A 57,671-nucleotide genomic window follows, 5' to 3' on the forward strand; every position below is an offset into this window, starting at 1 on the left:
AGTCGCTCATCGACAAGGGCAACTGGAAGCTGCCGTTCCGCTGGGGGTTCATCGGCACGGTGGAACCGTCGGTGGCCAAGGTGACCGTCTCCTACGGCGACGACACCAGCGAGGCCGTCCTCGACCGCGACTGGTTCATCGCGTCCGGCGTCCTGAACCAGCAGGTCACCATGGCTCCCCACGTCAGGGGGTACGACGCCGGCGGCAAGCTCGTCTACGACTCCGACGAGGACACGACCTACCAGAAGACCCTCTGGTAACGGACACGGCCAAGGGGCGCCGCACAGGGGTCGGCGCCCCCTTGCCCGCCACGGGGGTCTCCTGACCCCACCAGAGGGCTCCGCCCCCTGGACCCCCCGCCTTCGCCCACCCACCACCCGACTCGGTGGGGCGAGAGGTGACCCTTTCACCCGACCGAGACGGGTGGTGGGTGGGCATAGGCCGGGGGTCTGGGGGCGGAGCCCCCAGGCACGGGCGCCCCCACCGGGTGGATGAAGACTCAGGAGGGCGGAGCCCTCAAGGACGCGCGCCCCCGGCGGGAGTCGTCATCCGCCGCCCCCCGGCGTCACCATCCCCGACTCGTACGCCACGATCACCAGTTGGGCCCGGTCCCGCGCCCCCAGCTTCCCCATGATCCGGCTGACGTGCGTCTTCGCGGTCAGCGGACTCAGCCCCAACGCCCCCGCGATCTCCGTGTTGTTGAGGCCCCGCGCGACCAACGCCAGCACCTCGCGCTCACGCTCCGACAGGCACTCCGGCCCGCCGCCGCCCACCACCGGCGCCGAAGGACTCCGCAGGAACCGCTCGATCAGCCGGGCCGTCGGCCCCGGCGACAGCAACGCCTCCCCCGCCGCCACGGTACGGATCGCGTCGAGGAGTTCGGCCGGCCGCGTGTCCTTCACGAGGAACCCGGCCGCCCCGGCCCGCAGCGCCTCGACGATGTTCTCGTCCGTGTCGTAGGTCGTGAGGACCAGCACCTTCACGGCCGCCAGGTCCTCGTCCGCCGCGATCAGCCGGGTCGCCTCGATGCCGTCGAGGTCGAGCATGCGGACGTCCATCACGACGAGATCGGCACGGGCGCCGCGCGCCAGCTCGACCGCCTCCCGCCCCGTACCGGCCTGCCCGACCACCTCCATGTCCCGCGCCGACTCGACAAGCATCGCGAACGCCTCCCGCACCAGGGTCTGGTCGTCGGCGAGCAGTACGCGGATGGTCATCCGGTTCCCCCTCCCAGCGGCAGCACCGCGGCCACCTCGAACCCGCCCCGCCCTCGCGGCCGTGGTCCGGCGTCGAGTGTGCCACCGACGCTGCGGGCCCGCTCCCGCATCCCGACCAGCCCGTACCCGGGGGTGCCGCCGGGCGTGGGCCCGGTGCCGTCGTCGGTCACCGACAGGTGCAGGGCGCCCTCGTCCTCGTACATCCGGACGGACACGGAGGGTTCGGGCCCGGCGTGCCGTACCGCGTTGGTCAGCGCCTCCTGCACGATCCGGTACGCGGCCGCGCCCACCGCGGGCGGCGCCTGCCGGACCCGGACGTCGGGCTCGACGCGCGCGCCCGCGAGCCGCGCCGCCGCCACCAGGTCGGGTACGCCGTCGAGGCCCGGCAGCGGGCCGCGCGCGTCGCCGTGTTCGCAGGCCCGGAGCACCTCCAGCGTCGTACGGAGTTCCCCGCGCGCGCTCCGGCAGGTCTCGGAGATGTCGTCGAGGGCCTTGGCGACCGTCTCCCGGTCGAGACGCTCGGGGTCGGCGGCCAGGACGTGGGCGGCGACGGAGGTCTGGACGCCGATGAGGGTGATGCTGTGGGCGAGCAGGTCGTGCAGGTCACGGGCGATGCGCAGCCGCTCCTCCGCGACCCGGCGGCGGGCCTCCTCCTCGCGGGTGCGTTCGGCGCGGTCGGCGCGGTCCACGATCGAGGCGACGTACTGGCGGTAGTAGCGGACGTCCACGCCGCAGAAGAGCACGGCGATGATCCAGCCGGAGATCCGCAGCAGTTCGACGGCCTGCTTGGTGTCGACGGTGAGCATCACGCTCAGGGAGATGACGAGGACGACGGCTCCCGTCAGGATCGTGCGCAGGGGCCGGCCGGTGACCGCGACCGTGTACAGCGCGGTGAAGGCCGCCGGGGTCGGGGCGCTGTGGTTGTTGTCGAGCGCGTGGTACGGCACGACCAGCGCCACCACCACGGCGAGGACGAGCAGCGGGCGGCGCCGCCGCCACACGATCGGCACGTGCAGGGCGAGCAGCAGGGTCCAGCCGAGCGCGTCCGGGCGGCGGCCGTCGTCGGTGAACAGACCGATGCACACGGCGGCCACGAGGAGCACGAGCACGAGGAACGCGTCGTTGCGGGTGCCGTGCGGGGCGCTGCGGGGGTCGCGGTGGAACGCCGCGATGATCCGGTCGCTGAGGCTGGGGCGGCTGGTCTCCTGCACGGGCTCATCCTCCGCCCGGAGGGCGTCCCTCCGGGAGAGGAGGGACGCCCGGGCGGTGTGCGAGCGGCTCACACCGGCTCCGGCTGGCGTGCCGGCCGCTCCGGCTCCGGGCTCCGCGACAGCTTCCCGGGCCACCACACCGTCCGGCCGAGCAGCACGCTGGCGGTGGTCACCAGGTAGGTCCGGACGAGGAAGGTGTCGAGGAGAACGCCGACCGCGATGACGAAGCCGAGTTCGACGAGCCCCACCAGCGGCAGCGTGGTGAGCACGGCGAAGGTCGCGGCGAGCACGACGCCCGCGGAGGCGATGACCCCGCCGGTGGTGCGCAGGGCGGTGAGTGCGGCGGCCTCCGGTTCGGCGCCCGCGAGGGACTCCTCGCGCATCCGGTGCATCAGGAAGATGCCGTAGTCGACGCCCAGCGCCACCAGGAAGACGAAGGACAGCAGCCCGAGCCCGGGGTCGGTGCCCCCGAAGCCGAGCACCGGCCCGAAGACCAGTGCCCCGATGCCGAGCGCGGCGCCCCACACGGCGACCACCGCGGCCAGCAGCAGCAGCGGCGCGACGAGGCTGCGCAGCAGGAACACGAGGATCACGAACACCGCGGCGAGCACCAGCGGCACGATCACCGTGCGGTCCCGGGACTCGCTGTCGGCCAGGTCGATCTGCTGGGCACTGGGTCCGCCGACGTAGGAGTCGTCGAGGCCGTCGCGCAGGGCCTCGATGGTCTTCGTCTCGGCCGCCGACTCGGGGGCGGCGGTGGTGAAGACGGAGATCTCGGTCCAGCCTCCCCCACTCTCGGCTTCGCTCGAGCGGGGGGACCCCCATCCACTGCGTCCGGCGGCCGCCTCGGCGACGCCGTCGGTGGTGCGGGCCTGTCCCAGGACGGCCTCCGCCTTGTCGGTGGGGGCGATGACGGTGACCGGACGGCTGCTGCGCTCGGGATACGCGCGGGCCAGTGTCTGCATCGCGGCGATCGACTCGGGCTTCTCGGTGAAGGAGTCCTCCTGCTTGAGGCCTCCGGGCAGGTTGAGGGCGCCGAGGGCGAGCGCTCCGAGAAGGACGGCACCGCCCGCGAGGACGGCGGCCGGCCTGCGGGTGGCCGAGGTGCCCATCGCGGCGAACAGGGAGCGGCGGGTCTTGGGAGTGCTGCCGAAGGCCGGGATCAGCGGCCAGAAGATCCGGCGCCCGAACAGCACGAGGACCGCGGGCAGGAGGGTGGTCATGGCCACCAGCGCGGCGAGCACGCCGACCATGCCGACCGGCCCCATGCCGCTGCTGCTGTTCAGGTCTGCGGCGAGCAGGCACAGCAGCCCGGCCGCGACGGTCCCGGAGGAGGCGAGGATCGCCGGCCCGCAGCCGCGCAGGGCGGTGCGCATGGCGTCGTACGGCCGCTCGTGGCGGCGTAGCTCCTCGCGGTAGCGGGAGATGAGCAGGAGGGCGTAGTCGGTGCCGGCGCCGAGGACGAGGATGGTCATCACGCCGCCGCTCTGGCCGGTGATGGTCACGTCGAACAGTTCGTGCAGGCCGTATCCGGCGGCCATCGCGAGCGCGGCGGCGACTCCCGCGACGGCGAGCGGGACCAGCCACAGGAACGGGCTGCGGTAGATGAGGATCAGCAGCACGGTGACCACGCCGAGGGTGGCCAGCAGCAGGGTGCCGTCGATGGTTTCGAACACCTTGCTCATGTCGGTGTTGAGCGCGCCGGGCCCGCCGACCTCGACGCTGAGCCCGCCCGTGCCCTCGGCGATGTCGCGCACGCCGTCCACGAAGGCGTTCCGGGCCTCCTCGTCCTGGCCGGGCTGGGTGCTGGAGACCGAGTACATGAGGGTGGAGCCGTCCTCGGACGGGATGCCCCGCGCCGTGCCGGAGAGCTCGTAGGCGCCGTCGACCTCGGCGACCTGGTCGGCCGCCGTCTTGCGGTCGGCGGAGGTGAGCCCGCCGTCCCGGTGGTACACGAGCACCAGGTCGGTGGACTCGCCGCCCGGCAACGCGTCCTGGATCCTCGCCACCTGGGTGGAGTCCGCGCTGTCGGGCAGGTAGTCGACCGCCCGGTTCTGCTGTACGTCGCTGAACTTCCCGGCGAGCGGTCCGACGAGCACGAGCGCGGCCAGCCACAGGCCGAGCACCGCCCAGGGCACTGCGCGCCGTCGCCGTGTACGTGTCCTTGCGGTCCCCATGATCGGGCCCCCCTCCGGTCGGGTGTCTGGGTCGTTTCCAGACTTCCGGCGGGGAGGGGGCGATGCGTCGGGCGGGAGGGCGAGTTGCGGGGTACTGCCCGGGGTGACGGGCGGGCGGGGATTACTCCCCGGGGAGTATCAGGACGGCGTTCGCGCCGACACCAGCAGCCGGGTCACGTCGTCCGCGCAGATGGTCAGGGCGGCGCCCACCGTCGTCAGGACGTCGCGCTCGGCCGGGGTGTACGGGCCGTCGGCGAGGGCGATCCGGGCGCCCTGCAGCAGGATCGATTCGCGGCCGGCGGGAGCGAGGTGCGGGGCCAGCGGGTCCAGCGCCTCGTGCAGCTCTATGGCCAGCCCGGTCCCGCACGGGCGGCCGTAGACCCGCCCGGTGTCCAGGGCCAGCGCCTCGACCAGGGCGTTCAGCTGCTCCTCCGTGCAGTCGTCGAAGCCGGCGGCGCGCACGGTGGCCGCGGCGGCCTCCAGGGACGTACGGGAGCAGGTGCCGCCCGCGGACAGCACCGCGAGGGCGACCGTGTGGACGGCGTCGCGGAGCATCGCGGAGAAGCGGGTGGTCGTGGGGTGGTCGAGGACGTCGGTGCCGAAGTGGCGGCGGCAGGCCGCGCACTCCACGACGGGGCCGGTCTCGCCGCGCGGCAGCACGGGCACGCCGAGAAGAGTGAAGCGGCGGTGTCCGGTCAGCCGCTGGAAGTTGCGGTCGCCACCGCAGCCGGGGCAGAAGAACTCCCCGTCGCCTACGGGCGTCCACGCGGTTCGGATGCCCAGGAGGCGCACAGGTCTGGCAGCACGGCCGTCTCGTCCCCGTCCTGGCAGCACGTCAGCACCTCCGTAACTCCCCCGCAGCCTTCAGGGCGCGGGCGGTGCCCCCACCGGCAACATCGCCGCGCTTGCGTGATGTTAGCCACATCCGCGACCTGGCGTCAGTACCCGTGACGAGACCTTCCCGTGACCTGCACACGGATTGGCCTGTATACGACGGGACAGGACGGGACCCCGCCCGCCGGACAAATGGCGAACGGGGCCCCAAACCGCCGGTGAGGCTGGTCAGCGAGCCGCGCGGTTGACGGCCGAGACGACCGCCTTCAGCGAGGCGCGTGTCGTGTTCGCATCGATGCCGATGCCCCACAGAACCTTGTCGTCGATCGCGCACTCGATGTAAGAGGCGGCCTGCGCGGACGCGCCCTCACTCATCGTGTGCTCCTGGTAGTCGAGCAGCCGGGCGTCGATGCCGACGGACTGCAGGGCGTCGAAGAAGGCCGAGATCGGGCCGTTGCCGGTACCGGTCAGGACCGTGTCGACGCCGTCGACCGTCGCCTCGACGCGCAGCGTGTCCACGCCGTCGGTGTCGGTCGTCGACTGGCCGTTCTTGACCTGAATCCGGCCCCACGGGTTGTCGGGGTTGGGCAGGTACTCGTCCTGGAACGTCGCCCAGATGGCGCCACCGGTGACCTCGCCGCCCTCGGCGTCCGTCTTGGCCTGGATGAGCTTCGAGAACTCGATCTGCATCCGGCGCGGCAGGTCCAGCTTGTGGTCGTTCTTCAGGACGTACGCGATACCGCCCTTGCCGGACTGCGAGTTGACCCGGATGACCGCCTCGTAGGAGCGGCCGACGTCCTTCGGGTCGATCGGCAGGTACGGCACGGCCCACTCGATGTCGTCGACGGTGACGCCCTTGGCGGCCGCGTCGGCCTCCATCGCGTCGAAGCCCTTCTTGATGGCGTCCTGGTGGGAGCCGGAGAAGGACGTGTAGACCAGGTCGCCCACGTACGGGTGGCGCGGGTGGACCTCCATCTGGTTGCAGTACTCCCACGTACGACGGATCTCGTCGATGTCGGAGAAGTCGATCTGCGGGTCGACGCCCTGGGAGAAGAGGTTCATGCCCAGGGTGACCAGGTCGACGTTGCCGGTGCGCTCGCCCTGCCCGAACAGGCAGCCCTCGACGCGGTCGGCGCCGGCCATCAGCGCCAGCTCGGCGGCGGCGACGGCGGTGCCGCGGTCGTTGTGCGGGTGGACGGAGATGACGACGTGCTCGCGGCGGGAGATGTTGCGGCTCATCCACTCGAAGCGGTCCGCGTGCGTCGACGGGGTCGAACGCTCCACCGTGGCAGGCAGGTTGAGGATGATCTCGCGGCCCGGACCGGGCTGGTAGACGTCCATCACCGCCTCGCAGACCTCCAGCGCGAAGTCCAGCTCGGTGTCGGTGAAGATCTCCGGGCTGTACTGGTAGCCGAACTCCGTCTCCGGGCCCAGCAGTTTCTCGGCGTACTCCATCACCAGGCGGGTGCCGTCGACGGCGATCTGCTTGATGTCGTCCTTGGAGCCGCGGAAGACCACGCGGCGGAAGACGGGAGCGGTGGCGTTGTACAGGTGCACGGTGGCGCGCTTGACACCCTTCAGCGACTCCACGGTCCGCTCGATCAGGTCCTCGCGGGCCTGAGTCAGTACGGAGATGGTGACGTCGTCGGGGATGGCGCCGGGCTCCTCGACGATGGAGCGCACGAAGTCGAAATCGGTCTGGCCGGAGGCCGGGAAGCCGACCTCGATCTCCTTGTAGCCCATCTTGACCAGCTGGTCGAACATCCGGCGCTTGCGCTCGGGCGACATCGGGTCGATCAGGGCCTGGTTGCCGTCGCGCAGGTCCGTGGAGAGCCAGCGGGGGGCGGCGGTGATCCGGTTGTTCGGCCAGGTGCGGTCCGGGATGTCGACCTGGTCGTACTGGCCGTACTTGTGGATCGGCATGGAACTGGGCTGCTGGCGGTTGGCCATGATGCGGGGGCTCCTCGAGGGCGGGTCCGGAAGGACGGCCGACGGCGCAACGCCAAAACTCCGCGGGGAGGGGGTCGGCCTCGGTTACAGGCCCTCGCCGCGGCAGCTAAGGAGAAGCAGCCCGAATCGCATGATGCTCCGCAGCCTAGCCGAGCCACGCCGGTCACGTGGGCCTGTATCAGTATGCGGGACCCCAGGGATCAATGGGACAAAAAGTGCGCCATACCACTTAGCTACGGAGAGTGAGACTCCTTATCCCTACATTTCACCAATCATGGTTGCCTCTAGTGACAGCGGCATGACGCAGTGCAAGGGTGCCGGGCATGACGACCCACGGGGGCTTCGAGCCCGTCTTCTGCACGATCGTCCCACCCCATGTCCTCGACAAGCTCGCCCGCAACGAGGACCCCGCCCTGTCCGGCCCCGCCCGGCGCACCCTGATGCGCGACGCCCAGGAACGCGGCCGCCGCCGGGTGACCACCGAGTACGGCCTGGCCGCCGCCGCTCCGACGGCGAAGGCACCGTCGCAGCGGCCGCTGCGCACCGTCTACGACGCCGGCCGGCAGACCGTCCTGCCCGGCACGAAGGTGCGCGGGGAGGGCGAGGACCCCGGCCAGGACGCCACGGTGAACCGCGCCTACTCCGGCCTCGGCGCCACCTTCGACCTCTTCCTCAAGGCCTACGGCCGCCACTCGATCGACGGCGACGGCCTGCCCCTGGACGCCACCGTCCACTACGACGAGAAGTACGGCAACGCCTTCTGGAACGGCGAACAGATGGTGTTCGGTGACGGCGACGGCGAGATCTTCCTCGACTTCACCATCCCGATCGACGTCATCGGCCACGAGCTGGCCCACGGCGTCACGCAGTACACCGCGAACCTCACCTACTTCGGCCAGCCGGGCGCCCTCAACGAGTCGATGTCCGACGTCTTCGGCTCGCTCATCAAGCAGTACACGCTCGGCCAGACCGCCGCCGAGGCCGACTGGCTGATCGGCGCGGGCCTGCTCGCCCCGAGCGTGACCGGCAAGGCCCTGCGCTCCATGAAGGAACCGGGCAGCGCCTACGACGACGACGTCCTCGGCAAGGACCCGCAGCCCGCGACCATGGACGACTACGTCCGCACCGGCCGCGACAACGGCGGCGTCCACATCAACTCCGGCATCCCCAACCACGCCTTCTACCTGGCCGCCACCGCCCTCGGCGGCCACGCCTGGGAGAAGGCGGGACAGATCTGGTACGACGCCCTGTCCGGCGGCGAGCTGACCGAGCGCGCCTTCTTCGGCGACTTCGCCAAGCTGACCGTCAAGGCGGCACGCGAGCGCTTCGGCGACGGCGGCGAGGAACTCCAGGCCGTGGCGAAGGCCTGGGAGCAGGTCGGGGTGCGCATTCTCTGACTCCGTACTAGACAGGGACCCATGCGTATTCAGGTGAGGCGCACGGGCGGGTTCGCGGGCATCGAGCGGTACGCCGAGGTGGACACCTCGGGCCGGGCCGATGCCCACGAATGGCACGCCCTGGCCGAGAAGGCACTCGCCGCCGGCCGGGGCACACCGCCCATCGGGGTGCCGGACGGCTTCAGCTACCAGATCACCGTGGACGGGAGGACGGTGTACGCGTCCGATCCCCGGCTGACGGAGGAGCAGCGGACGCTGATCTCGAGGGTTCTCAAGGAAGGCGCGTAACTCGTTGTTCACGCCTGTCCGTTGACTTCCGTACCCGCCAGTACGGATGATCCGGCGCATGGCGACGAACCCGATACCCCGGCTTCCTGCGTTCCCCGACGGCTTCCTGTGGGGCGTCTCGACCTCGGCCCACCAGATCGAGGGAGCGGCCGACCTGCGCGAGCCGTCCGTCTGGGACGCCTTCGCGGCCGAGCCCGGACGGGTGAAAGACGGCTCCACGGCGGCGGTGGCCTGCGACCACTACCACCGCTACCGCGAGGACGTGGCCCTGCTGGCCGGCCTGGGCGTGGACGCGTACCGCTTCTCGGTCTCCTGGCCGCGGGTGCGGGCCGAGGGTGGCCTGGACTTCTACGACCGCCTGGTCGACGAGCTGTGCGCGGCGGGCGTACGTCCGGTCCCGACCCTCTTTCACTGGGACCTGCCGCTGGCCCTCCAGGAGGCGGGCGGCTGGCTGGATCGGGACACAGCATCGCACTTCGCGGAGTACGTGTCGCTCGTGGCCGGCCGTCTCGGCGACCGCGTGCAGAAGTGGATCACGATCAACGAGCCCGCCGAACACACGCTGTTCGGCCACGCGCTGGGTGCGCACGCGCCGGGCAAGCAGCTGATGTTCGACTCGCTTCCGGCCGCCCACCACCAGCTCCTCGGCCACGGTCTCGCCGTACAGGCCCTGCGCGCGTCCGGCGCCACGGACATCGGCATCGCCAACTCACACGGCCCGACGTGGCCGGCGTCCGAGGAGCCCGCGGACGTGGAAGCGGCCGGCTTCTACGACCTCCTCCTCAACCGCCTGTTCTCGGACCCGGTCCTGCTGGGCGAATACCCGGACGGACTGGGCGAGTTGATGCCGGGGGACGTGGCGGCGGACCTGAAGGTCATCGGGGAGCCGCTGGACTGGTACGGCATCAACTACTACGCCCCGACGCGCGTGGGCGCCCCGCAGGGCGAGGACATCGAGTTCGGCGGCCTGACGATCCCCGCCGAACTCCCCCTCTCGGTCCGCGAGATCGAGGGCGTCCCGACCACGGACTTCGGCTGGCCGGTGGTCCCCGAGGCCCTGACGGACCTCCTCACCACCTTCCGCACCCGCTACGCCGACCGCCTCCCCCCGATCGTCATCACCGAGAACGGCTGCTCGTACGACGGCATCGACGACCAGGCCCGCATCACCTACCTGGACGGCCACATCCGCGCCCTCCACCGGGCGGCGGAAGCGGGCGTGGACGTCCGCGGCTACTTCGTCTGGTCGCTCCTCGACAACTTCGAGTGGGCCGAGGGCTACGCACGGCGGTTCGGCCTGGTGCACGTGGACTACGAGACGTTGGCACGAACCCCGAAGGCGTCGTACACCTGGTACCAGAACCTGCTGAGGTCACGCGACTGACCCCGGTGGGGGCTCCGCCCCGGGGGTCGCGTTGTGGGTGCGTTTCGACCCACCGAGTCGGGTGGTGGGTGGGCATAGGCCCGGGGGTCTGGGGGCGGAGCCCCCAGAGACGGTCACCTGGACGGCGCCCCCTGGGGTGCGCGAACCGGCCTCAGAAGCCGAGCTTGCGCAGCTGGCGGGGGTCCCGCTGCCAGTCCTTCGCCACCTTCACATGGAGGTCGAGGTACACCGGCGTACCGAGCAGCGCCTCGATCTGCTTGCGGGACTTGATGCCGACCTCCTTGAGCCGCTTGCCCTTGGGCCCGATGATGATGCCCTTCTGGCTGGGCCGCTCGATGTAGACGAACGCGTGGATGTCGAGGAGCGGCTTGTCCGCGGGCCGGTCCTCGCGCGGCAGCATCTCCTCCACCACGACCGCGATGGAGTGCGGCAGCTCGTCACGCACACCCTCCAGCGCGGCCTCCCGGATCAGCTCCGCGATCATGACCTGCTCGGGCTCGTCGGTGAGGTCGCCCTCGGGGTAGAGGGCGGGGCCCTCCGGCAGGAGCGGGACGAGCAGGTCGGCCAGCAGGCTCACCTGCGTGTCGGCGACCGCCGACACCGGCACGATCTCCGCCCACTCGAACCCCAGCTCCTTGCCGAGCTGGTCGATCGCGATGAGCTGCTCGGCGAGCGTCTTGGAGTCGACGAGGTCCGTCTTCGTGACGATCGCGATCTTCGGCGTCTTCTTGATGGACGCCAGTTCCTTCGCGATGAAGCGGTCACCGGGGCCGAGCTTCTCGTTCGCGGGCAGACAGAAGCCGATCACGTCGACCTCGGCCCACGTCGTACGGACGATGTCGTTGAGGCGCTCCCCCAGCAGGGTGCGCGGCTTGTGCAGCCCGGGGGTGTCCACCAGGATCAGCTGAGCGTCGGGCCGGTGCACGATCCCTCGAACCGTGTGCCGCGTCGTCTGCGGCTGGTTCGCGGTGATGGCCACCTTCGTGCCGACCAGAGCATTCGTGAGGGTGGACTTGCCCGCGTTGGGGCGGCCCACGAAACAGGCGAAGCCCGCCCGGTGGACGGCCTCCGACGATTCCGACGGCTCGGATGACTGGCTGCGAACGCTCATGGGCCCCATTCTCCCTGATCCACGGAGCCCCGTCGTACAACCACCCGCACAAGCGTCCGTACAAGCTGCGGCTGGACCGGTCCGGACCTTACGGCGCACGCCCGGACGGCATACGATCACGGCGTCCTGGGCCACGGCGGCCCGGTCACCGCGTCCGTCTCCTCCGCGCAGAAGGTCAAGCCTCAGGCATGAAGCTCATCACCGCGATCATCAAGCCGTACCGCCTCGACGAGGTCAAGCACGCCCTGCAGGAAATGGGCGTGCACGGTCTGACCGTGACCGAGGCCAGCGGCTACGGCCGTCAGCGGGGCCACACCGAGGTGTACCGCGGCGCCGAGTACCAGATCGACCTGGTCCCCAAGGTGCGCATCGAGGTCGTCGTCGAGGACGCGGAATGCGACGTCGTGATCGACGCGATCGTCAAGGCCGCGCAGACGGGGAAGATCGGGGACGGCAAGGTGTGGGCGCTGCCGGTGGAGACCGTCGTCCGGGTGCGGACGGGCGAACGCGGCCCCGACGCGCTGTAGGCACGGGGCCGCGTTCACGCGGCTCAGTCGAACACGAACGGGCCCGGCGACTGCGGCCCGGTCGCCGTGCAGGTGATGGTGATCCCGAAGACGGTCATCTGCAGCGAACCGCCGAAGGCCTCCAGGGTGTCACCGGAGGCCACGGTGCCGGTGAGCGGGCCGACGTTGACGGGGTCGCCGGCCGCCATGGCCGCGTTCTTCGTGCCGGTGAAGGCGGTGGTGCCGCCGGCGGCGTTCACCAGGGTGAGGGTGGAGCTGATCGAGTCCTGTGCCAGGGCGATCGGCGCGGTGATCGCGGCGGAGTCGACGGTGACGGTGGCGGCGGTGCCGTCCTGTGTCGCCGTCAGGGTGGCCTCACCGCTGCCGAAGGTTCCGCAGTCGGCGGTGATGGTGGCGGTGTCCGGGGTGACGGCCACGGCCGTGGGTGCGAGTGCGAGTCCGGTGAGCGCGAGGGCTCCGACCGCGACTGTCACACCTGTTCCTGCTCGCTTGCCTCTCATGGGATCTCCGACTCCCTTCCCGAGTGGGGAAGTGCCATGTGGGGATGGACGGGAGAAATGCTGACGGTCCGTCAGAACTACTGGGTCCCATTGATGCGCATGAGGCGGACGACGACAAGGGCGAAATCCGGCCGGTCACTGCCCGCCCCGGCCCTCGGGCGGTGTCCGTTCACGTCCTGGTGCCGGATGGCCTGGTCAGCCCGCGGGAACCGTCACCCGCACGGCTCCGTCCGGCCCTGCCACCAGCACCGGCGTCTCGGGCCCGCCCAGATCCCGGACGGCCGCCCGGTCCTCCGGCGCCGCGGACTCCGCGTCCGTCACCACCGCGGCCGCCTCCAGGGACTTGGCGCCCGAGGCCACCGCCATCGCCACCGCCGTCCGCAGGGCGCTCAGCTTCAGCGAGTCGAGGTCGACGGTCCCGGCGACATACGTCCGCCCGGTCTCGTCGCGTACGGCCGCCCCCTCGGGCACACCGTTGCGGGCCCGCGCCGAACGGGCCAGGGTGACGATCTTGCGGTCCTCGGGGTCGAGCGCGCTGCTGTCGGTCATGAGGTGAGCATACGTAGCCGCAGGGCGGGGGAGCCCACTCGCCCCCGCCACCTTCCGGGTCCGCCGGGGCGGCTCAGGGGCGGTCGAGGCGGAGCCGGTCGGCGCGCGGAAGACCGGCCACCACCAGGTCGTACGAGTCCTCGACGAGCTCTCGCACCAGCCGGTCCGGAAGGTCGCCGTCGACCGTGACCGTGTTCCAGTGCCGCTTGTTCATGTGGTAGCCCGGGACGACGAGCCCGGGGTGCTCCTCACGGAGCCGCACCGCGTCGTCCGGGTCGCACTTGAGGTTCACCTTCAGAGGCCGCGCGTCGAGGCTCGTCAGGGCGAACAGCTTGCCCTGCACCTTGAAGACGGACGTCTCCGGGTTGAACGGGAAGTCCTCCACGGCCGCGTTGAAGGAGAGGCAGAACGCGCGCAGCTCCTGCGGGGTCACTCCGCCTTCGTCTCCTCGTCCGGGGCCGTGACCGGGTCCACCGGGATCACCGGCTCCACCAACACCGTCACGATCTTGTTCCGGCGGCCCGCGGCGGCCTCCGCCGTCAGCCGCAGCTCGCGCCCGTCGGGAAGCTTGACGACGGCCGACGCGCCGGCGATCGGGACCCGGCCCAGCGCCTTCGCCAGCAGCCCGCCGACGGTCTCCACGTCCTCGTCGTCGTACTCCTCCAGGCCGTACAGCTCGCCGAGGTCGGTGATGTCGAGACGGGCGGTGACACGGTGGCGTTCGTCGCCCAGTTCCTCCACCGGCGGGAGTTCGCGGTCGTACTCGTCGGTGATCTCGCCGACGATCTCCTCGAGGATGTCCTCGATGGTGACGATTCCGGCCGTGCCACCGTACTCGTCGATGACCACGGCCACGTGGTTGCGGTCCTGCTGCATCTCCCGCAGCAGGTCACCGGCGTTCTTGGTGTCGGGCACGAAGGCGGCCGGCCGCATCGCCGTCGACACCAGCTCGCTCTCCGCGTCCCGGCTGATGTGCGTCTTGCGGACCAGGTCCTTCAGATACACGATCCCGACGACGTCGTCCTCGCTCTCCCCGGTGACGGGGATGCGCGAGAACCCGGACCTGAGCGCCAGCGTCAGCGCCTGCCGGATCGTCTTGTAGCGCTCGATCACCACGAGGTCGGTCCTCGGGACCATGACCTCCCGGACGAGCGTGTCGCCCAGCTCGAAGACGGAGTGCACCATGCGGCGCTCCTCGTCCTCGATCAGCGACTCCTTCTCGGCGAGGTCGACCAGCGCCCGCAGCTCCGCCTCGGAGGCGAAGGGGCCACGGCGGAAGCCCTTGCCGGGGGTGAGGGCATTGCCGATGAGGATCAGCAGGGACGGGATGGGTCCCATGATCCGCGCGAGCGGAAGCAGGATGTACGCCGCCGCCGTCGCCGTGTTGAGCGGGTGCTGGCGGCCGATGGTGCGCGGAGAGACCCCGACGGCCACGTACGACACCAGGACCATCACCCCGATCGCGACCAGAAGCGCCTCGGTGGTTCCGGCGAACTCCTGCAGGCAGGCGTAGGTGATGAGGGCGGCGGCCGACATCTCGCAGGCCACGCGCACCAGCAGCGCCACGTTCAGGTAGCGGGTCGGGTCGGCGGCGATCTGGGCCAGCTTCTCGCTGCCGCGGCGGCCGGTCCGTACGGCCTCCTCGGCCCGGAAGCTGGAGACGCGCGCGAGGCCCGCCTCCGCGCAGGCGGCGAGCCAGGCGACGACGACCAGGGCGATCGCACCGGAGACGAGGGTGGGGCTCATGAGACGGTCGGGGCCGGCGACGGACCGGTCAGGCCCTTCTCCGCACGCCAGCCGTCCACGATGGCGGCCTGCAGCCCGAACATCTCGGCCTTCTCGTCGGGCTCCTCGTGGTCGTACCCGAGGAGGTGCAGCACTCCATGGACGGTGAGGAGCTGAAGCTCCTCGTCCATGGAGTGCTGCGTGTCCGCGTCCTTGCCCTGCTGCTCGGCAACCTCGGGGCACAGCACGATGTCGCCGAGCAGCCCCTGCGGGGGCTCCTCGTCGTCCTTCGACGGCGGACGCAACTCGTCCATGGGGAACGACATGACATCGGTCGGGCCCGGCAGGTCCATCCACTGGATGTGCAACTGCTCCATAGCGGGGGCGTCCACGACGATCACCGAGAGCTCGGAGAGCGGGTGGATGCGCATCCGCGCGAGCGCGTAGCGGGCGATGTCGAGGATCGCCTGCTCGTCGACCTCGGTTCCGGACTCGTTGTTCACGTCGATCGACATGGTCGTGCTGGTCTACTTCCGCTTGTCACGGGCGCCCTTGTGGGTGCCGTTCTCCGTACCGTTCTCGCTGTCGTACTTCTCGTACGCGTCGACGATACGGCCGACCAGCTTGTGCCGTACGACATCGTGGGACGTGAGCCGCGAGAAGTGGACGTCGTCCAGGCCCTCCAGGATCTCCTGCACCTGCCGCAGCCCGGACTTCGTGCCGCTCGGCAGGTCCACCTGGGTCACGTCACCCGTGATCACGATCTTCGATTCGAAGCCGAGACGGGTGAGGAACATCTTCATCTGTTCGGGGCTCGTGTTCTGGGCCTCGTCGAGAATGATGAAGGCGTCGTTGAGCGTGCGGCCACGCATGTACGCCAGTGGCGCGACCTCGATCGTCCCCGCCGCCATCAGCCGCGGGATCGAGTCGGGGTCCAGCATGTCGTGCAGCGCGTCGTACAGCGGGCGCAGGTACGGGTCGATCTTCTCGTAGAGGGTGCCCGGGAGGAATCCCAGACGCTCTCCCGCCTCCACCGCCGGGCGGGTCAGAATGATGCGGTTGACCTGCTTGGCCTGCAGGGCCTGCACCGCCTTGGCCATGGCGAGGTAGGTCTTGCCGGTGCCGGCGGGGCCGATGCCGAAGACGACCGTGTGCTTGTCGATCGCGTCGACGTACCGCTTCTGGTTGAGGGTCTTGGGGCGGATGGTGCGGCCGCGCGAGGAGAGGATGTTCTGCGTGAGCACTTCGGCTGGGGTCTCCTCGCCGTCGCTCTCGCCGCTCTCAGTGGCCTTCAGCATGGCGATCGAGCGTTCCACTGCGTCCTCCGTCATCGGCTGTCCGGTGCGGAGCACCAGCATCATCTCGTCGAACATGCGCTGGATGAGTGCGACTTCGGCGGCGTCGCCGACCGCGCTGATCTCGTTTCCGCGGACGTGGATGTCGGCCGCCGGGAACGCCTTCTCGATCACGCGCAGTAGGGAGTCGCCGGAACCCAGTACGGTCACCATGGGGTGCTGGGCGGGGACGGTGAACTGTGCTCTCGCCTGCCCCTGCGCGGGTGTGTGAGCTGTGGGTGTCTGAGTCATGGGCCGGCGCTGTAGGCCTGCGGTTCCTCCTCATCAGGGCCGCGTAGCTGAGAGCGGCCTCGCGGTACCAAGGGTACGACGGTGCACTGACAACGCCGTAGGGCTTTTCGCCGGCCATTCACGAGGCGGGTCCCCCCGGGGGGAGGGTCGCCGCGGCGCCGGGCGGCTCACGCCGACCGCCCGAACCCGATCGTCGGCACCGCCCGCCGCAACGGCCACGGCCGGGCCGCCTCCTCGGGTACCAGCCCCGCCAGGAATCCGTACCGCCGCAGCGCGGCCGGGTCCTGCCCGTCCACCGACTGCACCTTCCGCCACCAGGCCCCGATCTCGGACCACCCGGGCGCCGACAGCGACCCGCCGAACTCCTGCACGGACAACGCGGCCGTCAGCCCGCCGAACGCCAGCCGGTCGGCCAGCGGCCAGCCCGCCAGGGTGCCGGTGACGAAGCCCGCCACGAACACGTCCCCCGCCCCGGTCGGATCCAGCGCCTCCACGGCGATCGCCGGCACCTCCGCCGTCTCGCCCGTCCGGCGGTCCACCGCGTACGCCCCGTCCGCACCGAGGGTGACGACAGCCACCGGGACGTGGTCGGTCAAGGCGTGCGCGGCCGCACGCGGACACGCCTCGCCCGTGTACCGCATCGCCTCCTCCGCGTTCGGCAGGAACGCCTCGCAGTGCTCCAGGTCGGGCAGGCCCGCCAGATCCCAGGCCCCCGTGTCGTCCCACCCGACGTCACCGAAGATCCGGGCCCCCTTGCGCGCGGCCTGGGCGATCCAGGGCGCCCGTCTGCCCGGCGTGAGCGAGGCGATGGCGGCACGCGCGCGTGGCGGGCACTCGGGCGCGCCCTCCCCGATGAGGTCGGCGTCGGGGGGCGGCTCATGGCCGTGGGAGATCATCGTGCGCTCCCCCTCGTACGCCATGGAGACCGTGACTGGCGAGTGCCAGCCGGGGACCGTGCGGGAGGGCGTGAGGTCGATGCCCTCGCCCGTCTCCAGCGCGTCCCAGCAGTACTCGCCGTAGTGGTCGTCGCCGAACGCGGCCGCGAGGGAGGTCCGCAGGCCGAGGCGCGCCAGCGCGGTCGCCATGTTCGCCACGCCGCCCGGGCTGGACCCCATCCCGCGCGCCCAGGACTCGGTCCCGCGCACCGGGGCGGAGTCGAGCCCGGTGAAGATGATGTCGAGGAAGACGGTGCCCGTGAGGTACACGTCCCAAGGCGGCTCGCCCGGGGTGCGCAGGGCGGCGAGCGGGTCGACCTGGGCCCGAGGGTGCCCGGCCTCTCCGATGTGCGACGGTCCCTTTCCGGTGGACGCGGTGGACGCGATCACGGTGCGCTCCCTGACGTGGTGCCGATCAGGCCAGTCTGCACCACACCGCTGACACCACGCCGTCGTCACACCGTCGCCGCAGGTCGGCCGGGCAGCGCCGGGCAGCGTCAGGCCGCGTCAGGCCGCGTCAGGCCGCGTCAGGCCGCGTCAGGCCGCGTCAGGCCGCCGCCTACCAGCGGGGGACGGTCGGCGTGGCCCACCCGGGCTCGGCGACCCGCATCGCCGCCGCGTCGTCCCGCTCGCGCAGCGCACCGTCGTCGTCGAGCCAGCGCCGGTGGAGGAATTGGAGCCGGTCCCGGTCGAGTTCGACGCCCAGGCCGGGCGCGTCCGAGACGGTGACCCTGCCGCCCTCGAAGGTGAGGCGTTCGGTGAGGACGTCCTCCGACTGCCAGGGGTAGTGCGAGTCGCAGGCGTGGTGGAGGTTCGGGACGGTGGACGCGACATGGGTCATCGCGGCCAGCGAGATGCCCAGGTGGGTGTTGGAGTGCATGGACACCCCCACGCCGAAGGTGCGGCAGATCGCGGCGAGTTGCTGGGTGTTGCGCAGTCCGCCCCAGTAGTGGTGGTCGGAGAGCACCACCTGGACGGCGCCGCGGGTGAACGCCTCCTTGATCTCGGCGAAGGTCGTCACGCACATGTTGGTGGCGAGGGGAACGTCCGTCCCGGCGGCGACCTCGGCCATGGCCGGCGTGCCGAGCGCGGGGTCCTCCAGGTACTCGAGGACGTCCCCGAGCTCCTTCGCCACCTTCAGCGAGGTCTCGACGCTCCACGCCCCGTTGGGGTCGAGCCGCAGCGGGTGCCCGGGGAACGCCTCGGCCAGTGCCCGTACGGCCGCCACCTCCTCGTCCGGCGGGAAGACACCGCCCTTGAGCTTGAAGGAGGTGAAGCCGTAGCGCTCGGTGAACTTGCGGGCCTGCTCGACGATCCCGGCCGGGTCGACGGCGACGCCCCAGTCGTCCTTCTCGGCCGCCACGCCCTCCGGATGGTCCGCCCACTTGTAGAAGAGGTACGCGCTGTACTCCACCGCGTCCCGCAGCTTGCCGCCCAGCAGTGCGTGCACCGGCAGGCCGAGCGCCTTGCCCAGGGCGTCGAGACAGGCCACCTCGAAGGCGGACACGACGGACAGGCGCAGCTTGTCGGCGGTCTGGACGCCGCGCAGTCCGCCGACGTCGACCTGACCGGAGACCCGGGAGCTGTCGACGGCGACCTCGTCGGCGAGGACGAACAGCCCGTTCAGGTCGCTCACCCGGCGTCCGACCAGCTTCCGCGCGAACGGCCGCGCCAGTTCGAGGTACTTGGTGTCGCCGTACGTCTCGCCGATGCCGGTGATCCCGTCTGCCGTCACCACCTCCACGATCAGGCGGGGGGTGTACGGCTGGTGCACGCCCTGCGTGTTCAGCAGCGGCGGGTCGGCGACCAGGATCGGCGTCAGCCGTACGTCCGCGATGGAGAGGTTCACAGGGCGGCTCCTACGAGGTCGAGTCCGGTGGTCAGCAGCTGTTCGAGCGCGTCCAGGTCGGCGGCCGAGGGGTCGGTGAGCGGGGCGCGCACGGGTCCCACCGGAGTGCCGCGCAGCCGGGCCGCCGCCTTCACCAGGGACACCGCGTATCCGGGTACCCGGTCGCGGAGTTCGACGAGCGGGACGTAGAAGTCGCGCAGCAGCTTGTCGACGGTGCCGTCGTCGCCGCCCTGGAAGGCGGTGAAGAAGGCGTTCGCGATCTCGGGGGCGAAGGCGTGGACGGCGGAGGAGTAGGCGGGGACGCCGACGGTGGCGTAGGCACGAGCCTGGATCTCGGCGGTGGCGGCGCCGTTGAAGAAGAGGAAGTCCTCGGGGGCGGCGAGGGTGAGGCGCTGGAGCCGGTCGAGGTCGCTGTGGCCGTCCTTGAGGCCGATGACGGTCGGGATGCCGGCGATGCGCTTCGCGGAGGCGACCGTGAAGGCGACCTGCCCGCGCTGGTAGGCGATGAGCGGCAGCCGGGTGCGGGCCGCGATCTGCTCCAGCTGGGCGACGAGTCCGTCCTGCGGGGCGGCGACCAGGTAGTGCGGCAGGACGAGGAGCGCGTCGGCCCCGGCCTCCTCGGCGATGCGCGCGAACCGGGCGGCCTGCGCCCAGCCGTAGCCGGTCCCGGCGACGACGGGCACGCGCCCGGCGGCCTCCTCGACGGTGATGGTGACGACCTGCCGGTACTCGTCCTCGTCCAGCGAGAAGAACTCCCCGGTGCCGCAGGCGGGGAAGACGGCGCCGGGGCCGGTGGCGATCCGGTCCGCGACGTAGGCGCGGAAGCCGTCCGGGTCGAGGGAGCCGTCGTCGTGGAAGCTGGTCAGCGGGAACGACAGCACGCCGTTCACCATGCCCTTCCTCAGCCTCCGCGCCACGGCGTCCGTATCAGGATTCACCCTCACTCATCTCCCCATGTAGACACCATCCATGTATGAAGATGGAGATTAGATACGCGAACGACTCTCGTCAATGGGCCCGACACCCGCCCTACGATCGACGCATGTCAGAGACAGGAGGCGTCCGCGAGGTGAAGTCGGCCGCGCGCACGGTCGAGCTGCTGGAACTGCTCGCCGCGCGGGGCGACCGTCCGGCGCGGCTGCAGGAGCTCGCCGACGAGCTGGGCGTGCCGCGCAGCTCGATGTACGCGCTGCTGCAGACCCTGATCTCGCGCGGCTGGGTCCGCACGGACGTCACCGGCTCCCTGTACGGCATCGGTATCCACGCCCTGCTCACCGGCACCAGCTACCTCGACTCCGACCCGCGCGTGCGCGTCGTACGGCCGTATCTCGACGAGGCCTCCCAGGCGCTGGGCGAGACGATCCACATGGGGCGGCTCGACGGCCGGGGCGTGGCGTATCTGGCGACGCGCGAGTCGCACGAGTACCTGCGGACCATCAGCCGGGTGGGACGTCGGCTGCCGGCCCACGTGGGCGCGCTGGGCAAGGCGCTGCTGGCCGAACGGGACGACGCCGAGCTGCCCGACGGGCCGTACGAGGCACTCACCCCGAACTCGCACACCAGCCGGGAGTCGCTGGCGGCGGACCTGGCACGGGTCCGCACCCGCGGCTACTCGATCGACCGCGAGGAGGGCGTCCTCGGCATCGTCGGCTTCGGCTTCGCCCTGCGCTACGACTTCCCCGCCCAGGACGCCGTCAGCTGCTCGGTACCGGTGGCCCGGCTGACGCCGGAGCACGAGGCGCAGATCGTCGCGGTGATGCGGGAGACCAGAGGCAAGATCGAGGCGACGGCACCGGGCACGGGGGGCGCGCCGCACTGGCGGTAGCGCGGACACCCACGTCGGGAAAAGCCGCTCGTCTACCCGACCACACCCACCCCAAACGCAACGTGCGCCACATCACACCCCCCGCGTTTCTTTCCGGAACCGCGTGCTTGATACAAATTGGCCGCGCGTTCCTGTCCGTCGACGGTCGTCGCCCAACCCCCTTTTTTTGAGCCGCTTCTTTCGCATGCCCTGGGAACGCCCGTGTTCGCCCGCACCACCACGCCCTGGCCCCTCGTTGCCCTTTTCATGGCCGGGTACCTCGCCCCGTACCTCCTCCCGACCACTGTCGGCAGGCTCGACTCGGGACTTCCGCTGTCCGCCACGCAGGCGGGTGCCGTCGGCAGTGCCCTGCTGCTGAGTTCGGCGTCGGCGGGCTTCCTGCTCGCCTCCCGCGTCGAGCGGATCGGCGCCCGGACGCTGGCCCGCGCCGCACTGGCGCTGGCCGTCCTCGGCTACGGCACCGCCGCCCTGACCGCCTCCGTCCCGGCCGTGGTCGCGGGCGCGCTGCTTGGCGGCCTGGGCTCCGGTACGGCCACCACGGTCGCCGCCACCGGGATCGCCGCGCAGCCGGACCCGCACCGCACGACCACGCTGGGCCTGTTGAGCGTCTCCGCGCTCGCGGGCACCGTCTATCTGACGGTCCCGCACCTCGGCTCCGGCCACGGGCTGCCGCTCGCCGCTATCGCCCTGACCGCGGCGGCCGTCTGGCCCCTGACCAGCCGTCTCCCGGTCCGCACGGCCGCCACCCCGCAGGCCCGCCGGAACCGGAATCCGCTCCCCCACCTGCGCTCCGGTCTCGTCCTCGCCGCCGCGATGCTCTTCTGGTCCCTCGCGCAGAACTCCCTGTGGGGCGTCAGCGGCCGGATCGGCCTCACCCAGGCGCGGCTGACGGAGGCGACCGTCGGCGTCGTCTTCGCCGTGGCACTGGGCGCCGGACTCCTGGGCGTCCTCGGGGCGGGTGCGCTCGGGCCCCGGCTCGGCCGGGCGCTGCCCGTCGGCGCGGGCACCGTCCTCATCGCCGGCTGCATAGCGCTGAGCGCGTCCGCGACCGACCTGGCGACCTTCGCGAGCGGAGAGATCGCCTGGAACACGCTCTACCCGATCGTCCTGTCGTACGTCATCGGCCTCGCCGCCTCCCTCGACCCGCGCGGCCGGTGGGCGGTGCTCGTCGGCTCGGCGTCCTCGCTCGGCACGGCGGCCGGCCCGCTCGTCGGCAGTCTGCTGTCCGCGCGGGCCGGTTTCCCGGCCATGGGCGCGATCCTCGCCCTCGGACTGCTGGTCGTCGCGCTGCCGATGACCGCCGTGGCCCTGCGCACCGGCGGGCGCCCGCTGTTCACCGGCGCGGTGCGCCGCCGGGGCGGCACCTCCGCCGTCGTGGTCGCCGCCTCGACCGGCACCCCGGCGGACGCGCTGACGCAGGCCGGCGCCGCCGAGCAGCCGGTCGTGGAGATCCCGATCGACGACCGGGCCGCCCCGGCCCAGGGGTCCTACGACACGGCAGGACCCCGGCAGGCGGGCACCGCCGCACCGGGGTCCTGACGAACCGACGGCCTACGGGAAGTCGTACGCCTCCACCTCGGCCAGATACCGCGCCCGCCGCTCCTCGTCGTGCTCCAGGAAGGACGCGACGAAGGAGTTGCGGGCCAGCTCGCGCATCCGGTCCTCGCCCAGGCCCAGCGCCTGGCGTACGGCGTCGAAGTTGTCGCCCGCGTAACCGCCGAAGTAGGCCGGGTCGTCGGAGTTGACCGTGCACAGCAGCCCGGCCTCCAGCATCGCGGGCAGCGGGTGCTCGGCGAGGACGTCGACGGTCCGCAGCCGGACGTTGGAGAGGGGGCAGAGCGTCAGCGGGACGCGGTCCCGGACGAGCCGTTCGACCAGTTCGGGGGACTCCATGCAGCGCAGCCCGTGGTCGATCCGCTCGACGCCGAGCACGTCCAGGGCCTCGGTGATGTACTCCGGCGGCCCCTCCTCACCGGCGTGCGCCACGCGCCGCAGCCCGAGGGCGGCGGCGGCCTCGTACACCTCGCGGAACTTCGCCGGCGGATGCCCGACCTCGGCCGAGTCGAGCCCGATGCCTATGATCCGGCCGAGGTAGGGCTTCGCCGCCTCCAGGGCCCGAAGCGCCGACTCGGCGGACTCGTCGCGCAGGAAGCACATGATCAGCTGGGTGGATACGCCGTGCGCGGCCTCGCTGTCCCCCAGCGCCCGCCACAGCCCCTCCACGACCGTCCCCATGCCGACGCCCCGTGCGATGTGGGCCTGCGGGTCGAAGAAGATCTCCGCGTGCCGGACGCCCTGTGCGGCGGCGCGGGCGAGGTAGGCGTTCGCGAGATCCGCGAAGTCCTGCTCGGTGCGGAGCACGGCCATGAGCTCGTAGTACAGGTTCAGGAAGGACTGCAGATCCTCGAACCGGTACGCCTTGCGCAGCTCGTCCGTGTCGGCGTACGGCAGCTCGACGCCGTTGCGGGCGGCCAGCTCGAAGGCCAGCTCCGGCTCCAGGGTGCCTTCGATATGGAGGTGCAGTTCAGCTTTGGGGAGGGACATCGAAGCATGGTACGGCGGTTTCACCGACGCTTCGGAACCGGGACCCTCAGCAGGTCGTGCGCGACCGTCAGCTCGCCCTCGAACCCGGCGGCCCGCGCCTGCCGCTCGAACTCCTCCGGCTCGGAGTAGCGCTGACTGAAGTGGGTGAGCACGAGGTGCCGCACACCGCCGTCCCGCGCGACCCGCGCGGCCTGACCCGCTGTCAGGTGCCCGTGCTCGACGGCCAGTTGCTCGTCCTCGTCGAGGAACGTCGACTCGATGACCAGCAGGTCGCAGCCCTCGGCGAGCGCGTACACCCCGTCGCACAGCCGGGTGTCCATGACGAACGCGAACCGCTGCCCGCGGCGGGTCTCGCTGACGTCGTCGAGGGAGACATCGCCGAGGACCCCCTCGCGCTGGAGGCGGCCGACGTCCGGGCCCTTGATGCCGTGCGCGGCGAGCCGGTCGGGCAGCATGCGGCGGCCGTCCGGCTCGGTGAGGCGATAGCCGTAGGACTCGACGGGGTGCGAGAGCTTGCGGGCGTCCAGGGTGTAGCCGGGGGTTTCCGCGAGCACGCCGTCCGCCGCCACCGGCGCCTCGACCAGCTCGACCGTCTCGCGGTAGGCGGTGGCGTACCGCAGCCGGCCGAAGAAGCGCTGCCCGGAGCGCGGGTAGTGGGCGGTGACCTCGTGCGGGACCCGGTCGAGGTTGATGCGCTGGATGACGCCGGCGAGGCCCAGCGAGTGGTCTCCGTGGAAGTGCGTGACGCATATCCGGTTCAGGTCGTGCGCGGCGACCCCGGCGCGCAGCATCTGCCGCTGTGTGCCCTCGCCGGGGTCGAACAGGATGCCCTCGCCGTCCCACCGCAGCAGGTAGCCGTTGTGGTTGCGGTGCCGGGTCGGGACCTGGCTGGCGGTGCCGAGGACGACCAGTTCACGTACGGACACGGTGACTTACGTCCTTCTGGTCAGCCGGGGGGCCACTGCAGGCCACGGCCGCCGAGGACGTGCGCGTGGGCGTGCCAGACGGTCTGCCCGGCGCCGCTGCCGGTGTTGAAGACGATGCGGTAGCTCTCCAGCTTCTCGTCGTCGGCGACGGCCTGGGTCTCGCGCAGGACGTCGGCGGCGAGCTCCGGGGCGTCGGTGGCGAGCGCGGCGGCGTCCTTGTGGTGGGCCTTCGGGATCACCAGGACGTGGGTGGGCGCCTGGGGGTTGATGTCCCGGAACGCGACGGTGGTGGCGGTCTCACGGACGATCGTCGCCGGGATGCCCCCCGCGACGATCTTGCAGAACAGACAGTCGTCCTGCGGTTCCCCTGCCATGCGTGTGCCTCCTTCACGCCGGTGATCTCTTACACGGGGCATGCTATCGAGGTGCGAGGTCCACCTCTTGTCCGACCGGGTCGGGTGGTGGGTGGGCCTAGGCCGGAGGGCTGGGGGCGGAGCCCCCAGGGACGGTCACGGCAACGCCGGCGGGACCTTCGCCGGGGTCGACTCCAGCGCGGCCAGCGCCAGCCGGACCGCCTCGTCCAGCTGCACGTCCCGCCCCGCAGCGTGATCCTGAGGCCGCTGCACGACCTCCACGTCCGGGTCGACGCCGTGGTTCTCGACCCCCCACTCGTACCCCTCCAGCCAGAACGCGTACTTCGGCTGCGTGATCAGCGTCCCGTCGACCAGCCGGTACCGGCTGTCGATCCCGATCACCCCGCCCCACGTCCGCGTCCCGACCACCGGCCCGATCCCCAGCGCCTTGATCGCCGCGTTGACGATGTCCCCGTCCGAGCCGGAGAACTCGTTGGCGACGGCGACGACCGGCCCCCGGGGCGCGTCGTGCGGATAGCTGTAGGGCCGCATCCCGCGCGGCACGGCCCAGCCGACGATCCGCCGGGCCAGCTTCTCGACGACCAGCTGGGACGTGTGCCCGCCGCGGTTCTCGCGGACGTCCACGACCAGCCCTTCCCGGGCCACCTCCACCCGCAGGTCACGGTGGATCTGGGCCCAGCCGGGCGCCTGCATGTCCGGCACGTGCAGATACCCCAGCCGGCCGCCGGACTTCTCGTGGACGTACGCCCGCCGGTCCGCGACCCACGCGTGGTAGCGCAGCGGTTCCTCGTCCGCCGTGGGCACGACCACCGCGTGCCGCACCTCGCCCCCGCCGGACGGCGAGATCGTCAGCTCGATGGGCTTGCCCGCCGTACCGACGAGGAGCGGCGAGGGTCCGGTCACCGGGTCGACCGGCATCCCGGCCACGGCGACGATCGCGTCCCCGGCGTACACGGCGACGCCGGGCGCGGCGAGCGGGGAGCGGGCGTCCGGGTCGGAGGTCTCGGTCGGCAGGATGCGGTCGATGACCCAGGTGCCGTCCGCGTGCCGGGAGATGTCCGCGCCCAGCAGCCCCTGCCGGGGCCCGCCGCCATGGCCGCCGCGCGGGATGACGTAGGCGTGCGAGGTGCCGAGTTCGCCCTGGACCTCCCACAGCAGGTCGACGAGGTCGTCGTGGGTGGCGACGCGGTCCAGCACGGGACGGTAGCGGTCGAGGACGCCGGGCCAGTCGACCCCGTTCATGTCCGGGCGCCAGAAGTGGTCCCGCATGACGCGGCCGGTCTCCTCGTACATCTGCCGCCACTCGGCCGCCGGGTCGACGGTCTGCCGTACGCGGGTGAGGTCGACGGTGATGTTCGTGTCGCTGTCGTCGTCGTTCGAGGCGCGCCGGTCGCTGGGGACGACCTTGAGCCGGCCGTCGGTCCACAGCAGGACCCGTTTGCCGTCGCCGCTGACGGCGAAGTGGTCGGCGTCGACGGCGAGGTGCTCGATGCGCTGCTGGGCGAGGTCGTAGCGCTCCAGCTCGGTGTGCGGGTCCGGGTCGTCCGGGGTCGCTCGGGAGGAGCCGAGGACACCGCGCACCGGGTGCCGCAGCCACAGCACACCGTCCTTCGCCGCCCGCAGGTTGGAGTAGCGGGCCGCCTCCACCGGGAAGGGCACGATCCGGTCTGCGAGGCCTTCGAGGTCGATGCGGGTGGCCGGGGTGCCCTCGCTGTCGGGCGTCTCGTCCTTGTCGGGCGCCTCGAAGGGCCGGCCGTGCCGCTGCGGGCCGAACGGGGAGGGCGTGGTCGCGGCCAGCGTGATCAGGTGCGGGCGGTCGCCGACCACGAAGGCCAGGTCGAAGACGTGCTCGTCGTAGACCGGGTCGAAGGAACGGTTGGAGAGGAAGGCGAGGTGCTTGCCGTCGAGGGTGAACGCCGGGGCGTAGTCCCGGAACCGCAGCGGGGTCGCCTCGGTGACCGAGAGGTCGGTGGTGTTGGCGAGCCGGAGCTGACGCAGTGGGCCGGGGCCGGGGTGGGACCAGGCGAGCCAGGCCGAGTCGGGCGAGAAGACCAGCCCGGACACGTCCCCCTCCTCGCTGCGGTCGACCTCGCGGACCTCGCCGGTCTCGCGTTCGACGAGCAGGACGCGTCCGTCGTGCGCGGCGACCGCGGCCCGACTGCCGTCGGGTGCCATGGCGAGCCCGAGGACCCGGCCGAGCTGTCCGGCGGCGAGCCGGCGCGGGGTGGCGCCGGGCGCGTGGCCGGTGGCGGGCGCGAACTCCAGGGCGTCGTCGCCCTCGGCGTCCGTCACCCACACCACCCATTCCTCGCCCTCGGCGCGGAAGGTGCGCGGCAGCCGGGCCCGTACGCCGGGTTCGGCGGAGAGTGCGCGGGCCGGTCCGGCGCGATGGGTCACCCAGTGCACGGCGCCGCGCACGGCGACCGCGCTGCCGCGCGCGGTGTGGTCGGGGGCGGCCGACCCGAACCAGCGGGTGGCGTTCACCGTGAACGGCTGCCGGTCGGTGTGCTGCCCGCCGAGCCGCACGTCGAGGCGGCGGGGCTCGGCGCCGTCGAGGTCGTCGAGGATCCACAGTTCACCGGCGGAGGAGTACACGACGCGGGTGCCGTCCCCGGCCGCGTGCCGGGCGTAGAAACCGTCGAGGGGCGTGTGCCGCCGCAGGTCGGAGCCGTCGGCGAGGGAGGAGTAGAGGGCGCCGACGCCCTCGTGGTCGGACAGGAAGGCGATCCGGTCCCCAGCCCACACGGGGTACTCGATGTTCCCGTCGAGCTCTTCGTGCAGCCGTACGAACTCGCCGGCACCCTCCCCGTCGCGGACGTCCCTGTCGATCCACAGCTTGCCCGCCGTGCCGCCCCGGTACCGCTTCCACCAGGCCGCCTCGCGCCCCATCGGCGCGGACAGCAGGACCGTGCCGGGGCCGCCGTGGGCGACGTCGCCCACGGGTCCGTACGGCAGGGTCGTGGCCGGGCCGCCGTCGAGCGGGATCGCGCGGGCCCAGCTGCGCCGGAGGCTGGCCTGGCCGTAGGTGCTGAGCGCGAGGACCTCGCCGTCCGCGGTCCAGCCGCGCACCTGGGTGCGGGAACTGCCCCAGTGGGTCAGGCGTTTGGCGGGGCCGCCGTCGACGTCGGCGATGTGCACCTCGGGGGCGCCGTCGCGGGTGGAGGTCCAGGCGACGGTGGTGCCGTCGGGCGAGATGCGGGGGTGGGTGACCGGAACGTTGTCGGCGCTGGCCCGCCAGGCCCGGCCGCCGTCGAGCGGGGCCAGCCACACGTCGTCCTCGGCGGTGAAGGCGACCAACTCGCCGTGCAGGTGGGGGAACCGGAAATACGCTGAAGTCGCGGCGGTCGCTGGCTGTGTCACCCGATCACCCTATGCACGCGCGGCGACCGGTGACAGGGGTTTGCACCAGGTTTGGATCACGTGACCGACCGCCCCGGACGGCGGCTCACTTGCCGTCGGGCCAGCACTGGGGTGCCTTCTGGCAGTACACGGTCTTGGTCACCGTCACCGTGACCGTCGGGCCGGGCTGATCGGGGTTGTTGACGGGCGGGGTGGTCCGCGCGTTGCAGTCTCCGAGCCCTTCCACGTGGAACCACTGCTTGCCGTCGATCTTGGCGGTGAGGTCCCCGCGCACACACGCGCCGCTGACCGCGCGGGTGACCTTGCCGGTGACGGTGATGTCCTTGCCGTCGTCGGTCTCGCCCTGGCAGTCGACGTCTGCGACGGCGTTCTCGGTGGCCGTGGGCGTCGAGCCGCTGTCGCCGTACGAGGCCGTGCAGTTGAGCCAGCGCACGTCGGCCTTCTGCCGCTCCAGTTCGTCGGTCACGGTCTGGTCGGTCGTGTACGCCACGGTCGCGGAGTTCAGCCCGCTCGGATCGCAGGCGACCGTCCCACCCACGGCGAGCACGCCCAGAGTCGCCACAGCCGCCACCCGCCGCCCGCGCGGCCGACGCCGAAACCTCGTCAACGCCCCCATGCAGGGCAGCCTGCCACCGTCCCGGCCGTCGCGGTAGAGCGCATACGGCCACTTGCGCGCCCCGCGTCTACCGTGGACGGATGCGCAACGCCCGCAGTCTCAGAAGGCTCGTCCTGGACGAGCGGACCGTCTACCTGTGGAACGTGCGTCACCGGCACGGCGGCGGTGAGCCCTGCCGCGAAACCCTCACCCTGCTCTGTGACGGCATCCGCATCCGGATCGTCTTCCGGTCCGGCGAGGGGCGCGACGCCGGCGGCGGCTATCCGGGCCACTCGGGCGGTGTGAGCGACGCGCACCACTACGTCAACCTGCACGAACCCGGAGTCGTACGCGCCTTGGTCGACGAGGCCGCGAAGCGCGGACTGCTGTCCGGCGGCGGCGAGTTGGACGGCTGGGAACTGCTGCCCGCCGTGGCCGTCAGCCGCGCAGCAGCAGCCACTCCCGGAGCCCAGCAGGCGGCCCCTGTTCCAGACCGTCACCAGCCAGGCAGCAGGGACCGCACCGAAGCTCCACGCACGTCGGCGTAGAAGCGTTGACGTCCTCACCTGCGCGAGCGCAGACGATTTCGGTCCGTGCCGTGCGCGGCACCACCACGGGTTCCTGCTTCGCAGGCCCTCGCCGTTCCCTGAGGGCGTCGGTCTTACATGGGCCTCCACAGGCGTCACTTCCCGCCCGTCCGGCGGTAGATCCTGTTGGATGAAACTACCGTAGCAGCGCCGTTCCCCCAGTCTGGCGAGATGCCTGCACGTCCACCCGACGGGTTACGTGTCGCACAAGCGGCCGACGTCAGGACCAGCGGCCGGAGCGGCCCAGGAGCAGGGCGGTCGCCGCGGTCCCGGCGGTCGACGTCCGCAGGACGGTGGGTCCGAGCCGGTACGCCTTCGCGCCCGCCTCCTCGAAGAGCGCCAACTCCTCGGGGGAGACGCCGCCTTCGGGTCCGACGACGAGCACGATCTCGCCCTCGGCGGGCAGTTCGGCGGTGGCCAGGGTCGCTTCGCCGCTCTCGTGCAGCACGGCGGCGAAGTCTGCTTCGGCCAGAAGTGCCGCGACCTGCTTGCTCGTTGCCGCGTCCGCGACCTCGGGGAAGCGCACCCGGCGGGACTGCTTGCCGGCCTCGCGAGCGGTGGCCCGCCACTTGCCGAGCGCCTTCACACCGCGGTCGCCCCTCCACTGCGTGATGCAGCGGGAGGCGGCCCAGGGCACGATCGCGTCCACGCCGGTCTCGGTCATCGTCTCGACGGCCAGCTCGCCGCGGTCACCCTTGGGGAGTGCCTGGACGACGGTGATGCGGGGGGACTGCGGGGGTTCCTCGGAGATCTCGGCCATGTGGACGACCAGCCGGTCCTTGCCCTCGGTGCCGACCACCTCGCCCGCCGCCCAGCGCCCGGCACCGTCGGTGAGCACGACGCTCTCCCCGGGCTTCAGCCGCTTCACGGAGACGGCGTGGCGCCCCTCGGGTCCGTCGAGGACGTACTGCCCGCCGCCGCCCGCGTCGAGGTGGTCGACGACGAAGACGGGCGCCGTCATCGCGCCCCGCCCTGCGACAACGCTGTCCAGGCGGCGGCGAGTTCGGCCACCAGCACCTCCACCAGCTGTCCGGCGGGCAGCTCGCGGGCCATCCGGTGCCCCTGGCCCGCCCACAGCGCCATGCCCTGCGCGTCGCCCGCCTTGGCGGCCGCCTTGCGCAGCGGCGCGGTCAGGTGGTGGATCTCCGGGTAGGCGGCGGGCGCGTACGGGCCGTGCTCGCGCAGGAAGCGGTTGACCAGCCCGCGGGCCGGGCGGCCGGAGAAGGCGCGGGTCAGCTCGGTGCGCACGTACAGGGGGTTGGTCAGCGCCTGCTTGTGCACGGCGGACGCGCCGGACTCGGGGGTGGCGAGGAACGCCGTGCCGAGCTGCGCCGCGCTCGCGCCCGCGGCGAGCACGCCGGCGATCTGGCCGCCGCGCATGATGCCGCCCGCTGCGACGATCGGGATGCCCACGGTCTCGCGGACCTGCGCTATCAGCGAAAGGAGGCCGATGCCCGAGCCGTCGGTCTCCGGGATGTCGCGGTGGGTGCCCTGGTGGCCGCCCGCCTCCACGCCCTGGGCGATCACCGCGTCGGCTCCCGCCTGCTCGACCGCGAAGGCCTCCTCGGCGGTGGTCGCGGTGACCAGGGTGAAGGTGCCGGCCCGGCGCAGCGAGTCCAGGAGGTCCGGGCTCGGCACGCCGAAGTGGAACGAGACCACCGGCACCGGGTTGTCGAGCAGCACCGCGAGCTTGGCCTCGTAGCCGTCGTCACGGCCGCACTCGGGGTCGCCCAGCTCGGTCTCGTACCACGCGGCCTCGCCGGCCAACTGATGGGCGTACACGTCGACGGCGGCCGGGTCCGCGTACTCCGGCTGCGGCATGAAGAGGTTCACGCCGAACGGGCGGGCCGTGAGGCTCCGCAGCTGCTTGATCTCCTGGTACAGGCCGTCGGCCGTCTTGTACCCGGCAGCGAGGAAACCCAGCCCGCCGGCCTCGGACACGGCGGCGGCGAGCGTCGGTACGGAGACGCCGCCCGCCATGGGGGCCTGCACGATCGGGTGAGGGAAGAGATCGGTCAGTGCGGAGGACATGTCGGCATGTTGTCACGTCCTTTGAACAAGTCCGAATCGACCCTTCCCTTTGGCATCAGCCCGTCCGGCGCTTGAGGACGAGGCCCTTCGGGCCGAAAGCGGGGTCTGGGGGCGCAGCCCCCAGGGACGGGAACGGGAAGGGGCGGCGGGGGCGGGAAACAGCCTTCCGCCGCCACTCGTCAACGACCGTTGAACGCGTCCTTCAACCGCGAGAACAGCCCTTGCTGCCCCGGCTGGAACTGCCCCGTGGGCCGCTCCTCGCCCCGCAGCTTGGCCAGCTCACGCAGCAGGCGTTCCTGCTCGGGGTCGAGCTTGTTCGGGGTCTGCACCTCGACGTGGACGATGAGGTCGCCGCGTCCGCCGCCACGCAGGTGCGTGACGCCCCGGCTGTGCAGCGGGATCGACTGGCCTGACTGGGTGCCGGGCCGGATGTCGACCTCCTCCAGGCCGTCCAGCGTCTCCAGCGGGACCTTGGTGCCCAGGGAGGCCGCGGTCATCGGGAGGGTGACCGTGCAGTGCAGGTCGTCGCCGCGCCGCTGGAACTGCGAGTGCGGCAGCTCGTGGATCTCGACGTACAGGTCACCGGCGGGACCGCCGCCGGGCCCGACCTCGCCCTCGCCGGCGAGCTGGATGCGGGTGCCGTTGTCGACACCGGCGGGGATCTTGACGGTCAGGGTCCGACGGGACCGGACGCGGCCGTCTCCGGCGCACTCCGGGCACGGCGTCGGGACGACCGTGCCGAAGCCCTGGCACTGCGGGCAGGGGCGCGAGGTCATGACCTGGCCCAGGAAGGACCGCGTCACCTGCGACACCTCACCGCGGCCGCGGCACATGTCACACGTCTGCGCGGAGGTCCCCGGCGCCGCGCCCTCGCCGCTGCAGGTGGTGCAGACGATCGCGGTGTCGACCTGGATGTCCTTCGTCGTGCCGAAGGCCGCCTCGTCGAGCTCGATCTCCAGGCGGATCATCGCGTCCTGGCCGCGCCGGGTGCGTGAACGCGGACCCCGCTGGGACGCCGTACCGAAGAAGGCGTCCATGATGTCCGAGAAGTTCCCGAAGCCGCCCGCGCCGAAGCCGCCGGCGCCCGCGCCGCCCGCCTGGGACAGGGGGTCGCCGCCGAGGTCGTAGACCTGCTTCTTCTGCGGGTCCGACAACACCTCGTAGGCGGCGTTGATCTCCTTGAACCGCTCCTGGGTCTTCGGATCGGGGTTGACGTCCGGGTGCAGCTCGCGTGCGAGCCGCCGGAAGGCCTTCTTGATCTCTTCCTGCGACGCGTCGCGGCGCACGCCGAGAACGGCGTAGTAGTCCGTGGCCACTTACGACTCCGCCAGGATCTGTCCGACGTACCGTGCCACTGCGCGTACCGCTCCCATCGTTCCCGGGTAATCCATGCGGGTCGGTCCGACCACGCCGAGCTTGGCGACTGCCTCGCCGCCCGAACCGTAGCCGACCGACACCACTGAAGTGGAGTTGAGTCCCTCGTAGGCGTTCTCGTGACCGATCCGTACGGTCATGCCCGAATCCCCCGCCTCGCCAAGGAGCTTGAGGAGCACGACCTGCTCCTCGAGGGCTTCCAGGACGGGCCGGATGGTGAGGGGAAAGTCATGTCCGAAGCGGGTGAGATTGGCGGTGCCGCCGATCATCAACCGCTCCTCGTTCTCCTCGACGAGCGTCTCCAGCAGGGTGGAGAGCACCATCGAGACAGTGCCGCGATCCTCGGCGTCGAAACCCTCGGGCAGGTCCTCCACCAGATGCGGCACGTCGGCGAAGCGACGTCCGGCGATCCGGCTGTTGAGCCGTGCCCGCAGATCGGCCATCGACGCCTCGCCGAACGGCGCCGGGCAGTCGACCATCCGCTGCTCGACCCGCCCCGTGTCCGTGATCAGGACGAGCATCACGCGCGCGGGGGCGAGGGAAAGCAGCTCGACGTGCCGCACCGTCGACCGGGTCAGCGACGGGTACTGCACGACGGCGACCTGCCGCGTCAGCTGCGCGAGCAGCCGTACGGTCCGCGCCACCACGTCGTCCAGATCGACGGCGCCGTCCAGGAAGTTCTGGATCGCCCGCCGCTCGGGCCCGGTCATCGGCTTGACCCCGGCCAGCTTGTCGACGAACAGCCGATAGCCCTTGTCGGTCGGGATCCGCCCCGCGCTGGTGTGCGGCTGGGCGATGTACCCCTCGTCCACCAGGGCCGACATGTCGTTGCGCACGGTCGCCGGGGAGACACCGAGGTTGTGCCGCTCGGTGAGCGCCTTGGAGCCGACCGGCTCCTCGGTGCCGACGTAGTCCTGGACGATGGCGCGCAGCACCTGGAGCCTGCGTTCACTCAGCATCGCGCACACCTCCAGAAAGTCGGCCCCTCGGCTCTTCGCCTGGCACTCGTCACATCCGAGTGCCAACGCACCCCGGCCAGTGTACGGCCGTGGGGTACGCCCGGGGCAAGGCCGGGCCTGCGAAGCCGTGCCCGAGGAGGCTTCCCCGCTAGCGTCGCGGTATGACGGTGACTTGGGAAGAGCTGGGATGGGAGCGGCTGGCGGCCGGGGTCGGCCGGTGCCGCCTGCCGGTGTGGGACTGCACGGCGGGGCTGGTCGTGGGGGCGGGCGCGGCCCTGGTGATCGACGCCGGGCCGAGCCTGGCGGAGGGGTCGCGGGTGCGGGCGCGGGCGCAGGAAATCGCCGGTCACCGTGTGACCCATCTCGCGCTGACGCATCCCCACTTCGACCACGTCTTCGGGGCGGCGGCGTTCGCGGGGGCCGAGGTGTTCGGCGCGGTCGGCGTCGAGACCGTGCTCGCCGCGCGGCACGGGCGTGCGGACCTGCGGGCCGACGCGGTGGGCAACGGGCTCGACGCGCGCCTGGCCGACGAGGCGGTCGACGCCCTGACGGTCCCCCACCACCACGTCTCCGGCGAGTGGACGCTCGACCTGGGCGGCGGCCGCCAGGTCCTGCTGGCGAACGTGGGGCCCGCGCACACCGCCCACGACCTCGCGGTCCTCGTCCCCGGCTCGCCGGAGGTGGTCTTCTGCGGCGACCTGGTCGAGGAGTCCGGCGAACCCCAGGCCGGCCCCGACGCCGTACCGTCCCACTGGCCGGCCGCCCTCGACCGCCTGCTGGAGCTGGGCGGCGAGGACGCGCTGTACGTGCCCGGTCACGGAGCGGTGGTCGACGCCGCGTTCGTCCGGAGGCAGCGGGACGCCCTGGCCGGGCGTTTCGGCGTGTCGTGACGGCCCCGCGTCGTCTCCTCGGCGTTTTCTCCTATCGTCATCCGAATGCGCCAGTACTCTGCGGACCTGACTCCGCCGTGGAAGAAGCCCAAGCCCGCACCCGAGGTCGCTGCGGAGCCCGGCCTGGTGGTGGAGGAGGCGGGGACGGGGTTCTGCGGTGCGGTGATCCGCTGCGAGGCGGGCACGGTCACCCTGGAGGACCGCTTCGGCAAGCACCGCGTGTTCCCGCTGGAGCCGCGCGGCTTCCTCCTGGAGGGCCGGGTGGTGAGCCTCGTACGCCCCGTCGGCCGCGCTCCGGCACGCCCGTCCCGTACGGCCTCCGGTTCGGTCGCCGTCCCCGGCGCACGCGCGCGTGTGGCCCGCGCCGGGCGCATCTACGTCGAGGGCCGGCACGACGCCGAACTCGTCGAGAAGGTATGGGGCGACGACCTGCGCATCGAGGGCGTGGTCGTGGAGTACCTGGAGGGCGTCGACGACCTCCCGGCCATCGTCGCGGAGTTCGCGCCGGGGGCGGATGCCCGGTTGGGGGTCCTGGTGGACCACCTGGTGCCGGGCAGCAAGGAGTCCCGGATCGCGGCGTCGGTGACCAGCGAACACGCCCTGGTCGTCGGCCACCCGTACATCGACATCTGGGAGGCGGTGAAGCCCTCGGCCGTGGGGATCGAGGCCTGGCCCCGCATTCCGCACGGCCAGGACTGGAAGACGGGCGTGTGCCGGGCCCTGGGCTGGCCGGAGAACACGGGCGCGGTGTGGCAGGCGATCCTGAAGCGGGTGGGCTCCTACAAGGACCTGGAGCCCGAGCTCCTGGGCCGCGTGGAGGAACTGATCGACTTCGTCACAGCCCCGCAGTGAGCCCGGGCGGCACGCCGGTTTCTCGCCCCCGCCGCCCCTTCCCGTTCCCGTCCTTCTGGGGCTCCGCCCCCAAACCCCCGCTCCTCAAACGCCGGAGGGGCTGAATTTCAGCCCCTCCGGCGTTTGAGGACGAGGCCCTTCGGGCCGAAGTGGGGGTCTGGGGGCGGCAGCCCCCAGGGACGGGACGGGAAGGGGCGGCGGGGGCGAAAACCCCTCAGTCCACCAAATCGCGCACCACTGCGTCCGCCAGCAACCGCCCTCGCAGGGTGAGCACCGCACGCCCCGCCTCGTACGGGCCGGCCTCCAGCAGCCCGTCGGACAGGGCGCGCCCCGAGGCCGCGAGGCCCCTCCCGTGGAGCAGGGACAGCGGCACGCCCTCCCGCAGCCGCAGCTCCAGCAGAATCCGCTCCACCCTCCGGTCCTCCTCCGACAAGAGCTCCCGGCCCGCACCCGGCGACCGCCCGCCCGCCAGGGCCGCCGCGTACGCGCCCGGGTGCTTCACGTTCCACCAGCGCACGCCGCCCACGTGGCTGTGGGCCCCCGGCCCTGCGCCCCACCAGTCGGCGCCGCGCCAGTACAGCTCGTTGTGGAGGCAGCGGCCGGCGTCCGAGGTCGCCCAGTTCGAGACCTCGTACCAGTCGAAGCCTGCTGCCGAAAGCATCTCCTCGGCGATCAGGTACCGGTCCGCGTGCACGTCGTCGTCCGTCATGGGGACCTCGCCGCGCCGGATCCGCCGGGCCAGCTGGGTGCCCTCCTCGACGATCAGCGCGTAGGCCGACACGTGGTCCGGTCCGGCGCCCAGCGCCGCCTGGAGCGACGCCCGCCAGTCGTCGTCCGACTCCCCCGGGGTGCCGTAGATCAGGTCGAGGTTGACGTGCGCGAAGCCCGCCGCCCGTGCCTCCGCGACGCACGCCTCGGGGCGTCCCGGCGTGTGCGTACGGTCGAGGACCTTCAGCACGTGCTGCTTCGCGCTCTGCATGCCGAAGGAGATCCGGTTGAAACCGCCCTGGCGCAGAACGGCCAGATACGCCGGATCCACCGACTCCGGGTTCGCCTCGGTGGTGACCTCCGCGTCGGCGGCGAGGCCGAACTCGTCGCGGATCGCGCCCAGCATCCGGACGAGGTCCCCCGCGGCCAGCAGCGTGGGTGTGCCGCCGCCGACGAAGACCGTGCGGACCTCACGCGGGTCGTCGCCGAGGACCTTGCGGGCCAGGCGGATCTCGTCGATCACGGTGTCCGCGTAGTTGTCGCGGGAGGCGAGGACGCCGCCGGTGCCGCGCAGCTCGGTCGCCGTGTAGGTGTTGAAGTCGCAGTAGCCGCAGCGGGTCGCGCAGTACGGGACGTGCAGGTAGAACCCGAGGGGGCGGTCGGCCGCCCCGGCGAGCGCGGGCGCGGGCAGGGCGCCGTCGTCGGGGACGGGCTCGCCGTCGGGGAGTGCGGAAGGCATGCCCTCCATTGTCCAGCACGCGCGCCCCGGCCTACTCGGCCTGCAGCACCAGCAGGGCCAGGTCGTCCTCCGGCGGCCGTACCCCGAACTCGTGCACCAGCCGTTTGATGCGCTCCGCGATCAGTTCCGCGTCGAGCCCCGCGCACCCGGCAAGCGCCTGGGACAGCCCGTCCTCGTCGTCGAACTGGCGCGAGCCGCTGCGCCGCTCGGTCACCCCGTCGGTCACGCACAGCAGGCTGTCGCCGGGGCGCAGTTCGAAGGTCTCGCTGGTGTACGTGGCGTCCTCGACGACCCCGAGGAGGGTCTGCGGGTGCGCGGCCGTACGGACCTCGCCGTCCGCGCCGAGCAGCAGCGGCAGCGGGTGTCCGGCGGAGCCGAGGGTGCAGCGCACCCCTCCGTCGAAGGGGGCCAGCTCGCCGTAGAGGAGGGAGAGGAAGCGGGTCTGCGGGCCGTCCCCGGGGGCCATCGGCCGGCCGCCCGCGGAGACCAGCGCGCGGGCCGCCGCGTCCGCGGCCTCCGTCGCGTCGTCGAGGAGCAGCTGGTTGAGGCGGTCCAGGACGTCGGCGACGCGGTAGCCCTCGCGGGCCAGCAGCCGCAGCCAGGGCCGGGCGAGGCCGATGACGACGGCCGCCTCGGGCCCCTTGCCCTGGACGTCGCCGACGGCGAAGCACCAGCGGCCGTCGCCGGCCGGGAACAGGTCGTAGAAGTCGCCGCTGGGTCCGCCCTTGTCGCACGGCTCGTACACCAGGGCGCTGCGCACCCCCGGTATCTCGGCCACCGCGCCGGGCAGCAGGCCGCGCTGCAGTACGGCGCTGATGGTGGCCTGCCGGGCGTACTGGCGGGCGGCGCCGATGGCGAGGGCCACCCGGCGGCTCAGGTCCTCGACCAGGCCGGTGATCTCGTCGGCGAAGCCGGGCAGCCCGGACCGGCCGATGACCAGGGTGCCGAGCGGACGGCCGCCGGCCGTGAGCCGGTAGGCGAGCGCGGAGCCGTCCGTGCCGTGCGGGCCCAGTGCCCCGCCGGGCCAGGGGAAGGGGGCGGGCCCCGGCCGTGCCGGGTCGGGCGGGTGCGGCGGTTCCTTCTCCAGGGCCTGGCGCAGTTCCTCGATGCGATTCTCGCTGCCGTGCCACACGCGGGCCAGACGCGGTCCGGCCCCGTCGGCCGCCCAGCCGCCGCGGCCGCCGGTGGCCTCGTCCTCCAGCCACACCGCGCACCACTCGGCCAGCCGCGGCACGATCAGCTGTCCGGCGAGCGCGGCCACCAGGTTCTCGTCGAGCTGCCCGGCGAGCAGGTCGGAGGCCTCGGCGAGGAAGGACAGGGCGCCCCGGTTGAGCCAGTCCTGGTCCTGCTCGGTGCGCTGCGGCTCCGGGGCGAGTATCTCGGCCACCCGCAGCTCGCGCTCCCCCGTGTACGCCTCTCGTGCGTCGGCGGCCGATTCCCCCTGTGCGGGCAGCCGCGCCCACACCGTCTTGGCGCCGGTGCGGTAGGTGATGCCCCAGGACTCCGAGAGCGCGGCGACCAGTCTGAGGCCGCGCCCGTAGTCGGGTGTCTCGGACGACGGTTCGGCGGCGTCGCGTGGGGCGCGCGAGGGGTGGTGGTCGAGGACCTCGACGACGAGGGCGCCGGTCTCCGGTTCCAGCCGGCAGTCCAGCTCGACGTCGGTGCCGGCGTGCACGACGGCGTTGGTGACCAGCTCGCTGACGACGACCAGGGCGTCGCCGGCCAGGAGCTCGGTGAGGTGCTCGGTGCCGGGCAGCGCGCGCTCGGCCCATTCGGCGAGCGCGGCGCGTAACAGCGCGCGGGCGGCGCCCGGCGCGAGGGAGCTGCCGGGCAGGGGGGCGTGCAACTGCGCGCGCGGGGGCGCGTCTGCGGGTGCGAGCGCCCCGGTGCGCAGGGGCGCCCCCGTGTGCGCAGGCGCATCAGAGGCACGGGAAGTGGTCTCCCGTCGCGTCGAAATGGCCCCCATCTACAGCTCCCACAGCGGTTCGGACGAATACGCCTCAGTCGATGCCGACAGAGTGACAGACTGGCCCCGCCCATAAGCGCCGAGTTACCGAAGTGGGCCGCCATGAGTGAGAACAGTGCTACACGTGTGCTCGAACAGGAGCACAAAGATGGCCTGATTCGAGCATCGGATCTGCGTCCTCTGCTCGCCGCGATGACGGCGGCCCGGGACGGTGACTTCTCGAAGGTGCCGGAATCGGGCCACGGCCTGGTGGCGGAACTGACCGCCGTCTTCAACCAGATCATGGACCGCAGCACCCACTTCAACACGGAGGTGCAGCGGGTGAAACGGGAGTTGGTGCGGTACGGCCGGCTCGACGAACGCCTCTCGGCCAGCCCGGGCCAGGGCGCCTGGGCCTCCCGCGTCAACGACGTGAACCAGGTGCTCGACGCCCTGGTCGCCCCGGCGGCCAACGCCACGCGCGTACTGGACGCGGTGGCCGGCGGCGACCTGACCCAGCGGGTCGATCTGCACGACGGCAGCAGGCAGTTGCGCGGTGATCTGCGCCGGCTCGGCCGGGCCGTGAACAAGATGGTCGACCAGCTGTCCCTGTTCACCGGCGAGGTGACCCGGGTGGCGCGCGAGGTCGGCACCGAGGGGCGGCTCGGCGGGCGGGCCAAGGTGACGAGCCTGTCCGGGAGTTGGCGGGACGTGACCGAGGCGGTCAACACCATGGCATCCCGGCTGACCGCCCAGGTCCGTGACATCGCGCTCGTGACCACGGCGGTGGCCCGCGGTGACCTGACCCGCACGGTCACCGTCGAGGCGACCGGCGAGCTGCTCGAACTGAAGCTGACCGTGAACACGATGGTCGACCAGCTGTCGGCCTTCGCCGACGAGGTCACCCGGGTGGCCCGCGAGGTCGGCACCGAGGGCCAGCTGGGCGGGCGGGCCCAGGTGCGGGGCGTGTCCGGGGTCTGGAAGGACCTCACCGACAACGTCAACTTCATGGCCTCGAACCTGACCTCCCAGGTCCGCAACATCGCCCAGGTCACCACCGCCGTCGCCAACGGCGACCTGAGCCAGAAGATCACGGTGGACGCGCAGGGCGAGATCCTGGAGCTGAAGTCCACGATCAACACCATGGTCGACCAGCTCTCCGCCTTCGCCGACGAGGTCACCCGCGTCGCCCGCGAGGTCGGCACCGAAGGCAACCTCGGGGGCCGGGCCCAGGTCAGGGGCGTCTCCGGCGTCTGGAAGGACCTCACCGACAACGTCAACTTCATGGCGGACAACCTGACCTCCCAGGTCCGCAACATCGCCCTGGTCTCCACCGCCGTGGCCCAGGGCGACCTCGGCAAGAAGATCACGGTCGAGGCGAAGGGCGAGATCCTGGAGCTGAAGTCCACGATCAACACCATGGTCGACCAGCTCTCCGCCTTCGCCGACGAGGTCACCCGCGTCGCCCGCGAGGTCGGCACCGAAGGCAACCTCGGCGGTCAGGCCCAGGTCAGGGGCGTCAGCGGGGTCTGGAAGGACCTCACCGACAACGTCAACTTCATGGCGCTGAACCTGACCTCCCAGGTGCGGAACATCGCCCAGGTCACCACCGCCGTCGCCAACGGCGACCTGTCCAAGAAGATCACGGTCGACGCGCGCGGCGAGATCCTGGAACTGAAGGACACCGTCAACACGATGGTGGAGCAGTTGCGGGCCTTCGCCGACGAGGTTACCCGCGTGGCCCGCGAGGTCGGCACCGACGGCCGGCTCGGCGGCCGGGCGCAGGTGCTGGGCGTCTCCGGCGTCTGGCGGGATCTGACCGACAACGTCAACTACATGGCCGACAACCTCACTTCGCAGGTGCGGAACATCGCCCAGGTGGCGACGGCCGTGGCGCAGGGCGACCTGTCGAAGAAGATCGACGTGGACGCGCGCGGCGAGATCCTGGAGCTGAAGACGACCATCAACACGATGGTCGACACCCTGTCCTCCTTCTCCTCCGAGGTGACCCGCGTGGCCCGCGAGGTCGGCTCCGAGGGCCAACTCGGCGGCCAGGCACGGGTAGAGGGCGTCTACGGCACCTGGAAGCGCCTGACGACGAACGTGAACGAGCTCGCGCTGAACCTGACCACCCAGGTCCGCGCGATCGCCGAGGTGGCCTCGGCGGTGGCCCAGGGCGACATGTCCCGGTCGATCACCGTGGAGACGCAGGGCGAGGTCACCGAGCTGAAGGACAACATCAACCTGATGGTGGCCAACCTCCGCGAGACAACCCGCGCGAAGGACTGGCTGGAGTCCAACCTGGCCCGCCTGGCCGCCCTGATGCAGGGCCACCGCGACCTGATGGAGGTCGCCGACCTGATCCTGCGCGAGCTGACCCCGCTGGTGAACGCCCAGTACGGCGCGTTCTTCCTGGCCGACCCCGACGAGGACGGCACCTCTCTGCACACGGCGGTTCCGGCGAAGGGGCTCGCGTTCATCGCCGGGTACGGCTCGGCGCAGAGCGCGACCGTCGACACGGGAGCCATGCCGGTCCACGGTCTCGTCCGCCAGGCCGCGCGGGAGAAGAAGCGGATCCTGGTGGAGGAGGCCCCGCCGGACTACATCAAGATCAACAGCGGGCTCGGTGAAGCCGCCCCGGCGAGCGTCGTCATCATCCCGATCCTCTTCGAGGACAAGCTCCTCGGCGTGATCGAGCTGGCCTCCTTCTCCCGCTTCTCCGACGTCCACCTGGCCTTCTTCGACCAGTTCGTGAACACCATCGGCGTCGCCATCAACACCATCATCGCCAACTCCCGCACGGAGTCCCTGCTCGGCGAGTCCCAGCGCCTGGCCATGCAGCTCCAGGAACGCTCCGACGAACTCCAGAAACAGCAGGCGGAGTTGCAGCGCTCCAACGCCGAACTGGAGGAGAAGGCGGCCCTGCTGGCCACGTCCTCGCAGTACAAGTCGGAGTTCCTGGCGAACATGTCGCACGAACTGCGCACGCCGCTCAACTCGTTGCTGATCCTGGCGCGCCTGCTGTCCGACAACCCGGACGGCCGTCTCTCCGACCAGGAAGTGCAGTTCGCGACGACGATCCACCGCTCGGGCTCCGACCTCCTCCAGCTGATCAACGACATCCTCGACCTGTCGAAGATCGAGGCCGGCCGGATGGACGTACGCCCGAAGAGGCTCCCCCTCATCAAGCTGCTCGACTACGTCCACGCCACGTTCCGCCCCCTCACCATCGACCGGGGGCTCGCCTTCGAGGTGGCGGTCGGGGAGGACGTACCGCGGGAGATGTACTCGGACGAGCAGCGCCTCCAGCAGATCCTGCGCAACCTGCTCTCCAACGCGATCAAGTTCACCGCCACGGGCCGGGTCGAGCTGCGCGTGAACCGTATGAAGGACCCCGAGCACCACTACGTCCGCGACAGTGACGACGTGATCGCCTTCGCGGTCTCCGACACCGGCATCGGCATCGCCCGCGAGAAACTCCCCGTGATCTTCGAGGCGTTCCAGCAGGCCGACGGCACGACGAACCGCAAGTACGGCGGCACCGGCCTGGGGCTGTCCATCAGCCGGGAGATCGCGGGCCTGCTGGGCGGCCGTATCGTCGCCGAGAGCGAGCCCGGCAAGGGGTCCACCTTCACGCTGTACGTCCCCGTCATCAGCCCCGGCCACTCGGCGACCGGCCCGGCCCCGGAGGACCGGCCCGTGCCGGTGCCGGACGAGCTGTCCACCGAGCTCTTCCCCACCACCCACGAGCCGGAGGACTCCTGGCCCGCGCCCGTCAAGCTGGAGGCGTGGAAGGCGGGGCGTGCGGGGCAGGTCCTGGCCGGGCGCAGGGTGCTGATCGTCGACGACGACATCCGCAACGTCTTCGCCCTCACCCATGTCCTGGGCCGGGTCGGCATGCCCGTCCTCTACGCCGAGAACGGCCGCGAGGGCATCGAGACGCTGGAACGCAACCCGGACGTCCAACTCGTCCTGATGGACATCATGATGCCGGAGATGGACGGCTACGAGACCATCGCCGCCATCCGCCGCACCCCACGCTGGACCGGCCTGCCCATCGTCGCCCTCACCGCGAAGGCGATGCCGGGAGACCGCGAGAAGTCCATCGCGCGGGGCGCCAACGACTACGTACCCAAGCCGGTGGACGTCGACCAGCTGCTGACCGTCGTCTGCGCACTCCTGGACCCCGAGAGCGTGGCGGACGAGGAGCACGCCGATGCCGAGGAGGCCGCGGTCCCGCCGACGGACGACTGAATGAGGCCAGTCACATGAGCGCTGAGGCAACAACCGGTGAGCGCGCCGGCATCCTCCTGGTCGACGACATGGAGGACAACCTGATCGCGCTGGAGGCCGTCCTGAGGTCCCTCAACGAACCGCTCTTCCGCGCGCGTTCGGGCGAGGAGGCGATGAAGGCACTGCTCCGACGGCGGTTCGCGCTCGTCCTGCTCGACGTGCGCATGCCGGGCATGGACGGTTTCGAGACCGCCGCGAACATCAAGCGGCTCGACCAGACCAAGGACGTCCCGATCATCTTCCTGACCGGCGCGGAGGACGACTCCGGCTACGCCTTCCGCGGCTACGCGACGGGAGCGGCCGACTACCTGACCAAGCCGTTCGACCCGTGGGTGCTGCGCGCCAAGGTCACGGTGTTCCTGGAACTGGACCGCAAGAACCGGCAGTTGGAACGGCTGCTGGCCCAGGAACAGGCCGACGACGGAGAGTTGGACAGCCGGCTGGCGGCCCTGGAGAAGCAGCTGACGGGCACACCGGACGTTCCTGCCCTGCGCACACAGGTCAGGGAGCTACGGCAGCTGGTGAACAGGGGACGCGTGTCCTGACGTCCAGGGGCGCGGGGAACCGCCCGACAACCACGAACCGCCCGCAGCCGCCGAACAGTCCCCCGCCCCTCACTCACGCTTCGCGCGACCCCGCGTACATCTCGTCGATCAGGTGCTTGTACTCCCGCTCGACGACCGGTCGCTTCAGCTTCAGGCTCGGCGTGATCTCACCGTGCTCGATGTCGAGATCCCGCGGCAGCAACCGGAACTTCTTGATGGTCTGCCACCGCTGCAGCCCCTCGTTGAGCTGCGCCACGTATCCCTCGACCATCGAGACCGTCACCGGCGCGGCGACCACCTCCGCGTACGGCTTCCCCTCCAGCCCGTTCTCCTTCGCCCAGTCGAGGATCGAGACCTCGTCCAGCGCGATGAGCGCCGTGCAGAAGTTCCGGTCGGCCCCGTGGACCAGGATGTTGGAGACGTACGGGCACACCGCCTTGAACTGCCCCTCGACCTCGGCGGGCGCGATGTACTTACCGCCGGAAGTCTTGATGAGGTCCTTCTTGCGGTCGGTGATCCGCAGGTACCCGTCGGGCGACAGCTCGCCGATGTCACCGGTGTGGAACCAGCCGTCCGACTCCAGGACCTCGGCGGTCTTCTCGGGCAGCCCGTGGTAGCCCTCCATGATGCCGGGGCCGCGCAGCAGGATCTCGCCGTCGTCCGCGATGCGCACCTCCGTGCCGGGCAGCGGCTTGCCGACCGTGCCGGTGCGGTAGGCCTCACCGGGGTTCACGAAGGAGGCGGCCGACGACTCCGTGAGGCCGTAGCCCTCGAGGATGTGGATGCCGGCGCCGGAGAAGAAGTAGCCGATCTCGGGCGCGAGCGCGGCCGAGCCGGAGACACAGGCACGCAGGTTGCCGCCGAAGGCCTCGCGGATCTTGGCGTACACCAGCGCGTCCGCGACCTTGTGCTTGGCGGAGAGTCCGAAGGGCGCCGACGCCGTGCCGGTGCGCCGGAAGTTGTCCTGGGTGACCTTGGCGTACTCGCGGGCGACCTCGGCGGCCCACTGGAAGATCTTGTACTTGGCGCCGCCGCCCGCCCGGGCCTTCGCGGCGACCCCGTTGTAGACCTTCTCGAAGATGCGCGGGACGGCCGCCATGTACGTCGGCTGGACGACCGGCAGGTTCTCGATGATCTTGTCGACGCGGCCGTCGACGGCGGTGACGTGCCCGACCTCGATCTGTCCCGAGGTGAGCACCTTGCCGAAGACGTGGGCGAGCGGCAGCCACAGGTACTGCACGTCGTCGGCGCTGATCAGCCCGGTCGCGGCGGTCGCCTTCGCCATGTACGACCAGTTGCCGTGCGGCAGGCGGACACCCTTGGGGCGGCCGGTGGTGCCGGAGGTGTAGATGAGGGTGGCGAGCTGGTCCTTGGTGATCGCGCCGACCTTCTCCTTGATCAGGTCGGGGTTCTTCTCCAGGTACGCGGCACCGCGCTGCTCCAGCTCGGCGAGCGTGAGCACCCAGTCGCCGGTCTCGGCCCCGGCCGGGTCGATCACCACGACATGGGTGAGGTCGGGCAGCTCGGCGCGCTTCTCCCGCGCCTTGGCGAGCTGCTCGGCGTTCTCCGCGAACAGGACCTTGCTCCCGGAGTCCGCGAGGATGAACGCGGACTCGTCGGCGTTGGTCTGCGGATAGACCGTGGTCGTGGCGGCACCGGCGCACAGGATGCCCAGGTCCGCGAGGATCCACTCGACCCGCGTCGAGGAGGAGAGGGCGACCCGCTGCTCCGGCTGCACACCGAGCTCGATCAGCCCGGCGGCGATGGCGAAGACCCGCTCGGCGGTCTGCCCCCAGCTCAGCGACTTCCAGTCGTCCGGCCCCTGGCCGGAGGCCGGAGGTACGGGGTAGCGGTACGCCTCGGCGTCCGGTGTGGCCGCCACGCGCTCCAGGAAAACGGCCGCCACGGTCGGCGGACGGTTCTCGATCAGTGTCTGTGTGTCGCTCACGACATCCTCCGGGGCCCGCGGCTGCGCGGCTGGCTCATTGCGGCTGTTGTTTAACTCACGAGTAACTACCGAGCAGGGATCAGAGTAAAGCGCGACCGGCCGGTGCGTAAGGGGCCGCGGCCTGTCACTTCCTACAGAGAGCGACACTACGCACGCGTAGGGGCCTGCCCCGTGAACACGCGGCAGGCCCCCAGTCTCGCGGTAAAGGACGACTACTTCTTGCCCTTGCCGGAACCCGCGTTCTCGTCGCTGGACAGAACGGCGATGAAGGCCTCCTGCGGAACCTCCACGGAACCGACCATCTTCATCCGCTTCTTGCCTTCCTTCTGCTTCTCCAGCAGCTTCCGCTTACGGGAGATGTCACCGCCGTAGCACTTGGCGAGGACGTCCTTGCGGATGGCGCGGATGGTCTCGCGGGCGATCACCCGGGAGCCGATGGCGGCCTGGATGGGAATCTCGAAGGCCTGGCGCGGGATCAGCTCACGCAACTTGGCGACGAGCCGTACGCCATACGCGTACGCGGCGTCCTTGTGGGTGACGGCGGAGAAGGCGTCGACCCGGTCGCCGTGGAGCAGGATGTCGACCTTCACCAGCTGGGCGTCCTGCTCGCCGGTGGGCTCGTAGTCCAGCGAGGCGTAACCGCGGGTCTTGGACTTCAGCTGATCGAAGAAGTCGAAGACGATCTCGGCGAGCGGGAGCGTGTAGCGGATCTCGACGCGGTCCTCGGAGAGGTAGTCCATGCCGAGGAGGGTGCCGCGGCGGGTCTGGCACAGCTCCATGATCGAACCGATGAACTCGCTCGGCGCGAGGATCGTGGCCCGGACGACCGGCTCGAAGACCTTGTCGATCTTGCCCTCGGGGAACTCGCTCGGGTTGGTGACCGTGTGCTCCTTCCCGTCCTCCATGATCACGCGGTAGACCACGTTGGGCGCGGTGGCGATGAGTTCGAGGTTGAACTCGCGCTCCAGGCGCTCACGGATGACGTCGAGGTGCAGCAGGCCGAGGAAGCCGACGCGGAAGCCGAAGCCGAGCGCCGCGGAGGTCTCCGGCTCGTAGACCAGGGCGGCGTCGTTGAGCTGGAGCTTGTCCAGCGCCTCGCGCAGGTCCGGGTAGTCCGAGCCGTCCAGCGGATAGAGACCGGAGAACACCATCGGCTTGGGGTCCTTGTACCCGCCGAGGGCCTCGGTGGCGCCCTTGTCCTTGCTGGTGATGGTGTCACCGACCTTGGACTGACGGACGTCCTTCACGCCGGTGATGATGTAGCCCACCTCGCCGACGCCGATGCCGTCGGCCGGCGTCATCTCGGGGGACGAGACGCCGATCTCGAGGAGCTCGTGGGTGGCGCCGGTCGACATCATCTTGATGCGCTCGCGCTTGTTGAGCTGGCCGTCGATGACACGGACGTAGGTGACCACGCCCCGGTAGGAGTCGTAGACCGAGTCGAAGATCATCGCGCGGGCGGGGGCGTCCTTGACGCCCACCGGGGCCGGTACGTCACGGACCACCCGGTCCAGCAGCGCGTCCACACCGATGCCGGTCTTCGCCGAGACCTTGAGCACGTCGTCCGGGTCGCAGCCGATGAGGTTGGCGAGCTCCTCGGAGAACTTCTCCGGCTGGGCGGCCGGCAGGTCGATCTTGTTCAGCACCGGGACGATGGTGAGCTCGTTCTCCATCGCCAGGTAGAGGTTGGCGAGGGTCTGGGCCTCGATACCCTGGGCGGCGTCGACGAGAAGCACGGTGCCCTCGCAGGCCGCGAGCGACCGCGAGACCTCGTAGGTGAAGTCGACGTGCCCCGGGGTGTCGATCATGTTGAGGATGTGCGTGTTGGTCTTGTCATGGGTGGGAGCCCATGGCAGACGCACGGCCTGTGACTTGATCGTGATGCCGCGCTCACGCTCGATGTCCATGCGGTCGAGGTACTGAGCACGCATCTGCCGTTGCTCGACCACACCGGTCAGCTGGAGCATCCGGTCGGCGAGCGTGGACTTGCCGTGGTCGATGTGCGCGATGATGCAAAAGTTGCGGAGCAGCGCCGGGTCGGTACGGCTCGGCTCGGGCACATGGCTGGGGATCGCGGGCACGCAGGGTCCTGATTCTTGAGGCGTCCGCAGTGTCTGCGGTCTCGGGTCGGATCGATACGTAGCCTCCATGGTCCCACGGGCCGGGACCGGCGACCGGTTTGGGCCACTCGGACGCCCGCTGGTAGTCTGGGTGGCTGTGTCTCCTGCCCTCTCAGCACGAGACACGACTTCTGGAAAATCATCGGTGCGGGACCCGTGCGGCTCCGTGCCTGAACCTGTAGAGGCTCATCAGTGGCGAACATCAAGTCCCAGATCAAGCGGATCAAGACCAACGAGAAGGCCCGGCTGCGCAACAAGGCCGTCAAGTCCTCCCTGAAGACCGCGATCCGCAAGGCCCGCGAGGCCGCTGCCGCGGGTGACGTCGAGAAGGCCACCGAGTACCAGCGCGCGGCTGCGCGTCAGCTCGACAAGGCCGTCTCCAAGGGCGTCATCCACAAGAACCAGGCCGCCAACAAGAAGTCGGCGCTGGCGTCGAAGGTCGCGACCCTCAAGGGCTGAACCCCTTCTTTGATCTGACCGCCGGAGGGAATCGAGCGGGCCCTCTCATCCGCTCCCGTCCGGCACCCCGAGTCTGTGCGCGACCTGCGTTCGCCACGCGGGCACGGACTCACCCCTCTTTGTACCGAAGGCCCCGCCGCCGCCCTTCCCCAGGGCGACGGCGGGGCCTTCGGTATGGCATGCCCGCGCGGCCGGCAGGCAGTCACGACCAGAATGCGTCGCCCTTCTCCATGTCTTCGACGCACTCGTCGAGGTCGGTCATCTTGTCTCCGACGATCCGGAAGACGATGCCCCCGCGTTCGTCGATGTGCTTGTCGCCCCGGTCGGCGGTGAAGCGGTGCACGGAGACGGCGTGCCCGCGGCCATCGACGAACACGTTGAGCAACTCGACACGGAACGACCCGTCCGTCTCCGAGTAGAGCCGGCCGTAGTACCCGTCGAAGATCGAGTCGACTCCCTTGTAGTCCCCCGAGAGCGGGTGGGAACCGGGTACATGGTGGGTGCAGTCCCCGGTCATCATGCCGCGCAGAGTATCCATGTCCCCACGCTGGAAGGCCTCGTAGCCCTTGCGGACGAGCATGGCGTGCGGGTGTTCAGCCACGGCGATCGCCACCTTTCCTGATCCGGCGATGGACGGCTGATACGCACGATTCTCCTCCTGTGGGAGGGAAGAGCTACTTGATCAGACCGGTCCTCCGGAGCACGCCGTCGCCGTCCTCTGACCTGTGACAGCCCTCCGGGATAAAGCCCGTCCTCCGGACCGTGCCCGTCCTCCGGATCACGTCCGTCCTCTGGACCGCGCCGCCCGCGCGATCGCTACGACCGCCTTCTCCAGGGCGTACTCGGGGTCGTCCCCGCCGCCCTTCACCCCGGCGTCGGCCTCGGCCACGGCCCGCAGCGCGAAGGCCACCCCGTCCGGCGTCCACCCCCGCATCTGCTGCCGCACCCGGTCGATCTTCCACGGCGGCATCCCGAGTTCCCGCGCGAGATCGGCCGGACGGCCTCCTCGTGCTGAGGACAGCTTGCCGATGGCCCGCACGCCCTGCGCCAACGCACTGGTGATCAACACCGGCGCGACCCCCGTCGCCAGCGACCACCTGAGCGCCTCCAGCGCCTCGGCGACCCGCCCCTCCACCGCCCGGTCCGCGACCGTGAAGCTCGACGCCTCGGCCCGCCCGGTGTAGTACCGCCCGACAACGGCCTCGTCGATGGTCCCCTCGACATCGGCGGCGAGCTGCGACACGGCGGACGCCAGCTCCCGCAGATCACTCCCGATCGAGTCCACGAGCGCCTGACAGGCCTCGGGCGTCGCCGACCGCCCGATCGCCCGGAACTCCCCCCGCACGAACGCCAGCCGGTCCGCCGGCTTCGTCATCTTCGGGCACGCCACCTCCCGCGCCCCCACCTTGCGCGCGGCATCCAGCAGCCCTTTGCCCTTGGCCCCGCCCGCGTGCAGCAGCACAAGCGTGATCTCCTCGGCGGGCGCCCCGAGATACGCCTTCACGTCCTTGATCGTGTCGGCCGACAGATCCTGCGCATTGCGTACGACGACAACCTTCCGCTCCGCGAAGAGCGACGGGCTGGTCAACTCCGCCAGCGTCCCGGGCTGCAACTGGTCCGACGTCAGGTCCCGCACGTCCGTATCCGCATCCGCCGCCCTGGCAGCCACCACCACCTCCCGCACAGCACGGTCGAGCAGCAGCTCCTCCTGGCCGACGGCAAGCGTCACGGCGGCGAGAGGGTCGTCTTCAGCAGTCTTCCTGGCCATCGCGTACAGCATGGCACGGGCCACTGACAGCGGAGCCGTCCGTTGAGGCCGCGGGCATCGTGCCGCTGGGGCGATGGGGGTCGGTCCCCCCATCAGTCCCCGGCCCTGCTCCACCCATGCCTCGGGGCTACGGCTCCTCCCGCCACCCGTCCCACTCCCCCGCGAACTCGTCCAGCTCGCGAGGATCCAACCGCTCCCCGTCATCCCGCAGCACCACCAGCCACTGCGCGTCTTCCGCATCGTCCTCCCCGGCCAGCGCATCCCGCACAAGCCGCGGCTCCTCGTCGACCGCGAACCGCTCCCGCAGCGCCTCGGCCACCTCCTCCGCCGCATCCCGGTCGGGCAGCACCAGCACATGTCTCACATCACTCACGGAGCCATTGTCAGGCACCCTGCCCGGCCGAACTGAGCCTCCCTCCCCTGCCCGCCCCCGCCCGCCGCCCCCCTCCCGGCAAGAATCACCCGCTCCGGTCGGCACTCCGCACCACCGGCACACGGTCGAGCTCGACGCCGAACCGCTCCCGATACACCTCCAGCACCTCCTCGTCCGTCTCCAGCCCACACTCCTTCCGCGTCCCGTCGCTCCCCGTCACCTTGAAGCGACGCCCGCTGAGCGTGATCCGTCCCCCGTCCTCCGTGACCCGCGAGCAGACGAGCGACCGCGTGAAGTGCGACCGGGGTGAGGTGCTGTGCCACCAGGCCCCGACCACGAAGTCCCCGAGCTCCCGAGGCCGCACCTCCAACCGGTATTCAGCCCTGCCGTCCATGACGACGTCCAGATCCGCCGCCCCCGCCGCCCGAACCCCGGCCGCGTCCGGCCCCGCCTCGACGATCCGGAACGTGCCACCGGGATCCTCCTGCTCCCCCCGCGCCCCGAACGCCAGCGGATAGTGACTGTGCGCCCCGAACCCGACGTCGGCCAGCCACTCACGCCCGTCCACGGTCCGCACCCGCAGCGCGACATGGTCGTACGGAATCCCGAGCCGCCCCTCCTCCCCGTACACCCGCGCCGCGAGCAGCGTGACATCGAACCCGACCGCGGTGAGCAACAGCCCGAACACTCCGTTGAGTTCGTAACAGAACCCTCCCCTCCGCGCGCCCACCACCTTGTCCAGCAGCCGCTTCTCCTCCAGCACGATCTCCTCCCCGAGATGGACCGACAGGTTCTCGAAGGGCACGTTCTGCAGATGGCGCAGGTGCAGATCGCGCAGCACGCCGATGGTGGCGCTCGGGACGCCGTCCGCGCCGGCGGGCCACGCCGACCGTTCGATTCCCAGGCGGCGAAGGTAGGCATCAACCTGTGCGGAGTTCATGACCTCAGTCTCGCGCCACCCGAAGCTCCCCGGAGCCCGTACCCGTACCCCCCGCTACTGCGACAGCCCCGTCCCGGTCGGTCCGCAGCACCACCGCACCTCCCGCCCGCAGCGCCGCGACCGTGCTGGGAGCAGGGTGTCCGTACGGGTTGTCGGCACCGCAAGAGATGAGCGCCAGCCGCGGGGCCACCCGGCGTATCAGCTCCGGGTCCTGGTACGCAGAGCCGTGGTGGGCGACCTTGAGCACGTCCATCCCGCCCAGCCGCGCACCCGCCGGGGACCTCAACAGCGCCTGCTGTGCCGGAGGTTCGAGGTCCCCGAGGAGCAGGAACCGCAGTCCGGCCGATCTGACGAGCAGGGCCACGCTCGCGTCGTTCGGCCCCTCCGGCTCCGGCACCGGGCTCGGCGGCGGCCACAGCACCTCCCAGGACAGCGCCCCGGTCCGCCGCCGCTCCCCGGCCATGCCACGGGTCACGGGGATACGCCGCGCCGCCGCCTCCCTCCGTACGAACTCGGCCTGGTCCACCGGCTCTTCGTAGCCGGTCGTCTCGATCGCCCCGACGGACCGTCCGCGCAGTACTCCGGGCAGTCCCGCCACATGGTCGGCGTGGAAGTGGGTCAGCACGACCAGCGGGATCCTGGTGATGCCGAGCGCTCGCAGACAGTGGTCGACGAGTGCCGGATCGGGGCCCGCGTCCACGACCACGCCCGTGCCCTCGCCCGCCGCGAGCACCGTCGCGTCGCCCTGCCCCACGTCGCACATCGCCAGCCGCCAACCCGGCGGCGGCCAGCCCGTGATCACCCGGGTCAGCGGCGGCGGCTGCACGACGGCCAGCAGGGCCAGCAGCGCGCAGGCAGCGCACAGCCAGGGATGTCCCAGCAGTCGCCGGCCTGTGAGCAGGACGGCCACCGTGACGAGGAGGAGCAGCGCCGCCCCACCCCAGGTGTCCGGCCAGTCCACTCCTGCGCCGGGCAGCGCCGCGCCCGTACGGGCGATCTCCGCGATCCACTCCGTCGGCCAACTGGCGCACCAGGCGAGTGCCTTCGCCACCGGCATCACCACGGGCGCCGTGGCCAGCGCGGCGAAGCCCAGCACTGTGGCCGGCGCGACCGCGAACTCCACGAGGATGTTGCACGGCACCGCCACCAGGCTGACCCGCGCCGACAGTACGGCGACGACCGGCGCGCACAGGGCCTGCGCGGCTGCCGCGGCTGCCAGCGCCTCCGCCAGTCTCGGCGGAACCCGGCGCCGTCGCAGGGCGAGGCTCCAGCGGGGTGCCAGCGTGAGCAGCGCGCCGGTGGCCAGGACGGAGAGCAGGAAGCCGTAACTCCGGGCCAGCCACGGGTCGTACAGCACCAGCAGCAGGACGGCCGTCGCCAGCGCCGGGATCAGCGACCGGCGGCGTCCGGTCGCGAGCGCGAGCAGCGCGACGGCTCCGCAGGCAGCAGCCCTCAGCACACTCGGGTCCGGCCTGCACACGACGACGAACACAAGGGTGAGCACCCCGCCCAGCAGTGCGGTCGTCCGGAGCGAGATGCCCAGACGGGGCGCGAGTCCGCGGCGCTCGGCGAGCTGGGCCAGGCCGGGCGGGCCGACGAGCAGGGCGAGGATGATCGTGAGGTTGCTCCCGGAAACGGCCAGGATGTGTGCGAGGTCGGTCTCCTTGAAGGCCTCGTCCAGTTCCGGGGTGATCCGCGCGGTGTCCCCGACGACCAGCCCCGGCAACAGCGCCCGCGCGTCCGCCGACAGCCCGTCCGTGGCCTCCCGCAGCCCCGCGCGCAGCCGGCCCGCGAACCGCTGTGCCCTCGAAGGCTCCCGCACCACCTCCGGCGCGGCCCGGCCCCGCACCCGCAGCACGGCCGCGACCCGGTCGCCGCCCACCACGGCGGGCGCCAGCCGCGCGGTCACCCGCAGCCGCGTGGACGGCAACAGCCCGAGCCACGGCGACCGGCCCGGCCCGTCCGCGGAGGCCCGCCCGCCCGACGCCCCGCCCCACGGTCGGCCGGCCCCCGAACCCACATCGACGATCATCAGCACCGGTGTGCGCGTCGCCACCACCGACCCATGCGCCACCTCGACGCGTCGTACCTCGCCGTTGAGCAGCACAGAGACCGGCGCCGCGTGGTTTCCCCTGATCCGGGGCCGGGTGAGCCGGGGATCGGAGGTCACCTCGACCTCGGCGGTCGCCGTGGCGTACTGCCGTGCCAGCGCGGGCACCGGCCCCCGCCGCAGATCGGCCCCGTGGAGCCCGGCGGACACGGCTGCCGCTCCGACGCAGAGCAGCACGGCGGCGACCGAGGCACGGGGCCAGGTGGCGCGCGCGGGCCGGGCGCGCGCCCGCCCGGACACCAGGAGTACACCGGCTGCCACGAGACACCCCACCGTGAGGGCGGTGACCCAGCGCCCTGAGGCGTTCAGCGTCAGCGCGGCCGTCGCCCAGGCCGCGAGAGCGGGCGGTACGAGCCGTAGATCCGTCGGTCCTTCCTGTCGGGGGTGAGCGTCTCCCAGCCGTCTCCCGGAGGCCGTGTGGACGGCGGAGGTGCGGCCGGGGCTGGGTTCACGACCGGAACGGGGTTCGCGGCCGGGGCCGGCATCCGCTGTGTCGTGCTCGGTCGGCACGTGGGGGGCCTGCCTCATGGCCGTACGAGATTCCGCAGATCGGCGAAGCGGCGGTCGCCGATGCCGTTGACCTCACGCAGTTCGTCCACCGAACGGAAGCCCCCGTGCTGGGTGCGGTAGTCGATGATGTGCTGCGCCAGCACCGGGCCGACGCCCGGCAGCGTGTCGAGCTGGTCCGCGGTGGCCGTGTTGAGGGAGACAGGGGCAGCCGGCGCAGCTCCCCCCACCGAGCCGACCGAACCGGACGGGCCCCCCACACCCGTACCTCCGGTACCTCCCGAGCCAGGCATCGCGACGGCTGGAGCGCCGACGATCACCTGTTCTCCGTCCACGAGGAACCGGGCACGGTTGAGACCGTCGGTGTTCGTACCGGGACGCACCCCACCGGCCGCGCGCAACGCGTCGGCGACCCGCGAACCGGCCGGCAGCCGGTGGATGCCCGGCTCACGAACCTTGCCGCCGACGTCCACGACGATCTCGACCCCCGCCGTCCCCACGGCGTTCGGCGCACCGGTCGAGGCGGTCGGCTCCGCCTGTTCGCCGCGGTGCTGTCCCCCTTCGTACGGAGCCGCCGCGCGCACCACCTCGGGCGCCCGAACGGACTCGGTCCGGCCCGCCCAGAAGTGCTGCACGGCGAAGACCGCGGCGACCACGAGCAACACGGAGAGCGCGAGCACGCTCCGTCGCTCCAGACCACACCTCGTCTGCACCCACACCGGCATCCGCTCCCGCAGAGCAAGCCCGGCCCACACCCGCCGCCGCCCCACCACGCCGAGCCCCGCCTCAAGGCCGGCCTCACCGCTCCTGACTGCCTCAACGGCCTCAACCGCCCCGACAGCCAAACCAGCCGATCCACCCACTCCCACCGAGCCGACCGATCCGACCAGTCCGGCCGATTCCACCGAGCCGAGCGATCCCACCGGTCCGGCCGGTCCGACTGGTGCGACTGGTGCGACTGATGCGACTGGTGCGACTGGTGCGACTGGTCCAGCCGACCCGGGCGAAGCCACCGGTCCGACGGCTCCACCGTCTTCGGCGACAGCATGGGCGAGGCCCTCGGGGAACCGCCCGACCTGCCCAACCGGGCCGACCAGCCCAGCCGATCCACATGTTCCACCTGACCCACCCGGCCTACATGGTTCACCGGACCTACCGGGCCCACCAGACCAAGCGAACCCACACGGCTCGGTCAATCCGACGCCCGCATCTCCCCCACACGCCGAACTCCCCGACCCCACACCATCCGCCAGAGTCTCCACTCCCCCAGCCACATCATCGCGAGACCCCACCCGACCGCCGAGGCCATCCCCGTCCAGCCGCTCACCGGCCACCCGCTCCCCGTCCACGCCGACACTCGACGCAGCCGGGCTCGGACCCGTACTCCCGACAGCCGAGCTCGCACCCGTACTCCCGTCGCCACCGTCCGCAGCCCGCATTCCACCGCCCGCAGCCCGCGCTCCACCGCCCGAGCCCCCCGCTTCACCATCCACGTCTCCCGCCCCACCCCCCGGCGGACTCTTCCCCGACTCCCGCCACTCCCCCGCGCGTTCGGCGAACAACGCCTCGGCGCGCCGCCGGAGTTCGTCCGCGGAGGCGTGCCGGTGGTGGGCACGGCCGCTGCGGGCGGGTGCCCGGCGGTGGCGGGTGCGCCCGTCGGAGGAGGGGCCGCGTCCGGGCCCGCTGGTGGGATTCGCTGTGCGTGAGCGTGATCGAAGTGCCATGCGCCGAGGATCGGTCACACCGACCCTGCCGCGATGATCTTGGTCAATTCCCGGGGACTACCGCCGGGTTGTGGAAAACTCCGTCACCCTCACGAGCGACAACGCTTCGCCGGCCGGCACTTCTCTCCGCACCTCTCCACACCGCGCGCCAAGAAGCGCGGCTCGCCGGCCTCAACGCGGCGAGACCACAACCCCCAACAACCCGGGTCCCGTATGCGCCCCGATCACCGCACCGACCTCGCTCACATGCAGATCGGCCAGCCCCTGTACCCTCACCCGCAGCCGGTCCGCCAACGCCGACGCCCGCTCGGGGGCGGCGAGATGGTGCACGGCGATGTCGACCTTGGCGCTGCCGGCCCGGTCCGCCACGATCTCCTCGAGGCGGGCGATGGCCTTGGACGCCGTCCGCACCTTCTCCAGGGGCTCGATCCGGCCGCCCTGGAGCTGCAGCAACGGCTTCACCGCAAGCGCGGAACCGAAGAGGGCCTGCGCGGCGCCGATCCGGCCGCCGCGACGCAGATAGTCGAGGGTGTCGACGTAGAAGTAGGCGGAGGTGCCCGCGGCCCGCTTCTCCGCAGCCGTGACGGCCTCGTCCACCGTGCCGCCCGACTCCGCGACCTCGGCCGCGGCGAGCGCGCAGAACCCGAGGGCCATGGCGATCATCCCGGTGTCCACCACCCGCACCGGAACCGGAGCCTCGCGCGCCGCCATGACCGCCGCGTCGTACGTGCCGGAGAGTTCGGCGGACAGGTGCAGGGAGACAATGCCGGTGGCGCCGGCCTCGGCGACCTTGCGGTAGGTCTCCGCGAACACCTGGGGGCTCGGCCGCGAGGTGGTGACGGAGCGCCGCTTCTGCAGTGCCTGGGCCAGGGAACGGGTCGAGATCTCGGTGCCCTCTTCGAGCGCCCGGTCGCCGAGAACCACGGTCAGCGGCACCGCGGTGATGCCGTGGCGCTCCATCGTCCGCGGCGGCAGGTAGGCCGTTGAATCGGTGACGATCGCGACATGGCGGGACATGAGCTGGAGGTTACCTGGCGTAGCGCCCCGGCGGCAGCCCGGGCACTCTCACCTGGGTGCCCGTGTCCGGATCAAGTCGTGGTCTCGGGGCGGGTCTTCTTCTGCCAGGGGTACGTCGGGCGCGCACTCGGCGGGGTGATGGCGGGCCGTGTGGGCTCCTCGGCGGTGCGTGCCTGAGGCGTGTCGGTCCAGGTCTGCTGGGGAGTGTCGCCGGCGTCGGCAGCGGCCGGGGCCTCCGGCCACGGGGGCGGCCGTGTGGCCGAGCCGGGGCTGGGTTCCGTGGTCGTCCAGTGCCGCAGGGCGCCGGCCTCGACGTCGATCTGCGTGCTCAGCGAGTCCAGGTCGTCGTCGGCGAAGCGCCGGGCCCGGTCGCGGGCCGCCCAGCGCAGCGAGTCCGCCGACTGGGTGATCCGCTTGGTGCGCTCGCGCAGGTCGGGCATCCGCTCGCCGAGCGTGGACTTGTCGGGCTCGGACTCCAGGCGCCTGAGCTCGGCGTCCAGTTCGTGCCCGTGCGCGCTGAGCCGCTCGAAGAGGCCGAGGGACTCCTTGAGGGACTCGTCCTCGGCCACGCCCGCGTGCAGCGCTTCCTGGGTGGCGCGCATCGACGTGCGCAGCTTGAGCCGCAGTTGGGCGATCTCGCCGGACGGGCCGAGGTGGGCGAAGGACTTGGCGCGCAGGGTGTGGTCCTCGACCGTACGGCGGGCCTGGGTGATGGTGCGGTCCACTCCGCGCTTGGCGGCACCGACCACCTTCACCGTGGCGTAGGCACCGAGCACCACAAAGAGCACGAAAAGCAGGGCGACTACTGCGATCACTGCTTCCACCAGCTCCTCCTCCGACCGACGGCACGCTCCGCGCCGCTCCTCAACGGTAAACGCTGCGGGCAGGCCCTGAGTTCCAGAAGAACCCCGAACCTGC

General features: G+C 71.5%; 49 protein-coding genes (1 of these 49 running past the window's edge). 13 read left to right on the plus strand and 36 right to left on the minus strand.

Translation table 11 applies throughout. The annotated features are described in order from the left end of the window. Positions 1-260 carry the 3' portion of a hypothetical protein gene (locus KUM49_RS28755; protein WP_217239879.1) on the plus strand. Its footprint begins 688 nt before the window's first position, so the window shows 260 of its 948 coding nt (coding positions 689-948); its start codon lies beyond the left edge, outside the window; the stop codon is at positions 258-260. A gap of 285 nt (positions 261-545) precedes the next feature. Here the strand turns inward: KUM49_RS28755 and KUM49_RS28760 are convergent, their stop codons facing one another. The 5 genes from KUM49_RS28760 to leuA all read right to left on the minus strand — a co-directional run bounded on the left by KUM49_RS28760 (position 546) and on the right by leuA (position 7,389). Next, entirely contained in the window at positions 546-1,217 is a 672-nt protein-coding gene (locus KUM49_RS28760) for a response regulator transcription factor (protein WP_217239880.1), read from the minus strand. Continuing rightward, positions 1,214-2,428 carry a histidine kinase gene (locus tag KUM49_RS28765; protein WP_217239881.1) on the minus strand — a complete coding sequence of 405 codons (1,215 nt, stop codon included), beginning with the start codon at positions 2,426-2,428 and terminating at the stop codon, positions 1,214-1,216. Before KUM49_RS28765 ends, KUM49_RS28760 begins: the two co-directional genes overlap by 4 nt. Before the next feature lie 68 nt (positions 2,429-2,496). After that, positions 2,497-4,605 (minus strand): MMPL family transporter, encoded by a 2,109-nt coding sequence (locus KUM49_RS28770; protein ID WP_217239882.1) that lies wholly within the window; start codon positions 4,603-4,605, stop codon positions 2,497-2,499. Positions 4,606-4,743: 138 nt separating this feature from the next. Continuing rightward, entirely contained in the window at positions 4,744-5,439 is a 696-nt protein-coding gene (locus tag KUM49_RS28775; protein ID WP_217239883.1) for a TerB family tellurite resistance protein, read from the minus strand. A gap of 228 nt (positions 5,440-5,667) precedes the next feature. Further along, a complete protein-coding gene (gene leuA / locus KUM49_RS28780; RefSeq protein WP_217239884.1) occupies positions 5,668-7,389 on the minus strand; it encodes a 2-isopropylmalate synthase in 1,722 nt (573 codons plus the stop codon). A 323-nt stretch (positions 7,390-7,712) separates the two neighbouring features. Here leuA and KUM49_RS28785 point away from each other — a divergent pair, with 323 nt between their 5' ends. From KUM49_RS28785 to KUM49_RS28795, 3 genes are read left to right on the plus strand one after another with little or no spacing between them, the layout of a single operon-like run. Next, on the plus strand, positions 7,713-8,786 hold the full coding sequence (locus KUM49_RS28785) for a M4 family metallopeptidase (RefSeq protein WP_217239885.1): 1,074 nt from the start codon (positions 7,713-7,715) through the stop codon (positions 8,784-8,786). 21 nt (positions 8,787-8,807) lie between these two features. Beyond that, complete coding sequence (locus tag KUM49_RS28790) at positions 8,808-9,074, plus strand: protealysin inhibitor emfourin (protein WP_217239886.1); 267 nt, start codon at positions 8,808-8,810, stop codon at positions 9,072-9,074. A gap of 46 nt (positions 9,075-9,120) precedes the next feature. Beyond that, complete coding sequence (locus tag KUM49_RS28795; RefSeq protein ID WP_217239887.1) at positions 9,121-10,458, plus strand: GH1 family beta-glucosidase; 1,338 nt, start codon at positions 9,121-9,123, stop codon at positions 10,456-10,458. Between the two features lie 151 nt (positions 10,459-10,609). Here KUM49_RS28795 and era read toward each other — a convergent pair whose 3' ends face one another. Then, positions 10,610-11,578: a GTPase Era gene (gene era / locus KUM49_RS28800; protein ID WP_217239888.1), complete on the minus strand. Its 969-nt coding sequence runs from the start codon at positions 11,576-11,578 to the stop codon at positions 10,610-10,612. A gap of 179 nt (positions 11,579-11,757) precedes the next feature. Here era and KUM49_RS28805 point away from each other — a divergent pair, with 179 nt between their 5' ends. Continuing rightward, positions 11,758-12,096: a P-II family nitrogen regulator gene (locus KUM49_RS28805; protein WP_217239889.1), complete on the plus strand. Its 339-nt coding sequence runs from the start codon at positions 11,758-11,760 to the stop codon at positions 12,094-12,096. Positions 12,097-12,119: 23 nt separating this feature from the next. On the opposite strand, the gene KUM49_RS28810 is transcribed toward KUM49_RS28805, so the two are convergent. The 9 genes from KUM49_RS28810 to KUM49_RS28850 form a co-directional block, all read right to left on the minus strand. Continuing rightward, a complete protein-coding gene (locus tag KUM49_RS28810; RefSeq protein WP_217239890.1) occupies positions 12,120-12,596 on the minus strand; it encodes a hypothetical protein in 477 nt (158 codons plus the stop codon). Between the two features lie 195 nt (positions 12,597-12,791). Then, the gene (locus KUM49_RS28815) at positions 12,792-13,145 is read right to left on the minus strand and encodes a cytidine deaminase (protein ID WP_217239891.1); all 354 of its coding nucleotides are present in this window, start codon (positions 13,143-13,145) and stop codon (positions 12,792-12,794) included. Between the two features lie 73 nt (positions 13,146-13,218). After that, positions 13,219-13,578, minus strand: coding sequence for an MmcQ/YjbR family DNA-binding protein (locus tag KUM49_RS28820; protein WP_217239892.1), 360 nt, complete (start codon positions 13,576-13,578; stop codon positions 13,219-13,221). After that, complete coding sequence (locus KUM49_RS28825; RefSeq protein WP_217239893.1) at positions 13,575-14,891, minus strand: hemolysin family protein; 1,317 nt, start codon at positions 14,889-14,891, stop codon at positions 13,575-13,577. The genes KUM49_RS28820 and KUM49_RS28825 overlap by 4 nt, the downstream gene beginning before the upstream one ends. Next, positions 14,888-15,385, minus strand: a complete 498-nt coding sequence (gene ybeY, locus KUM49_RS28830) for an rRNA maturation RNase YbeY (RefSeq protein ID WP_217239894.1) — start codon at positions 15,383-15,385, stop codon at positions 14,888-14,890. The genes KUM49_RS28825 and ybeY overlap by 4 nt, the downstream gene beginning before the upstream one ends. Positions 15,386-15,397: 12 nt before the next feature. Beyond that, on the minus strand, positions 15,398-16,456 hold the full coding sequence (locus tag KUM49_RS28835) for a PhoH family protein (protein WP_217239895.1): 1,059 nt from the start codon (positions 16,454-16,456) through the stop codon (positions 15,398-15,400). 167 nt (positions 16,457-16,623) lie between these two features. Continuing rightward, positions 16,624-17,781 (minus strand): PfkB family carbohydrate kinase, encoded by a 1,158-nt coding sequence (locus KUM49_RS28840; RefSeq protein WP_217239896.1) that lies wholly within the window; start codon positions 17,779-17,781, stop codon positions 16,624-16,626. 169 nt (positions 17,782-17,950) lie between these two features. Next, complete coding sequence (locus KUM49_RS28845; RefSeq protein WP_217239897.1) at positions 17,951-19,240, minus strand: glucarate dehydratase family protein; 1,290 nt, start codon at positions 19,238-19,240, stop codon at positions 17,951-17,953. After that, a complete protein-coding gene (locus tag KUM49_RS28850; RefSeq protein ID WP_217239898.1) occupies positions 19,237-20,184 on the minus strand; it encodes a 5-dehydro-4-deoxyglucarate dehydratase in 948 nt (315 codons plus the stop codon). Before KUM49_RS28850 ends, KUM49_RS28845 begins: the two co-directional genes overlap by 4 nt. Before the next feature lie 98 nt (positions 20,185-20,282). Here KUM49_RS28850 and KUM49_RS28855 point away from each other — a divergent pair, with 98 nt between their 5' ends. Both KUM49_RS28855 and KUM49_RS28860 read left to right on the plus strand, forming a co-directional pair. After that, positions 20,283-21,065 carry an IclR family transcriptional regulator gene (locus KUM49_RS28855; RefSeq protein ID WP_217239899.1) on the plus strand — a complete coding sequence of 261 codons (783 nt, stop codon included), beginning with the start codon at positions 20,283-20,285 and terminating at the stop codon, positions 21,063-21,065. Between the two features lie 201 nt (positions 21,066-21,266). Continuing rightward, positions 21,267-22,604, plus strand: coding sequence for an MFS transporter (locus KUM49_RS28860; RefSeq protein ID WP_217239900.1), 1,338 nt, complete (start codon positions 21,267-21,269; stop codon positions 22,602-22,604). Positions 22,605-22,616: 12 nt separating this feature from the next. On the opposite strand, the gene KUM49_RS28865 is transcribed toward KUM49_RS28860, so the two are convergent. The 5 genes from KUM49_RS28865 to KUM49_RS28885 form a co-directional block, all read right to left on the minus strand. After that, a complete protein-coding gene (locus KUM49_RS28865) occupies positions 22,617-23,609 on the minus strand; it encodes an adenosine deaminase (protein WP_217239901.1) in 993 nt (330 codons plus the stop codon). A 20-nt stretch (positions 23,610-23,629) separates the two neighbouring features. Beyond that, entirely contained in the window at positions 23,630-24,535 is a 906-nt protein-coding gene (locus tag KUM49_RS28870; RefSeq protein WP_217239902.1) for a ribonuclease Z, read from the minus strand. Positions 24,536-24,555: 20 nt separating this feature from the next. Then, positions 24,556-24,909: a histidine triad nucleotide-binding protein gene (locus KUM49_RS28875; RefSeq protein WP_217239903.1), complete on the minus strand. Its 354-nt coding sequence runs from the start codon at positions 24,907-24,909 to the stop codon at positions 24,556-24,558. A gap of 135 nt (positions 24,910-25,044) precedes the next feature. Next, positions 25,045-28,269: a S41 family peptidase gene (locus KUM49_RS28880; RefSeq protein ID WP_217239904.1), complete on the minus strand. Its 3,225-nt coding sequence runs from the start codon at positions 28,267-28,269 to the stop codon at positions 25,045-25,047. Positions 28,270-28,354: 85 nt separating this feature from the next. Further along, complete coding sequence (locus KUM49_RS28885; protein ID WP_217239905.1) at positions 28,355-28,885, minus strand: hypothetical protein; 531 nt, start codon at positions 28,883-28,885, stop codon at positions 28,355-28,357. A gap of 80 nt (positions 28,886-28,965) precedes the next feature. On the opposite strand from KUM49_RS28885, the gene KUM49_RS28890 reads away from it, so the two are divergent. After that, positions 28,966-29,412 (plus strand): hypothetical protein, encoded by a 447-nt coding sequence (locus KUM49_RS28890; RefSeq protein ID WP_308406781.1) that lies wholly within the window; start codon positions 28,966-28,968, stop codon positions 29,410-29,412. 259 nt (positions 29,413-29,671) lie between these two features. Here the strand turns inward: KUM49_RS28890 and KUM49_RS28895 are convergent, their stop codons facing one another. The 4 genes from KUM49_RS28895 to hrcA form a co-directional block, all read right to left on the minus strand. Next, positions 29,672-30,412, minus strand: a complete 741-nt coding sequence (locus KUM49_RS28895; protein WP_217239906.1) for a 16S rRNA (uracil(1498)-N(3))-methyltransferase — start codon at positions 30,410-30,412, stop codon at positions 29,672-29,674. Then, positions 30,409-31,482: a nitronate monooxygenase gene (locus tag KUM49_RS28900; protein ID WP_217239907.1), complete on the minus strand. Its 1,074-nt coding sequence runs from the start codon at positions 31,480-31,482 to the stop codon at positions 30,409-30,411. The genes KUM49_RS28895 and KUM49_RS28900 overlap by 4 nt, the downstream gene beginning before the upstream one ends. 179 nt (positions 31,483-31,661) lie before the next feature. Then, entirely contained in the window at positions 31,662-32,798 is a 1,137-nt protein-coding gene (gene dnaJ, locus KUM49_RS28905) for a molecular chaperone DnaJ (RefSeq protein ID WP_217239908.1), read from the minus strand. Then, positions 32,799-33,815 carry a heat-inducible transcriptional repressor HrcA gene (gene hrcA, locus KUM49_RS28910; RefSeq protein WP_217239909.1) on the minus strand — a complete coding sequence of 339 codons (1,017 nt, stop codon included), beginning with the start codon at positions 33,813-33,815 and terminating at the stop codon, positions 32,799-32,801. A 161-nt stretch (positions 33,816-33,976) separates the two neighbouring features. On the opposite strand from hrcA, the gene KUM49_RS28915 reads away from it, so the two are divergent. Both KUM49_RS28915 and KUM49_RS28920 read left to right on the plus strand, forming a co-directional pair. Further along, a complete protein-coding gene (locus tag KUM49_RS28915; protein ID WP_217239910.1) occupies positions 33,977-34,705 on the plus strand; it encodes an MBL fold metallo-hydrolase in 729 nt (242 codons plus the stop codon). 45 nt (positions 34,706-34,750) lie between these two features. Then, positions 34,751-35,557, plus strand: coding sequence for a DUF3097 domain-containing protein (locus tag KUM49_RS28920; protein ID WP_217239911.1), 807 nt, complete (start codon positions 34,751-34,753; stop codon positions 35,555-35,557). Between the two features lie 214 nt (positions 35,558-35,771). Here the strand turns inward: KUM49_RS28920 and hemW are convergent, their stop codons facing one another. Both hemW and KUM49_RS28930 read right to left on the minus strand, forming a co-directional pair. After that, complete coding sequence (gene hemW / locus KUM49_RS28925) at positions 35,772-37,004, minus strand: radical SAM family heme chaperone HemW (protein ID WP_217239912.1); 1,233 nt, start codon at positions 37,002-37,004, stop codon at positions 35,772-35,774. A 31-nt stretch (positions 37,005-37,035) separates the two neighbouring features. After that, complete coding sequence (locus KUM49_RS28930) at positions 37,036-38,970, minus strand: ATP-binding SpoIIE family protein phosphatase (protein WP_217239913.1); 1,935 nt, start codon at positions 38,968-38,970, stop codon at positions 37,036-37,038. 102 nt (positions 38,971-39,072) lie between these two features. Between KUM49_RS28930 and KUM49_RS28935 the strand changes: the two genes are divergently transcribed. Both KUM49_RS28935 and KUM49_RS28940 read left to right on the plus strand, forming a co-directional pair. After that, the gene (locus KUM49_RS28935) at positions 39,073-43,203 is read left to right on the plus strand and encodes a HAMP domain-containing protein (RefSeq protein ID WP_217239914.1); all 4,131 of its coding nucleotides are present in this window, start codon (positions 39,073-39,075) and stop codon (positions 43,201-43,203) included. A 14-nt stretch (positions 43,204-43,217) separates the two neighbouring features. Next, entirely contained in the window at positions 43,218-43,787 is a 570-nt protein-coding gene (locus KUM49_RS28940; RefSeq protein WP_217239915.1) for a two-component system response regulator, read from the plus strand. Between the two features lie 73 nt (positions 43,788-43,860). On the opposite strand, the gene KUM49_RS28945 is transcribed toward KUM49_RS28940, so the two are convergent. Both KUM49_RS28945 and lepA read right to left on the minus strand, forming a co-directional pair. Then, the gene (locus tag KUM49_RS28945; protein WP_217239916.1) at positions 43,861-45,735 is read right to left on the minus strand and encodes a long-chain fatty acid--CoA ligase; all 1,875 of its coding nucleotides are present in this window, start codon (positions 45,733-45,735) and stop codon (positions 43,861-43,863) included. Positions 45,736-45,947: 212 nt separating this feature from the next. Continuing rightward, on the minus strand, positions 45,948-47,816 hold the full coding sequence (lepA, locus tag KUM49_RS28950) for a translation elongation factor 4 (RefSeq protein ID WP_217239917.1): 1,869 nt from the start codon (positions 47,814-47,816) through the stop codon (positions 45,948-45,950). 231 nt (positions 47,817-48,047) lie between these two features. Here lepA and rpsT point away from each other — a divergent pair, with 231 nt between their 5' ends. Next, a complete protein-coding gene (gene rpsT, locus KUM49_RS28955; protein ID WP_053750780.1) occupies positions 48,048-48,314 on the plus strand; it encodes a 30S ribosomal protein S20 in 267 nt (88 codons plus the stop codon). A 202-nt stretch (positions 48,315-48,516) separates the two neighbouring features. Here rpsT and KUM49_RS28960 read toward each other — a convergent pair whose 3' ends face one another. The 8 genes from KUM49_RS28960 to KUM49_RS28995 all read right to left on the minus strand — a co-directional run bounded on the left by KUM49_RS28960 (position 48,517) and on the right by KUM49_RS28995 (position 57,577). After that, complete coding sequence (locus tag KUM49_RS28960; protein WP_217239918.1) at positions 48,517-48,915, minus strand: nuclear transport factor 2 family protein; 399 nt, start codon at positions 48,913-48,915, stop codon at positions 48,517-48,519. A gap of 177 nt (positions 48,916-49,092) precedes the next feature. After that, positions 49,093-50,082: a DNA polymerase III subunit delta gene (gene holA, locus KUM49_RS28965; RefSeq protein WP_217239919.1), complete on the minus strand. Its 990-nt coding sequence runs from the start codon at positions 50,080-50,082 to the stop codon at positions 49,093-49,095. Between the two features lie 127 nt (positions 50,083-50,209). Further along, a complete protein-coding gene (locus tag KUM49_RS28970; RefSeq protein ID WP_217239920.1) occupies positions 50,210-50,455 on the minus strand; it encodes a hypothetical protein in 246 nt (81 codons plus the stop codon). 85 nt (positions 50,456-50,540) lie between these two features. After that, a complete protein-coding gene (locus KUM49_RS28975; protein ID WP_217239921.1) occupies positions 50,541-51,395 on the minus strand; it encodes an arylamine N-acetyltransferase in 855 nt (284 codons plus the stop codon). A gap of 4 nt (positions 51,396-51,399) precedes the next feature. Further along, positions 51,400-54,033: a ComEC/Rec2 family competence protein gene (locus KUM49_RS28980; protein WP_217239922.1), complete on the minus strand. Its 2,634-nt coding sequence runs from the start codon at positions 54,031-54,033 to the stop codon at positions 51,400-51,402. Then, positions 54,030-54,785 carry a helix-hairpin-helix domain-containing protein gene (locus KUM49_RS28985; RefSeq protein WP_374200210.1) on the minus strand — a complete coding sequence of 252 codons (756 nt, stop codon included), beginning with the start codon at positions 54,783-54,785 and terminating at the stop codon, positions 54,030-54,032. Before KUM49_RS28985 ends, KUM49_RS28980 begins: the two co-directional genes overlap by 4 nt. Positions 54,786-55,907: 1,122 nt before the next feature. Then, positions 55,908-56,753: a DegV family protein gene (locus KUM49_RS28990; RefSeq protein ID WP_217239923.1), complete on the minus strand. Its 846-nt coding sequence runs from the start codon at positions 56,751-56,753 to the stop codon at positions 55,908-55,910. Between the two features lie 71 nt (positions 56,754-56,824). Continuing rightward, positions 56,825-57,577: a hypothetical protein gene (locus tag KUM49_RS28995; protein ID WP_217239924.1), complete on the minus strand. Its 753-nt coding sequence runs from the start codon at positions 57,575-57,577 to the stop codon at positions 56,825-56,827. Positions 57,578-57,671 lie beyond the last annotated feature (94 nt).

This window comes from Streptomyces sp. AC555_RSS877 (assembly GCF_019049245.1).
Lineage (GTDB): Bacteria > Actinomycetota > Actinomycetes > Streptomycetales > Streptomycetaceae > Streptomyces.

Bases quoted from the DNA above. Each gene is read 5' to 3' on its own strand.
- KUM49_RS28760 (WP_217239880.1), bottom strand. From the start codon at position 1,217: ATGACCATCCGCGTACTGCTCGCCGACGACCAGACCCTGGTGCGGGAG.
- KUM49_RS28865 (WP_217239901.1), bottom strand. From the start codon at position 23,609: ATGTCCCTCCCCAAAGCTGAACTGCACCTCCATATCGAAGGCACCCTG.
- KUM49_RS28890 (WP_308406781.1), top strand. From the start codon at position 28,966: ATGCGCAACGCCCGCAGTCTCAGAAGGCTCGTCCTGGACGAGCGGACC.
- KUM49_RS28900 (WP_217239907.1), bottom strand. From the start codon at position 31,482: ATGTCCTCCGCACTGACCGATCTCTTCCCTCACCCGATCGTGCAGGCC.
- KUM49_RS28990 (WP_217239923.1), bottom strand. From the start codon at position 56,753: ATGTCCCGCCATGTCGCGATCGTCACCGATTCAACGGCCTACCTGCCG.
- KUM49_RS28855 (WP_217239899.1), top strand. From the start codon at position 20,283: ATGTCAGAGACAGGAGGCGTCCGCGAGGTGAAGTCGGCCGCGCGCACG.
- KUM49_RS28790 (WP_217239886.1), top strand. From the start codon at position 8,808: ATGCGTATTCAGGTGAGGCGCACGGGCGGGTTCGCGGGCATCGAGCGG.
- hrcA (WP_217239909.1), bottom strand. From the start codon at position 33,815: ATGCTGAGTGAACGCAGGCTCCAGGTGCTGCGCGCCATCGTCCAGGAC.
- KUM49_RS28785 (WP_217239885.1), top strand. From the start codon at position 7,713: ATGACGACCCACGGGGGCTTCGAGCCCGTCTTCTGCACGATCGTCCCA.
- KUM49_RS28895 (WP_217239906.1), bottom strand. From the start codon at position 30,412: ATGACGGCGCCCGTCTTCGTCGTCGACCACCTCGACGCGGGCGGCGGC.
- KUM49_RS28795 (WP_217239887.1), top strand. From the start codon at position 9,121: ATGATCCGGCGCATGGCGACGAACCCGATACCCCGGCTTCCTGCGTTC.
- KUM49_RS28805 (WP_217239889.1), top strand. From the start codon at position 11,758: ATGAAGCTCATCACCGCGATCATCAAGCCGTACCGCCTCGACGAGGTC.
- KUM49_RS28875 (WP_217239903.1), bottom strand. From the start codon at position 24,909: ATGGCAGGGGAACCGCAGGACGACTGTCTGTTCTGCAAGATCGTCGCG.
- KUM49_RS28825 (WP_217239893.1), bottom strand. From the start codon at position 14,891: ATGAGCCCCACCCTCGTCTCCGGTGCGATCGCCCTGGTCGTCGTCGCC.
- hemW (WP_217239912.1), bottom strand. From the start codon at position 37,004: ATGCCTTCCGCACTCCCCGACGGCGAGCCCGTCCCCGACGACGGCGCC.
- KUM49_RS28920 (WP_217239911.1), top strand. From the start codon at position 34,751: ATGCGCCAGTACTCTGCGGACCTGACTCCGCCGTGGAAGAAGCCCAAG.
- KUM49_RS28930 (WP_217239913.1), bottom strand. From the start codon at position 38,970: ATGGGGGCCATTTCGACGCGACGGGAGACCACTTCCCGTGCCTCTGAT.
- KUM49_RS28975 (WP_217239921.1), bottom strand. From the start codon at position 51,395: ATGAACTCCGCACAGGTTGATGCCTACCTTCGCCGCCTGGGAATCGAA.
- KUM49_RS28885 (WP_217239905.1), bottom strand. From the start codon at position 28,885: ATGGGGGCGTTGACGAGGTTTCGGCGTCGGCCGCGCGGGCGGCGGGTG.
- leuA (WP_217239884.1), bottom strand. From the start codon at position 7,389: ATGGCCAACCGCCAGCAGCCCAGTTCCATGCCGATCCACAAGTACGGC.
- ybeY (WP_217239894.1), bottom strand. From the start codon at position 15,385: ATGTCGATCGACGTGAACAACGAGTCCGGAACCGAGGTCGACGAGCAG.
- KUM49_RS28770 (WP_217239882.1), bottom strand. From the start codon at position 4,605: ATGGGGACCGCAAGGACACGTACACGGCGACGGCGCGCAGTGCCCTGG.
- KUM49_RS28835 (WP_217239895.1), bottom strand. From the start codon at position 16,456: ATGACTCAGACACCCACAGCTCACACACCCGCGCAGGGGCAGGCGAGA.
- era (WP_217239888.1), bottom strand. From the start codon at position 11,578: ATGGGGCCCATGAGCGTTCGCAGCCAGTCATCCGAGCCGTCGGAATCG.
- KUM49_RS28980 (WP_217239922.1), bottom strand. From the start codon at position 54,033: ATGAGGCAGGCCCCCCACGTGCCGACCGAGCACGACACAGCGGATGCC.
- KUM49_RS28935 (WP_217239914.1), top strand. From the start codon at position 39,073: ATGAGTGAGAACAGTGCTACACGTGTGCTCGAACAGGAGCACAAAGAT.
- KUM49_RS28940 (WP_217239915.1), top strand. From the start codon at position 43,218: ATGAGCGCTGAGGCAACAACCGGTGAGCGCGCCGGCATCCTCCTGGTC.
- KUM49_RS28810 (WP_217239890.1), bottom strand. From the start codon at position 12,596: ATGAGAGGCAAGCGAGCAGGAACAGGTGTGACAGTCGCGGTCGGAGCC.
- KUM49_RS28915 (WP_217239910.1), top strand. From the start codon at position 33,977: ATGACGGTGACTTGGGAAGAGCTGGGATGGGAGCGGCTGGCGGCCGGG.
- holA (WP_217239919.1), bottom strand. From the start codon at position 50,082: ATGGCCAGGAAGACTGCTGAAGACGACCCTCTCGCCGCCGTGACGCTT.
- KUM49_RS28815 (WP_217239891.1), bottom strand. From the start codon at position 13,145: ATGACCGACAGCAGCGCGCTCGACCCCGAGGACCGCAAGATCGTCACC.